The organism is Nocardia sp. SYP-A9097 (assembly GCF_009649815.1).
In the GTDB taxonomy this organism is placed as follows: Bacteria; Actinomycetota; Actinomycetes; order Mycobacteriales; family Mycobacteriaceae; genus Nocardia.
The window spans coordinates 518,432-576,102 of record NZ_WJIC01000003.1 but is presented as its reverse complement, the minus strand read 5'-3'; the positions used below and the strand labels follow the sequence as shown (position 1 = coordinate 576,102).

Genomic DNA, 57,671 nt, shown 5'->3' with positions numbered 1-57,671 from the left:
GCAACCGCAACCGATGCGAGACCGCGGACGAGTAGCGCTACTACAGCACTAAAAACGGAAAACGTGCTCGATGGACGGCCCGTCCACCGGTGTTCCACGTGCGGGCCTTCGCTGTTGACGGCGCTCGCCGAAGTTCCCCGCCTGTGCTCGCTGAAGTTCCCCACCCGTGAGCGGTGTCGACTATAGGGGTTGACTTTCGTGCCGGTCGACTTCGAAACCGACACCCTGGCAACGCGATTGGAGTCCGCCGGATTCAGCCGGACCGATCCGGCGGTATTCGTGTGGCTCGGTGTCGTCTTCTATCTGACCCCGGACGCCGCCCGCACCACCCTCGAATACATTGCTCGTCAATCCGAGCCGGTCGAAGTGATCTTCGACTACCTGCAGTCGGCAGATACCGACGAAGGCCGTGCGCAGCTGCAGGCGCGCGCACAAACAGCGGCAGCTGTCGGTGAACCCTGGTTCAGCTACTTCACTCCTGACGACATCGCCGCACAGTTGCGCGCATTCGGCTTCACCGACGTCGAAGACCACTCCGCCGCGGACCTCATCGCCGGGTACCTCGATGGATCCGCGGAATTCGAAGGCGAACCACCCCAGGCTCTGCGCCCGGTCCGCATACTACGGGCGAGCCGCTGAGAATTTCCCCGCACACCTAGGTCCCAGGGATTTGGCGGAAAGGTTCCGAATACGGGCATTCGGTTGGAGTAGCGATATCAGCGTCACCGTCGGCACCGCCGCGGGCGTCCGTCAACCACGCCGTCCGTCGAATAGCTGCATATCTGCTCGTCATCGGCGATAGGCTGGACACAGTCGAAAGGTGAGTCGGTCATGTCCCGTGTTCGCAGCCATACCGTGAGGATTGCGCGCGGCCGATGATCGACGACGCTGCGAGCCGTACCCACCGTGACCTGAACCTGTTGGTAGCGGACGAATTGCGCGGGCTCGGCTTCGAGAACGCCGAAGAGATCGGTTGCGGCGGTTTCGGTGTGGTCTACCGCTGTTGGCAAGTGGGGTTGAATCGCACGGTCGCGGTGAAGGTTTTGACCGGGGACCTGGACGAGGAGAGCCGGGCGCGGTTCGTGTGGGAGCAGCAGGCTATGGGCCGGCTGACCGGGCATCCCAATCTCGTCACCGTACTGGCGGCCGGTGTCACCAGCGGCGGGCGGCCTTATGTTGCCATGCCGTATTACCCCGTGGACTCGCTGGATGCGCGGATCCGGCAGCGGGGTCCTCTTCCTGTCGATGATGTGCTGAAGGTCGGGGCCGGGATCGCCCGGGCGCTGGAGAGCGCGCATCAGCTGGGCATCGTGCACGGCGATGTGCAGCCGGGCAATATTCTGTTCCCCGAATACGGTGAACCCGCCCTGACCGACTTCGGAATCGCGCGTATCCCCGGCGGTTTCGAAACGGCTGCCGACACCCTGATGGCGTCGCCGGTATTCACCGCGCTGGAAGTTCTCGAGGGCGGGGCTCCGACTCCCGCCGCCGATGTCTACGGGCTCGGCGCCACCTTGTACTGCGCGCTGACCGGGCATGCCGCCGCCGAGCCGCGCAGCAGCGAGCAAGTTGTTGCCGAGTTCGCGCACATCAGCCAAGGGCAAGCGCCGGACCTGCGCGATCGCGGCTTCCCCGCCGAGGTGTGCGCCGTCGTGGAAGCGGCGATGCACCGCGATCCCGAGCAACGGCCCTCCGCAGCGGAACTCGGCGCGACGATCCGGCAGCTGCAGCAAAGCAACGGCTACCAGGGTGGTGGAATGGCGCCGCACAGCGATCCAGCCTCCGCCTTCGACCACGTACCGCAGAACCATCCGCCGGCCTCGTCGCGAACCACAGGACACAACCGCAATCTGCTGCCCGAGTTGACCAGCTTCATCAACAGGCGCGCCGAGTTGACCGCACTCAAGCACGTGCTGACCGTATCGAGGCTGGTGACGCTGGCCGGGATGGGCGGCGTGGGCAAGACCCGGCTGGCGCTGCGGGCGGCCTCGGCGGCTCGACGCGATTTCGCTGACGGGGTGTGGGCGATCGACCTCGCCGACGTGCGTGACCCCTCGCTGGTGGCTCCCATCGTCGCGGCCGCGCTGGGTGTGCGGGTCGATTCGGCTCAGCCGGTCCACGACACGCTGGTCGAGTTTCTGCGATCCCGTGAAGCCCTGCTCGTCGTTGACAATTGCGAGCAGGTTGCCGAGCCGATGGCAAGGCTGGCCGAGAGGTTGTTGTCGGCGTGCCCGGGATTACGGATGCTGGTCACCAGCCGCGAACCGCTGGATATCGGCGGCGAAGTGGTGCAGCGGCTACCGCCGCTGAGCGTTCCTGCCGCCGGCCGCGAGCCGACGCTCCGACAGCTGCGTAAATACGATGCGGTGACGCTGTTCGCCGATCGCGCCGACGCGGTCGTGCCCGGCTTCGAGTTGACCGAGGAAAACAAAGCCGCGGTGGCCGGGATCTGCACCCGGTTGGACGGTTTGCCCCTGGCGATCGAACTCGCGGCGGCTCGGATGCGCACGATGTCGCCGGACCAGATTCTGCAGCGGCTCACCGACCGGTTCGCCCTGCTCACCCGGGGCCACCGCACCGCGCCGACCCGGCAGCAGGCCCTGCGGTGGTGCATCGACTGGAGCTATGAGCTGTGCACTCCGGCCGAGCAGCGGCTGTGGGCGCGGTTGTCGGTGTTCGCCGGTGGTTTCGAACTCGAAGCCGTCGAGGCGGTGTGCGGTGCCGAGGCCGAGGCGGCAGAGCTGCTCGACGTGCTGTCCTCGCTCGTGGACAAATCGGTTGTGATCAGGGAGGAACCCGAGGGCGCGGTCCGCTTCCGGATGCTCGACACCGTACGGGACTACGGGCAGGACAAGCTGAGGGAGGCCGGTGCGGACGAGGAGTTGCGGCGCCGGCACCGGGACTGGTACCGACGGCTGGTGCTCGACGCCGAGGACGACTGGATCAGCGACCGGCAATGCGACTGGATGGCCCGGCTCGACCGCGAGCAGGGCAACATCCGTGCGGCGCTCGAATTCTGCATGTCCGACCCGACCGAGCAGTCGGCCGAAGCGGGGCTGCGCATCAGCGCCGCCTCCCTCACGTTCTGGAGCTTCCGCGGCTTGTTCGGTGAAGGCCGCCGCTGGCTCGACCGCGCCCTGGCCCATCCGTACACACGTTCGACAACCGACCAGGTCCGGGCGCTGCATGCCAGCATATTCATGGCCACGCGGCAATGGGACCTCCAGACGGCAGCCGGCCTGCTCGAACAGGGGCGGGTGCTCGCCGAGCGCGATCCCACACCCCTGAATCAAGCCTTGATCGCCTACGCGGAGGGAGATCTGGCGCTCTATCGCGACGAGCCCCCGCGCGCGGTGTCGTGTATCAATCGAGCCATCGAGGTGCTGAGCTCCGAACCGCGAGGATGTCTGCACGTCGCCGCCCTGCTGTTGCTCGGCGTGGCGTACGCGCAGCAGGGCGACGCCGGACGCGCCGACGAGTGCCATCAGCGGATCCTGTCCATCACCGAGGAGTGCGGCGAGTCGCTGTTCCGGTCGACTGCTCTGGGGATGACCGCGATCGCGGCATGTCGGCAGGGTGAGAGCTCCCGCGCACAGGATCTGCTGCGGGAATCGCTGCGGCTCAACCGGCGCGTGCGCAGCCTTCTCGTCGCGGCGCTCGACCTCGAAGTGCTGGCATGGGTCGCTGCCGGCACCGACGACCAGCGAGCCGCCGTGCTGATGGGCGCGGCAGCGAACATGATGCGGACCGCCCCCGGCGTGGCGATCTACTTCCCCCAAATGGTCGAAGCCCACCTCGACTGCGAGCGTGTGGCGCGTGGCGCGCTCGGTGCCGCGCGCTTCGATGCGGCATGGCGACGCGGGCGGGCGATGCGAGTCAACGCCGCGATCGCCTACGCCCTGAACGAAGAACAGCCGGCCGACACACCACGCCCCGGCGCGACGACTTTGACCAAACGGGAACGCCAGGTGGCGGACCTCGTCGCCGAAGGGCTCACGAACAAGCAGATCGCTGCCCAGCTGGTGATCGCCCCGCGCACCGTGGACGCGCACGTCGAGCACATCCTGGCCAAGCTCGGGTTCAACTCTCGCGCCCAGATCGCGGCGTGGATCGTGGACGCGGCCCAGCCCGGGCGCTGATCGCGTGCCCCGCGTTCCGGAGCAAAAATAGGTATGTCCAGTGGCCATTCCACCGTCGTGTAAGTAGTCCGGACAGACGATGCTGAACCGAAATCCACCAGTACCGGTCCACGGAGGTTCGGTTCCATGTCCCTACCGACTGCCAAGCACACAGCGGGTGTCAGCGACGACGGCGCACAGTGTGCCGAAGACATGTTCGCGATCCGGCGGTGCGCGGCCTGCGACAAGCTGTTCGGGCCGTTGATCGCCGCCTGTTCGGCCTGCGCGTCCGACGATCTCGAGTGGGTGCCCTCATCCGGGTCCGGTTCGATCGTGTCCTCGCGGAGGGTGCACCGCACGGGTGATCCGCATGGCGCGTCGACGCCGTTGATCATCGCCATCGTCGAACTCGACGAGGGCCCATGGGTCTACACCACCCTCGAAGGTGAGGTCCCACTGATCCACATCGGGCCGGTGCGGGTGTGCTTCCAGCCGAGTCGCCGTCGGGACGGATTTCCGGTCTTCGAAGTCGCCGATCGTGTGCACCGGATGCTTGGATGACCGCCTTGTTGCCTCTCGCCTACGGATATGTGCGTGACGATCTGTTGAGCGACCGCGACCCGAGTTTCAGCGACAAGATACTGCTAGCCGCCGCCAGATCACTCGGGTACGCGCTCGGCACGGTATTCCACGAGCCGGGACCGCAGAGCGCGACTCTGCCCCCGGTGTTCGTCGACCTCGTCCAGGAATGTCGGCGAGCCAGAGCCTGCACCGTACTGACGCTCCCCGGACACCTGTCGGGCACGTCCCTGTGCCACAGGGTCCTTCTCGCGATCCTCGAGGCTCGAGCCGAAGCCGCGGTACAGGAAGTCCGCCCATGAGGGCCGTCTCCGCGCCGCTGATGCCGGTCGCGACGCTGTTGATCTTCGGGTACCGGATCCTTCAGATCACCGAAGCGGCCTACTACCGGTGGCGCAACCGGTTCGGCGGCCCGCACGCGCCATAGTCGTTCGCGTAGGCGAAGAGCCGTCTTCTGAGGCTTCGGAGCGCCACCGCGCGGGCTATCACCGCAGATCCCTTCGGCGGCAGTATCACCGTGCCCCTCACCGGCCCGCCACACGCCTTGCTCATCAGGATGGCATGGCATGTGGCGGTGGTGATTTCGGCGGATCAGAACCCGAGACCGGTGTGGATTCGATCGAGCAGTTCGCCGGTCCGGAACGGTTTGGGCAGATACCCCGACGCGCCCGCGTTGATCGCGAGGCCCACGAGGTCGGGATCGGTTTCGGTGGACACGATCAGGATCGGCACCGACGAGGTTGCCCGCAGCCGCAGGCAGAGCTCGGCTCCGGACAGGTCCGGCAACATCGGATCCATCAGCACCAGATCCGGTTTCCAGCTGGTGACGGCGGTGAGCGCCTGGGTGGCCGTCGAGGCATGCACGGCGTCATAACCGGCCGCGGCCAATACCAACTGTGTCATCTCGGCGGTCGCGGGATGTTGTTCGACGATCAGCACTCGCGCTGCCGGATGAGTCTCATCCCGTACACCGATCAGCGGTCGGCTGGCTCGAATTGTTGAGAGTTGATGAAGGTTCATGGACGTGTCCCTTGCTGACCGGAATCCCCGACCGGTGTGACCCGCCCTACCTATCCGGACGGAACTCGACGCTAAGCCGAACAGCAACCGGTCAGCAATACCTACGTGCCGTGCACCGTCCGATTCATCACGATCGTCACGTTCCTGTGATCTCGGGGCTCGAATCTCCGTTGCACCGTGATCATATCGAGAGCAAACAGCCACATGGAGTTCATCGCGGCAACGATCCCGCCTCGTCACCGCGCTGGTGATCACGCGGCAACCGCCCGTCATCGAGGTTCCGGTCCGAGTTCACGCTCGTGCCGCTGCGGGGTACCTGTGGAGAAGGCAGGCGTGCACGGCGTTCGGACACAGCGCAACCGGGTGGGGCTCAGAGCTTGTAGCCGATGGCGCGGAGCAGTTGGTGCCGGTCGGCCCGGTCGGTCTCGGTCTCGATCCCGAGGGGTGGCGCACCGTCGACGACGCCGATGATGCCGCGCCCGAGCGAGGTTTCGGCGATGAGGACCTCGACGGGGTTGGCGGTGGCGCAGAAGATGGTGCAGAGCTCGGGGATGTGGCGGATCGCATCGAGAACGTTGACGGGGTAGCCGTCGCGGAGGAAGACGATGAAGGAGTGGCCGGCGGCGAGGGCTGTTGCGTTCTTGGTGGCGAGGTCGACCAGGCTGTCGTCGTTTCCCGACCAGCGGATCAGGCGGGGGCCGGAGGCTTCGCAGAAGGCCAGCCCGAAGCGGAGTTGCGGGCCGCTGCCGACGAGGGCTTCGTGGAGGTCCTCGACGGTCTTGATGAAGTGGGACTGCCCGATGATGACATTGAGCTCATCGGGATTCTCGATGGGCACCGCTGTCAGTTCCATGGGGCTATCGTCCCTCGTCACGCTGCCGGGAACAAGTTCGGCGAGCTGATGATGAAATGGACATCGTCGATGATTCCGATGCGGGTGGAATACGACAACACGCGGTCCAGGGCGCCCGACCCGGAAGACCGGAACGTGCTCGTCACCGGATTCGGAACCTACACCTCCTATATATGGGTCAGGAGATGATGCGGACGGCGTTGGGCATGATGCCGTCTTCGCGGACGGCGGAGACGCGGACTACCTCGCCGGATTGGGGGGCTTCGATCATTTTGCCGTTGCCTAGGTATAGAGCTACGTGTTGGGAGCCGCCGGGGCCCCAGAAGAGCATGTCGCCGCGTTCGCGGTCGGCGACGGGGACTCGGGAGCCCATGGTGTATTGGTAGCCGCTGTAATGCGGTAGGGAGACACCGATTCCGGCGAAGGCGTAGATCATCAGGCCGGAGCAGTCGAAGCCGGTTTTGCTGTAGTCGCCGTAGCGGTCGGCGGTGCCGCCGTCGCGGATGCCGAGGGTGGCGCCGTCTTCATCGCCTCCGCCCCAGGCGTATTCGACGCCGAGTTGGGCCATGGCGCGGTCTACGACGGTTTCGACGAGGGCAGAGCGGTTGCCGATGGGGCGGGTGAGGTTGTAGCGGGGTGGGGGTGGGGAGTTGCCGAGTTGGGTGTGCGGGCGGTGGCTCGAGGCGGCAAGGGCGGCAAGGTCATTGGCGGTGCGGTCGGCGTTGACGCGGGCCGCGGCGGCTACGGCGGCGGCGCGGGCGGCGGCTTCCTCGTTGCGGCGTTGTTCGTCCCAGGCGAGGTAGGTGTCGCGCTGGCTCTGCAGGCCCGCCACTTGGGAGCGGGCGGTCTCTAGTCGATGCTGGGCCGAATCACGTTGCTGCATAAGGGCATTGCGCTGCGATGCCTGCTGGTCGAACTCGGATTGGGCGGCGGCGACGGCGTTCTGCGCGTCGGTCTTCTTCGTCTCGGCGTGCGCGGCGGCGGCATCGGCGGCCTGCTGCGCCTGCTTGGCGGCGGAGGTCTTATTGGCCTGATCCACCTGCGCGCGGCGCAGTCCGTCGACGACCTGCTGCTGGGTTTTGGAGGCGATCGTCAGCACCTGTGCGCGAGCGAGCGCGATCTCCGGACTCGGCGCGGCCATATAGGAGATGAGCGAGGTCGATCCGGGCCGCATGTAAACCTGGGCGACGTATTTGTCGAACCGGCGGTGCGCGGTGCCCACCTGCACCCCGGCGTCGGTGAGTTCACGCTGGCAATTGCCTACCGCCTGGGCGGCGGTATCGGCGGCGTCCCGGGCGATCTGCAGATCCACCAGCGCCTTGTTGACGGCTTCGCGGCGCGCGGCCGCGGCGTCATCGAGCAATTGCAGCTGCTGTTCGGCGGTGGCGACCTGGTTGATGAGCGCGCCCACCTCGCCGACGGTGGCGTCGACATCGGCGCCGGCCTGGGCGATTTCGCTATCGCTGGGATTGGGTGGCGGTGGTGGTGCGGCATGGCCGGTGGTTACCCCGACGGCTACCACGATCATTGCCACCAGCAATTCCGTGGCGACCCGAGCCGGGTGCATCTGACGTTTCGCCGGTTGTCGCATCGCACCTCCTGGTTCCCGGCCTGGCCCCGGGGAACACATCACGAGCCTCAGCTGAAACATCCAGTACCACTGGCAACTTGAGGCCCGTTCGACACTTCTTCCCCAACAGCCTCGTTGCGAAACGGTACGACACATCAGCCACAGGATGAACAAGCCACGCGGGAATGACTTGAAGGCAATTCAGACGTTGCCAGTCATTAGCTGGTTTGCGCTGCGATTACCGCACGACACAGTGTCCGGCCGGCCGGAAAACCCTCCGGCCGCCAGCGATGCGGTAGCGAATGAGACTGGGCCCAGGCTCGAGTCGGCCGGCGCAGTCGAAAGAGAGAAGATCAGGCGACGGGCGTGCGCGGACGCTCCGGAACCACGGGAGTCTGCTCCGCCGAACGCTTCACCTTCACCGCGTACAACCCGCCTATGAACGCACCCAGCGCGATCACCGCGACCAGCGTGAGCACCGTCCAGGACACCGCCTCGGGCTGCTCCAGCCGATTCACAAAGGCCTGTGCCGCATCGATGGTGTGATCGGACCCGCGAAATTTGGACTTGTCCTCGGCCCACTCCAGCCGGGCGCGGGTGAAGGTATTGCTGTAGGTGCCGACCCAATCGTCGCTGAACACCACCACGGTGCTGTGTTCGTGCTCGCCGATCTCGGTCGCGAGATCCCGCAGGCTCGCCTCCATACCCGGGTTGCCCTGCACCACAACGATGTTCAGATCGATGCCGTGATCGCGCGCATCGGCGGCGATGGCGGCGAGACCGTCCTGCTTGCGATCCTTGGGGGCGGCGACGTGGTTGTCGGCCAGGTCGAGCAGGATCGACTTCAGGTCTGTGTTGGGCGGTAGTTCCGCCTTCAGAGGCGTGAAAACCGAGGTGTGCGAGACGGTCACGAACGCACAGTACGCGACGACGTGTCTCTTCACCTCACCGCGGCACGCCGTAAGCTGCGACTGTCCCGCCTGATGAACTTCGCAGCAGCGCATACCGGTACCTGGAGAAGCACTCCGGGCCGCTCGGGGACCTCCCCGATGCGCTCACAGGACAAGCGTACTGTTAGGGTGAAGTACGGACGAGGCCTGCGCCTCGACGAGCCATCGGCACAGCCCCGCCGGTGGCCCTCCCATTCACAGACGAGTGGAGCTGACAGTGACGAGTATCGATTCCTTCGGCGCCAAGGGCACCCTCGAGGTCGGAAGCAACTCTTACGAGATCTTCCGCCTCGCGGCCGTACCCGGCACCGAGAAGCTGCCCTACGCCCTCAAGGTCCTCGCGGAGAACCTGCTTCGCACCGAGGACGGCGCGAACATCACCGCCGATCACGTTCGCGCCATCGCGAACTGGGATCCCAACGCCCAGCCCGACACCGAAATCCAGTTCACGCCCGCGCGCGTGATCATGCAGGACTTCACCGGTGTCCCCTGCATCGTCGACCTCGCCACCATGCGTGAGGCCGTCACCACCCTCGGCGGCGACCCGAGCAAGGTCAACCCGCTCTCCCCCGCCGATATGGTCATCGACCACTCGGTCATCCTCGACGTGTTCGGCCGCGCCGACGCCCTCGAGCGCAATGTCGACCTGGAGTACCAGCGCAACGGCGAGCGCTACCAGTTCCTGCGCTGGGGCCAGGGCGCCTTCGACGACTTCAAGGTCGTCCCGCCGGGCGTCGGCATCGTGCACCAGGTGAACATCGAATACCTGGCTCCGACCGTCATGGTCCGCAACGGCCAGGCCTACCCCGACACCTGCGTCGGCACCGACTCGCACACCACCATGGTCAACGGCCTGGGCGTGCTGGGCTGGGGCGTCGGTGGCATCGAGGCCGAGGCCGCCATGCTGGGCCAGCCGGTCTCCATGCTGATCCCGCGCGTCGTCGGCTTCAAGCTGACCGGTGAGATCGTCCCCGGCGTCACCGCCACCGACGTGGTGCTCACCGTCACCGACATGCTGCGCAAGCACGGTGTGGTCGGCAAGTTCGTCGAGTTCTACGGTGCCGGCGTGGCCGAGGTTCCCCTGGCTAACCGCGCGACCCTGGGCAACATGAGCCCCGAGTTCGGTTCCACCGCGGCGATCTTCCCGATCGACGAGGAGACCATCAACTACCTGCGCCTGACCGGCCGCAGCGATGAGCAGCTCGCGCTCGTCGAGGCGTACGCCAAGGAACAGGGCATGTGGCACGACGCCGACAAGGAGCCCGCGTACTCGGAGTATCTGGAGCTGGACCTGGGCACCGTGGTGCCGTCCATCGCCGGCCCGAAGCGCCCGCAGGACCGAATCCTGTTGTCGGACAGCAAGACCGCGTTCCGCAAGGACATCCACAGCTACACCGACGATGCGGAGTCCGGCCCGGCCGCGACCACCCCGCACACACATCTGGACGAGGCCATCGAGGAGTCCTTCCCCGCCTCGGATCCGGCAGTACTGTCCTTCGCCGACGCCGACGACAACGCGATCCTGCCGTCCGCCGCGAACGGCAACACCGGCCGTCCGTCCAAGCCGGTCCTGGTCTCCGATCCCGAGCGCGGTGACTTCGTGCTCGATCACGGCGCCGTCGTGGTCGCGGGCATCACCTCCTGCACCAACACCTCGAACCCGTCGGTCATGATCGGCGCGGCACTGCTGGCTCGCAACGCGGTCGAGAAGGGCCTTGCGTCCAAGCCGTGGGTCAAGACCAATATGGCCCCGGGCTCGCAGGTCGTCTCGGACTACTACGAGAAGGCCGGTCTGTGGCCGTACCTGGAGAAGCTGGGCTTCTTCGTCGGCGGTTACGGCTGCACCACGTGTATCGGTAACACCGGCCCGCTGCCCGAGCAGATCTCGGCCGCGATCAACGACAACGACCTCTCGGTCACCGCCGTGCTCTCGGGTAACCGCAACTTCGAGGGTCGTATCTCCCCCGACGTGAAGATGAACTACCTGGCCTCCCCGCCGCTGGTCATCGCGTACGCCCTGGCGGGCACCATGGACTTCGACTTCGAGGTCGACGCGCTGGGTCAGGACACCGACGGCAACGATGTCTTCCTGAAGGACATCTGGCCGTCCCCGCAGGAGATCGACGACACCATCAAGTCGGCGATCAGCCGGGACATGTTCACCAAGTCCTACGCCACCGTGTTCCAGGGTGACGAGCGCTGGCAGGGTCTGAACACCCCCGAGGGCGACACCTTCGCGTGGGACGAGAACTCGACCTACGTCCGCAAGGCGCCGTACTTCGACGGCATGTCGATGGATCCGACCCCGGTCACCGACATCAAGGGCGCGCGCGTCCTTGCGCTGCTGGGCGATTCGGTCACCACCGACCACATCTCCCCCGCCGGTCCGATCAAGCCGGGCACCCCGGCCGCGCAGTACCTGGACTCGCACGGTGTCGAGCGCAAGGATTACAACTCCCTGGGCTCGCGTCGCGGTAACCATGAGGTGATGATTCGCGGCACCTTCGCGAACATCCGTCTGCGCAACCAGCTCCTCGATGACGTCTCGGGTGGTTACACCCGCGACTTCACCCTCGAGGGTGGCCCGCAGGCCTTCATCTACGACGCCTCGCAGAACTACCAGGCCGCGGGTATCCCGCTGGTCGTGCTGGGCGGCAAGGAGTACGGCTCGGGTTCTTCGCGTGACTGGGCCGCCAAGGGCACCAGCCTGCTGGGCGTCAAGGCCGTCATCACCGAGTCGTTCGAGCGCATCCACCGCTCCAACCTGATCGGCATGGGCGTTGTGCCACTGCAGTTCCCGGCCGGCGAGTCCGCCGCGTCGCTGCAGCTGGACGGCACCGAAACCTTCGATATCGAGGGCATCACCAAGCTGAACGAGGGCGTGACTCCGAAGACCATGAAGGTCACCGCCACCAAGGGCGATGGCACCAAGGTCGAGTTCGACGCGGTCGTGCGTATCGATACCCCCGGTGAGGCGGACTACTACCGCAACGGTGGCATCCTGCAGTTCGTGCTGCGCAACATGATTCGCGGCTGATTAGGCCATTCCCCGCTGCTGCGGGGATGATCCCATGATGCGCGGCTAGGAACGCTCCACCCCACAACTCGGCCGGGAAGGGCTGTTTCACGGTCGAGTTATGGTGGCGGGCAATGGTTTACCGTTGACCGTCGCGCGATCCGCAAGGGTCGCTTCGCTCGTCGCTAGTGCGGGATTTCCGCACCGGTCGTTCATGATCGGTGTGGAGATCCCGCACATCCCGTTTCGGAGGAGTCCATGCCCAAGGTCAGTGACGACCACCTCGCCGCCCGCCGCAGTCAGATTCTGGATGGAGCACGCAGTTGCTTCGCCGAATACGGCTACGAGGGTGCGACCGTGCGTCGCCTGGAAGAAGCGACCGGTCTGTCGCGGGGCGCGATCTTCCATCACTTCCGCGATAAGGACGCCCTGTTCCTGGCCCTCGCACAGGAGGACGCCGGCCGCATGGCCGAGGTCGCCGCGAATGAGGGCCTCATCCAGGTGATGCGGGATATGCTCGCACGCCCCGAGGATTTCGATTGGCTCGGAACACGTTTGGAGATCGCGCGCCGCCTGCGCAACGATCCCGAGTTCCGCCGCAATTGGGAGGAGCGCTCGGTCGAATTGACCGCGGCCACCGTTGCCCGCCTGGAACGCCGCAAGGCCGAGGGCGCGCTGCGCGACGATGTTCCCACCACCGTGCTGCTCGGCTACCTCGACCTCGTACTCGACGGTCTCATCGCCCGCATCGCCTCCGGCCACGCCAACGACAACCTCTCAGCCGTCCTGGATGTCGTGGAAGCCTCTATCCGACGCCAGAATTGAGCGTTAGGCTTCGACCCCGGCCATGAAGTAGCTCAGCGGTAGAGCACCATCACGACACGGGGGAGGTCGCGGGTTCGATCCCCGCCTTCATGGCCGCCCCGCAGTGCGGTCAGACCTGCCACAGGAGCGCCGATCACCTCGACTCCAGTTGCGCCAGGAGTACGCGGGTTATTCGGTCGAGCGCCCGCCGATCCTGCGCCGATAACACCGAGAGCATGCGGGTTTCGTTCTCCACATGCTCGGTGATCAACTGGTCGATGAGATCGAGCCCGCGATCGGTGAGCGCCACCCGCACCGCGCGCCGATCCCCCGCATCGGCGATCCGCCGCACCAGCCCCGCCTTCTCGAGCCGGTCCAGGCGCCCGGTCATGCCTGCCCGCGAGAGCATCAGGGTATCGGCCAGCACCGAGGGGTTGAGCTCATAGGGCTCCCCCGAACGGCGTAGTGCCGCAACCACATCGAACTCGCCGCGCTGCAATCCGTGTGCGCCGAAGACCTCTTCGATCTGCCGTCCGGCCACGATCGAGAGCCTGCCGAGGCGGCCGATAATGGCCATGGCCTCCAGGTTCAGGTCCGGCCGCTCGCGCTGCCACTGTGCGGTGATGCTGTCGACCGCATCGGATTTCTTCTCACCCATGGACAGTATTCTATTCGCTCCTATATAGTTCGATAGCGAACTATAACTCATCGAATAATTCGGAGCTTGCCATGAACAGCACTTCCCAGCCCGTCGCCATCCGCCGGCCCCACGAGGCCGAGACCCTGGGCACCGACAGCGTCACCATGCGCCTGCTCCTGGACGCGAATGACACCGGCGGTTCGGTCAGCACACTCGAGGTCACCATGAAGCAGGGCGCGGACGGCGCGGCCCCGCACTTCCACACCCTCTCCGATGAACTGTTCTATATCGCCGACGGCGAACTGCAATTGCTCGCGGGCGATCGCATCGTCACCGTCGCGGCGGGCGGATCGATCGTGGTCCCGAAACTCATGCCGCACGCCTTCGGCGCGACCCCGGACAGCGGGGCGCGCATCCTGATCGCGCTCATGCCGGGCGTGCAGCGGTTCGAGTACTTCCGCACCCTGGATCGGATTGCCAAGGGCGAATCCAGCTTCGACGAACTCGCCGAGGCGCAGGAGGAGTTCGACAATCACTTCATCGATCGCCCGGACTGGTGGGCCGAGCGCAATGCCAATCGTCGCTGAACGCAACCGCGCCAACCTGCGGCAATACCTCAGCGGTGCGATGAGTCGCCGGTAGCCCGGCAATCGCCGGATTGTGCGGCAGACCACCGAATTTCCGGAAATGCGAGGCTGATTGCCGGGGTTGTTCGGTTCATGCCTTTCTCCGTTCCGATCACCGTTCGCGGTTACGAGCTCGATATCAATGGCCATCTCAACCAGGCGGTGTACCTGCAGTACGCGGAGCACGCGCGCTGGGAGATGTTGAAGGCGGCGGGCACACCGGGCGAGAAGATGGTCGCCGCCGGTATCGGTCCGGTGGTTCTGGAGAACAACATCAAGTACTTCCGCGAACTGCACCTCGGTGATGAAGTGACCGTGAGCTGCGAATTCGAGTGGCAGGGCGGCAAGGTTTTCCGGATGCGCCAGGAGATCCGGAGACTCGACGGCACGGTATCGGCGGAGATCAATGTGACCGCGGGGGTCATGGATCTGAAAGCTCGCAAGCTGGTCCCCGATCCGGGTGCGGCACTGCGGGGACTCGCCGAAGCACCTGACGTACTCGGACTCTGATTTACCGGTGGTGTAGCGAAAAAGTCTCAGGCTGAGCGGTTTCCGACGCCTCGGTGGGGTTTGCCGGGACGTTGGAAATATTTCGTTGCGAACCGAACGAGCGCCTGTGCGGGATATGATTCAGATCAAGCTCGGCCCCGCAGCAAATCCCGAGCAGATCGGAGTTAAGCATGACCGGCGCCCTCCATCACCTCGCGTCAGCGCATATAGACGCTATCGCGCCGCCGCTATCTGGCTATCTCGTAGCATCCACTGATCGACATATCAGTGTGCGTGTCAGTGATGGCACCTGGACCTTGAACCGAGCCGATGTCCTCGACCTCACCGAAAGGGAAGTTGCGGCAGCGCAGGGAATCTGCGAGGGACGCCCGGTATTTGTGCGCGTACGCAATGGTGCCACAGCGGATTTCACGCAGCGTCGCCGCATCGAACTCACCGAGCGGCCGCCCACGATTCCCCTGGATTACTCCCCCGCCCGTGGTGACGACGAGTTGGCGGCGCTCACCGAGGTGTGGGCTCGCGGGCTGGAACTCACCCCGAATCCGGGTGTCGCGGGTGCCACCATGACCTGCGTCCAGACTCGTTCGCTGCGTGGCAGTGACGACGGCATCGCCGCCGACAGTCTCGACTGATCCCCCGGATGTCTGCCCGCTCAATGGGTTCGGTACTCGTAGTCACCGAAGCCGATGACCTACACGGCGATGCGCTCGCCGCCACACTACGTAAACACCACGCGCTCAGTCCGATTCGGCTCGATATGCGTGACTTCCCGCGTGAGAACGGCACTTTCCGGGTCAGCCGGGACGGCACCTCGCGCAGCCTCTCCCATATTCTCGGACTCGACGCGGTCTCCTCGGTGTGGTGGCGACGCCCGCATCCGACCCTGGTGCCGGGCAGTCTGCGCAGTGAGGACGACGATTACCGGCAGGCCGAGTGTGACGGCTTCCTACAGGGGCTGCTGTGGTCCATGCCCGCGCTGTGGGTGAACGATCCGGGGGCCGATCGCACCGCGAATCGTAAACTCGTGCAACTGGAAACGGCCTATCGCGCCGGATTCGCGGTGCCCGAGACGCTCGTTACCAACGATGCCGACGAGGCGCGCTCGTTCATCGAATCGCGGCCCGGGCCGGTGGTTTTCAAACGCACCGGCACCGGTCGCGGCGCGTTCACCGAGACCCGCATCGTGACTCCGGCCGATATCGATCTGCTGCCGGGAATCCGTAACTCCCCCACCATCTTCCAGGACTACATTCACGCCGAGTGTGATCTGCGGATCGTCTGGGTGGATGGCATCGAGTGGGTGGTGCGGATCGATTCGCAATCCGGTGTGGGACGGGTGGATTCACGCCTGGACACCTCGGTGGCCTTCACCGCGGATCGGTTGCCCGCCTCGGTGAGCAAATCGCTGTCCACGCTGATGGGCGCGCTCGGGCTGGCGTTCGGCGTGCTGGATCTGCGGGTCGGCCGCGATGGCGAGATCTGGTTCCTCGAGGTGAACCCGCAGGGCCAGTTCGCTTATCTCGAAATCAAGACCGGTCTGCCGATTTTCGAGAGTCTGGCCAATCTGCTGGTGCTGGGCGACGGCACCGTTCCGGCCTGACCGCACGACCGGACCGGCCGTCGCACGGCGTGCCCGCCATTCCCGGCCTGCACGACATCGCAAGTGGTCGAACGGTTTTCACCGCCGACCCACTGCGATCCCGTAATCGGTTACTTGGCGCCGGCCTTCGCCGCCGCCTTACGGCGGTTCGCACCACCGCGGCTGCGGAGTTGCACATGCGACTCCACCAGCACATTGTGGATGAAACCGTACGATCGGCCGGTATCTCGCGCCAGCGAGCGAATGCTGGCTCCGGCTTCATACTGCTTCTTGAGCTGGGTTTGCAGGCGGTCTCGCGACTTTCCCGTCACGCGTGTGCCTTTACCCAATACGGCTTTACCCTGTGCGGGCCTGTCACTCATGACTTCCTCCGAGTCGCCGTGGGCGCCTCATTCCAGGTTAGAGACTCGGACGGCTGTGATCAATGAATCATTGTGATCGGAGTCACCTCGAGGCCCGGAAATCGGTTCGGGCAGCACCCATCGGCCCGCCCGCGGGCGCGGAAAGATCAGGTAGCAGACGATTCCGAGCCCCAGGGTGCCCGCGGCCACGACCAGCTGCGAGACCGAATCGCGACCCAAACCGCAAGCCGCATAAACCATTACGCCGATCACCAGCAGAGGCGGTAGCGGCCACAGCGGCATTCGGTAGGTCCCCGTAGGCGATTCGCGTTGCACCCGCGGCCCCGAGATCGCGACAAACAGGTAAACCAGGATCAATCCGACACCCGTCGCGATGATCAACATGCATCGCGAGGCCAGTGACCGGTTCTTCACCGAGCGCGCGGAGACCCACAGGCTGCCTATCATGGGCGGCAACCGGACCATGACCAAAGCCCGTGCCGCCCAGCTGATCTGCTCCCATGCGCGTACTGCCAACTGTTGCCCCGACATCGTCACGCCGCCGACGGAGCTGTAGATGCCCGACCCGCAGGCGTTTTCACCCGATGGTCGCCCGCGTGCGCGGGGCCTGGGTATCGAACTGCCGGGCCGCCCGGGGCCGTGGAACGCGATTACCGATATTCCGGGGGGTCGAGGTCGGTTACCGCACGCTCATCGCGGGAGAAGGGCCGCTGGGGCGCGGCGCGGGTCCGGTGCGCACGGAGGTGACCGCGATCCTGCCGGACCACTTGTCTCCCGCATGACCAGCTGAAAGAGCTACTGGCAGAACGGCACTGACTGCCAATGGGCAGTCAGTGCCTTCGGTGTCGGCTCAGGCGAGCTGGATCAGCTCCAGGTACTCCTGCGACCAGTGGTCCTCGGTGCCGTCGGGCAGCATGATGACGCGCTCGGGGTTGAGCGCCTCGGCGGCGCCCGGATCGTGGGTGACCAGGACGACCGCGCCGGCATAGCTGCGCAGCGCGTCCAGGACCTGCTCGCGCGAGATCGGGTCGAGGTTGTTGGTCGGCTCGTCCAGCAGCAGCACGTTCGCGGCGGAGGAGACCAGACCGGCCAGTGCCAGCCGGGTTTTCTCACCACCGGAGAGGGTGCCCGCGGGCTGATCCAGCTGCGGGCCGGAGAACATGAACGCGCCGAGCAGTCCGCGTAGGTCCTGTTCGCCGGCGTCGGGGGCGGCGTGCCGGATGTTCTCCCACACGCTGGCGTCGTCGTCGAGGGTGTCGTGCTCCTGCGCGAAGTAGCCGACCTTGAGCCCGTGTCCGGGGACCAGGTTGCCCGCGGTGGGCTTTTCGGCTCCGGCGAGCAGGCGCAGCAGGGTGGTCTTACCCGCACCGTTGAGGCCGAGGATGACCACGCGGCTGCCGCGGTCGATGGCCAGGTCGACGCCCGCGAAGATTTCGAGCGACCCGTACATCTTGGTGAGGTTCTCGGCCATGAGCGGGGTCTTGCCGCAGGTCGCCGGGTTCGGGAATTTGATGCGGGCGACCCGGTCGGCCACGCGCAGCTCGTCGACTTCGGAGAGCATGCGTTCGGCGCGCTTGATCATCTGGTGTGCGGCAGCGGCTTTGGTGGCCTTGGCGCCGAGCTTTGCGGCCTGCTGCTTGAGCGCGGAGGCTTTCTTCTCGGCGTTGGCGCGTTCGCGGCGGCGGCGTTGTTCGTCGGTGGCGCGGGCGTCGAGGTATTTCTGCCAGCCCATGTTGTAGATGTCGGCCTCGCCGCGGACGGCGTCGAGGAACCAGACCTTGTTGACCACGTCGCCGAGCAGTTCGACATCGTGGGAGATGACGATGAGCCCGCCCTCGTGGTTCTGTAGGAAGCCGCGCAGCCAGGTGATGGAGTCGGCGTCGAGGTGGTTGGTGGGCTCGTCGAGCAGCAGGGTGGTGTCGGATTTGCCGCCGCTGCCGTCGGAGGCGGCGAACAGGATGCGCGCCAATTCGATTCGACGGCGCTGACCACCGGAGAGGGTGCGCAGCGGCTGTGCCAGTACTCGATCGGGCAGGCCGAGGCTGCTGCAGATTCGTGCGGCCTCGCTTTCGGCGACGTATCCGCCGAGTGCCGAGAACCGGTCCTCGAGCTGGCCGTACTTGCGAACGGCCTTGTCGCGGGCGGCGTCATCGGCGACCTCGGCCATGATGGTCTGCTGCTTCTCCATATCGCGGATCAGCGAGTCGAGCCCGCGCGCCGAGAGCACCCGGTCTCGTCCCAGCACATCGAGGTTGCCCTCGCGCGGATCCTGCGGCAAATAGCCCAAATCCCCCGACCGAATCACCTTGCCCGCGTAAGGTTCTCCCTCACCGGCCAGAATTCGCAACGTTGTGGTCTTGCCGGCGCCGTTGCGGCCGACCAGACCGATCCGATCACCGGCTTGCACCCGCAGCGCCGGCCCGGGCGCCGTCAACAGGGTGCGGACTCCGGCCCGGACCTCCAGGTCGGTCGCGGTGATCACAAACGTCTCCTCGTGCGATGGTGTGCTGGCGGATAGCTACTCGATTGCGGGTCATCACGACACACAAGAAGTATTGATTTTACCGCCGCCATCGCCGTTAACCGAATCGAGCATACCTGCGGTTACCGCACAGACGGCGTCCGTTACCTGCGTCATACCCCGAACGGCTCCCGCAGGCGTCCGCGGAAACATCTGTCAGCGCCTGTTCCGCGTGGTCATGGACGGTTGCGGGTGTGATTCATCGCGACCGGGGCCGGGACGATGCGGCGCTCAGTGCGCGCGGGAATTCAGGCTGGTGACTTCGGTCTCAGCCAGCACGGCACCGTCGGCATCGAGCAGTTGCACCCTGACCCGACCTTCGACGTGCCGGGGAGTGTGTCCGGCCGGCTCCGATGGATTCCCTCCCAGACCCCGCACCGCGGCATCGCTCAACTCCTCGGCGTGGTCGATCAACGAGCCCGGGAGTTGGCCGGCCAGCCACTGCCCGGCCAGAGCGTGCGCGGGTCCGGTGATGACGGCGACCATGACGGCCATCGGCAGATCTCGAACCTCGCCGCGAGTAATCAACGGGGCCAACCACTCCCGATACGCATCGGCAATGTCATCGTTCATCGACCGCAGTCGGGTGCCACCGTCGGTCGACCAGTCGAGTCGACCCTGCGAGTAGAGAAATCGAGCACGGGCGACATTGGCTTCGATCCACGACAGTTGATGTCGTATCAGGCCACCGACGACATCTGCGAGTGTCGTGGGCCCAGCGGCGAGCACCCTGCGGTAGCCATCATGGATCGACTGGATCGAATCCACATACAGGGCGCCCGCGATCGCATCCTTGCTCGAAAAATGATGGAACAGCGCACCGTTCGACACTGCGCTGCGCTCTCGAATCCGGGCAATCGTCGTGCGCTCGTACCCCTCATCGCTGAAACAGTCCAGCGCCGCCTGCAGAACTCGATCGCGAACTCCCATGCTCGACAGAGTATCACTCCGGAGTGTTACTCTACTTTGGCGTCCCTGTGCGCGCCGAGAATCAGGAGAACCGATGAAATCCGTTGTGTCCAGCGGTAATTCGTTCGAACTATCCACCGAACACAGCCGCCTCCAGGCCGAAGCCCAGCAAGTCGCGGCCGACTTCGCGCCGCGGGCGGTAGATATCCGGCAACATCTGATCGATCACAGCGAAATCCACCCCGAGCTGTGGACAACGTTTCTCGATCACGGCTGGACCGATCTCCGGCGACCGGGGCGAGCCGGCGATCGCGGCAGCGACCTGCTCGGGACCGCGCTCGTGCTGGAGGCATTCGCCGAACAGGGAATCGTGCTCTGGATGCCGGTGCTGTCCGCCGCTATCGCCCACGCGATCGAAGCGGTCGGCCCGGAATCGGCGCGGCAGACTTGGCTCCCTCGCGTGTACGCCGGATCGACACATCTGGCGATGGCGGCGACCGAACCGAGTACCGGACACAACATGTTCGGCGTCGAAACCGAGATCCGTCGCGCTGGTGACCATTTCGTCGTCAACGGCCTCAAACGGATTACCTCCGGAGTGGATCTCGCCGATCGGGTACTGGTGTTCGGGCGAGCGGACCGCACCGACCGTTCCGCCGGCTACACGACGGTGCTCGTCGATCCGCACGCATCGGGTACGACGATCACCGAAGTCCCCATGCGCTACCGCGAAGGAGTGCGTCAATTCCAACTGGAATTCGACAATGTCGCGGTCGCGGCCGATGCGCTCGTCGGCACCGAGGGACAGGGGCTACTCACCATGTGGCCGTTCACCCACGTCGAGCGGGTACTCACCGCCGCGGTCTGCACCGGTACCGCTGCGTACAGCCTCACCCGCGCCATTGCCCGCGCCAAGGATCGAGTCATCTCCGGCAAGAGCCCCATCGGCGCCGAACAGTCGATCGCACACCCCCTGGCCAGCCTGCACGCGCGCTCGGCCGCGGTGCGATTGCTGGTCTACCGCACCGCGACCCGCATCGATGCGGGCGCCGACGCCGACACCATCGCGGGCGACATCAACATCGCGAAACTACTCGCCGCCGACCTCGCATTCGACTCCGCCGACCACGCGATGCAAGTACTCGGCGCTACAGCGTGGGACGAACGGGAGGGTTTGATCGACATCTACCTCGACGCCCGATTGTCCCGCTCCGGCCCGGTCAGCAATGAATTCGCCCTCAACCACATTGCTCATCAGGTCCTCGGTTTGCCTACCCACCGCTCCTGAGGTCGAAGTGGTGAAGTCGCCCCCGGCCCGGGAGGTGTCATTGGGGGATTCCCACAAACCGGCGTCCGCAGGTTGTGCCGGATCGCCATCTTCCGGCATCAACCCGACTGTATATGTTGTGAGCGTCGAATAGCGCAAAACGATTGAACCGCAACCAATTTGACCGGGTCACCAGCGGAGATGCCGAAGGCGATCCACCCGAACACCGCGTGTCCACCACCGGACATTCAGCTTCATCGAGAAGGGCAGATTTGTGACTACCACTCAGGAAACGATCATCGCCGGCATTGCCGAAATCATCGAGGAGGTCACCGGCATCGAGGCCACCGAGGTCACCATCGAGAAGTCCTTCGTGGAAGACCTGGACATCGACTCCCTCTCCCTGGTCGAGATCGCCGTCCAACTCGAAGACAAGTACAGCGTCAAAATCCCCGACGAGGACCTCGGCAACCTCCGCACCGTCGGCGACGCCGTCGCCTACGTCCAGCAGATGGAGCTCGAAAACGCCGACCTCGCAGCGGAATTGAAGTCCAAGTACACCGAGGACGCGGCCGAGTAATGCCCGCCGGCCCCCGCGCCCGCCCTCAGTAGGCGGCGTCGGATCGATCGGCTGGTGATGATCGGTCGGCGAGCAGGCGCAGTCGGCCGAGGGCGATCAGGATGTCGGTGCGGTTGGCTGCGTGCTTCATCCATGTGGGTAGAACGGTGAACATGTGGCTTGACGGGCGGTCGCTGCGGGGGGATGCACCGATGTCGGCTGCGAGTTGGTCGACGTGCTCGATGTTGAGGGCCCACAGCACGTGTCCGGTGCAGCGGGTTTGTAGCCAGAGTGGCCGGTCGAAATGCAGGTCCGTGACGCCACCGCCGCGGGCGAAGCTTCGTGGCATGGATTCACCGGCCGGGTGGACCCAGTCGTGGGTCGCTCCACACTCGGCGCACACCAGTCTGCGTGGTTCGTCGAGATGCTGATTCCAATGCTGGGCCGCGGGGAGGTCGGGTCGACGCATATTCCTGGCCCGACCTCCACACCGTGAGCACACCACAAGTACCTCGCCCGCGAAGGCGAGCAGTACCTTTGCCCAATCCCGTTGTCGGATAGGACGGTTCGCGTCGGACTCCACGGTCGTGCCCTCGGGCTTATGCGCTGAGGGGGGTGGCTGTGGCTTGGTAGCCGAGGTTGTCGAGAACTTCTCGGGTGGCTTTGGCGAAGTTTAGGGTGATGAAGTGGAGGCAGGGGGCGCCTTCGGCGATGAGGCGTTGGGCCATTTCGGTGGCGATTTCTATTCCGGCTTCGCGGATGGCGGCTTGGTTTTCTTCGGGGCCGTTTCCGGCGGCGCGGTGGAGGCGCTGCAGGACCTGTGGTGGGAGGGGGCGGCCGCTGAGTTCTTCGGCCCGGGCGACCGTGCGCAGTGAGGTGATGGGCATCAGTTCGGGGATTATGGGTTTCGCGCCCTCGATCGGATCGAAGGCCATGATGCGATCGCGTAGGCGGAGGTATTCGTCTACGTCGAAGAACATCTGGGTGATCGAATAGTCCGCTCCGGCACGGAGTTTCGCGGCCAGGAACGCGGTGTCGGTGGCCAGGTCGGGTGAGCGGGGGTGGCCTTGGGGGAAGGAGGCCACGCCTACGTTGAAGTCGCCGAGGTCGCGGACCATGCGGACGAGTTCGTCGGCGTATTCGACGCCTTGGGGGTGTTTGTGCCAGGGGCCGAGGGGGTCGCCGGGCGGGTCGCCGCGCAGGACGAGGATATTGCGGATTCCGTAGTCGGCGTAGGAGCCGACGAGGGAGCGCAGTTCGGCGGTGCTGTGGCCGACGGCGGTCAGGTGGGCGACCGGCAGGAGCGTGGTTTCCCGGGCGAGTTGTCCGGTGATGCGCGCGGTGCGGTCCTTGGTGGAGCCGCCGGCGCCGTAGGTCATGGAGACGAAGGCCGGGTGCATGCGTTCGAATTCGCGGACGGCGCGCCAGAGTCGGGCTTCGCCGGCGGCGTCGCGGGGTGGATTGAATTCCACGGAGAAGGGAACGCGCGGGCCGGAGTGCGAGCGCAGGCTTTTCACGACCGACGGGACGCCGGAGGTGATCGGCGAGATGCGGGTGCGTTGGTGTGGGGAGCCAAAGGTGTTGTCTGGGTTCAGCATCGGTGAATTCCATGGTTGGTGGACGATGGTCGGCACCTATGACCGGCGAACGCCGATGGAGCCCTCGAAGCATCTTCCCGTGCCCGGGTCCACTCGGCGTTCCGCCCGATCCACGAGGCGGCGACCGCCGGATACGGCGTATCCGGCGCAACCGGCAGGTTTTCGGACTCATGGGCATCGACCCGGCTCCAGGTCGACCCCGGCGCACCCGGCCGGGGCTGGTCCGACGGCTGCTTCCCGGGTGGTGCCCGGTGTGCCGTCGTTCCCATTTACCGCTGCGGGACAGTCCGGATTTTCACCGGGTTCCCTCTCGCCCGTGCCGGCAAAATCACCGGACAGGTTTCGACGCTCACGATGGGTTGGGGGCTCCGTATGCCGCATCGTCAGCGAACCAGCTGCCCGAACAGAATAGCCGGGCGCGCGGCCGGGCGCTGCCACCTGCCCGCATGCTGAGACTCAGCCGAGGGCGCTGGCGGTTGTCCGAAGCGTCCACGCGGGCACCCGATAATGCAGCGTGGTGGCGGTCAGCGGCGGAATGTCTATGCGCCAGAAGGCTTGTGCGGGTGCGTCGAGAGTGCACACCACGCCGGCGCGAACAATCGCGGGATGGGTGATGGCGGTGATGTGCTGACCGCTTCCGGCCAGGTCGCCGAGCCAGCCGCGGACGCGGTCGATAAGGTCGGTGATGGATTCACCGCCGTGTGACCGATGGGTGGGATCGGTGAGCCAGCTCATCAACTCTTCGGCGGGCAGCGAGTCCATGGTCCGCCCCGCCCAGTCGCCGTGGTCGATATCGCGGAGCGCTTCCTCGGGTTGGGCGGTCAGCCCGAGCGCGGCGGCTGTTTCGCGGGTGCGGGTCTCCGGGGCGTGCCGAATAACGGTGTGGTCGGCTCCGAGCAGGGAGCCGACCTTCGCGATGGTCCGGCCGCCGAGCGCGTTGAGCGGCTCGTCGACCGGGAATCGCGCACCTTGGACGGCATCGGTGATCGCGTGCGTGATGAGCGTGAGCCGGGTGACCGCGCTCATGCCGCGGTGGGTTCTGAAGTGGGAGCCATGGTTTCTCAACGATACGAAACCGTAGGCGCGCGGGTCGAGGGCGGCCCGTGCTCGCGGTCAGGCGACGACGGAACGCTGTGGCACGCCGACGTATTCGCTCAGCGGACGGATGAGTGAATTGGATTCGCCCTGTTCGATAATGTGCGCGGTCCAGCCGGTGATGCGACTCATGACGAAAATGGGTGTGAACGCCTCGATGTCGAAGCCCAGCAGGTAGTAGGCGGGCCCGGTCGGGAAATCCAGATTCGGTTTGATCCCGGTGGCCTCGATCATGGTGCGTTCGAGGATCTCGTACATGCGCACCCATTCGGCCCCGCCGGTGGCGGCGGCGATATCGAGGAAGGCGGCCTTCATGGTCGGCACCCGGGAGTCACCGTTCTTGTACACCCGGTGCCCGAATCCCATCACTTTCTCCTTGTGCGCCAGCTTGTTTCGCATCCACTGTGCGGCGAGCGCCGGATCCCCGATCTCGATCATGTCGTGCATGACAGCCTCGTTCGCTCCCCCGTGCAGCGATCCTTTGAGCGCCCCGATGGCGGCGGTGACCGCGCTGTAGATATCGGACAGCGTGGAGGTGACCACCCGCGCGGCGAAGGTGGAGGCGTTGAAACTGTGCTCCGCGTACAGAATCAGCGACACCTCGAATGCCTTCACCAGCTCCGGTGCGGGCACTTTCCCGAAGCACATGTTCAGAAAGTTCTCCGCGAACCCCAGATGCGAGTGTGGCGCAATGGGATCCAGCCCATGGCGTCGTCGGTGATCGGCGGCGACAATGGTGGGCAGTACCGCCATCATCCGAAGTGCCTTGGCGCGGTTGGCCTTCGGTGAGTTGTCATCCTCGGCGGGATCCTCCGCACCGAGGTAGCTGATCGCGGTGCGCACCACATCCATGGGATGGCAGTTCTCCGGCAGCTTGGTCACCAGCGACAGCAGTGACCGGTCCGCGCGCCGAGCGGCCCTCTCCCACAGGCAGAATCGCTCGAGTTCGGCATCACCAGGTAGTTCGCCGTACCAGAGTAGATACGCGACCTGTTCGAAGCTGCAGTTCGCCGCCAGATCCTGGACCGCGTAACCGCGATAGGTCAGCGAGTTGGTTTCCGGCACCACCTTGGAGATAGCGGTGGTATCGACCACAACACCGGCGAGACCCTTGTAGATAGTCGGTGTCGCGGTCATCACTGGTTCCTTCCCAGAGTGAAATTGAAGATGTCCGAGTCGAATTCGTTGTAGCGCTCGTAGCGCAGCAGTTCGTAGAGGCGGCTGCGATGCTGCATCCGGTCGAGCAGCGTGCCCTGGGTGCCGGTGGCCAGGATTTCCCGCAGCCCGGTTTCGGCGGCGTGCATGGCCAGGCGCAGCAGTGTGACCGGATAGATGACGGCGTTGTAGCCGATCTCTTCGAGGGTGTGCGCGGGGATCAGTTCGGACTTTCCGAACTCGGTCATATTGGCCAGCAAGGGAATTGAGACGGCCGCGCGGAACTTCTCGAAGTCGGCGATGGTATTCAGCGCCTCGGTGAAGATCAGGTCCGCGCCGGTGTCGGCATAGGCTTTGGCGCGTTCGATGGCCGCGTCGATGCCCTCGATTCCGGCGGCGTCGGTGCGGGCGCAGATTATGAAATTCGGGTCGCGGCGGGCGGAGACGGCGGCACGCAGGCGGCGCACCATCTCCTCGACCGGCACCACGGCCTTGCCGTCGAGATGCCCGCAGCGTTTCGGGTTCACCTGATCTTCCAGGTGCAGCCCCGCGATTCCGGCGTCCTCCATGACAGTGACCGTGCGGGCGGCGCTCATGGGTTCACCGAATCCGGTATCGGCGTCGATGAGTACGGGCAGGTCGGTGACCCGGGCGATCTGCTGTCCGCGTCCGGAAACCTCTGTGAGCGTGGTCAATCCGATATCGGGTAGCCCCAAATCCGCCGAGAGCACAGCGCCTGAGACGTAGACGCCTTCGAAGCCGATTTCCTGAATCAGCTTGGCCACCAAGGGATTGAATGCCCCGGGAAACCGCTGAATACGATTGGAGGCAAGCCCGGCGCGGAAGGCCGCGCGCTTGTCCGTGGCCGAGGTGGCAGCAGCGAACAACCCTGACATCAGAAGAGTCCATTCGGCGATTTGGGCGCGCGCGCAAGCACTTCGGCCGAGACGGTGCAGGTGAGTTCCGACAATTCACCAGCGGACAGCTCGCCGGCGCGTTGCACCACGTCGAGGAAGCGATCCTGCTCAGCGGACTCCACCACACCGTCGGCGAGCGTGCGGAATTTGGCAATGTACTGCTCGCGGGTAAAAGGCCGCGCGCCCAAGGGATGTGCGTCCGCGACGGCCAATTCGTCGATGATCACCTCACCGCTCTTCAAGGTGACCTCGGCGCGTGCGCCGAACGCCCTCTCATTCGGATCGGTCGAATGATAGCGCCGAGTCCACTCCGGGTCTTCGGCGGTGGAAATCTTCTGCCACAGCTCGATGGTGTCCGGCCGCTGCGCCCGCTCCGGCGCGTACGACCGCTCGTGATGCCAGCTGCCGTCCTGCAATGCGACCGCGAAAATGTACATGACCGAGTGGTCGAGGGTTTCGCGAGAAGCCTTGGGGTCGAACTTCTGCGGATCCCCGGAGCCGGTGCCGATCACCACGTGTGTGTGATGACTGGTGTGCAGCACGATCGACGCGATCTGCTCGAGATCGCCGATCCGATCACGCATGCGCCGAGCGAGGTCGATCGGAGCCTGACTCTGATACTCGGCCGAATGCTCCTTGGTGTACGTATCCAGAATGGCCCGCTTGGGCTCACCCGGACCGGGCAGCGGCACCGAGTACTCCTTGTCGGGACCGCCCAGCAGCCAAGCGATTACACCGTCCTCACCCTCCCAGATGGGCGAGGGCGCACCCTCCCCGCGCAGCGCGCGATCAACCGCTTCGACCGCCATCTTCCCGGCGAAGGCAGGGGCATACGCCTTCCAACTGGAGATCTCACCCTTGCGGGACTGCCGAGTGGCGGTCGTGGTGTGCAGCGCCTGGCCGACGGCCTGGTAAATGGTCTCGGTGTCGAGGCCGAGCAGCGTACCGATACCGGCGGCGGCGGACGGCCCGAGGTGCGCGACATGGTCGATCTTGTGCTCGTGTAAACAGATTCCGCGCACCAGATCGACCTGGATCTCGTAACCCGTTGCGAGGCCGCGAATCAGGTCACGTCCGGAGCGGCCTGCGTGCTGTGCCACAGCCAGAATCGGCGGAATGTTGTCACCGGGGTGCGAGTACTCCGCCGCCAAGAACGTGTCATGAAAGTCCAGTTCGCGCACCGCGACACCATTGGCCCACGCCGCCCACTCGGGCGAATACGACCCGGCGATCCCGAAAACGGTTGAGCCCGGCTGATAGGGGTGCGTCACGGCCTGCGCGCGAGCATTGGTAACGGGCCGCCGACCGATGGAGGCCGCGGCGACCGCGGCATTGTCGATGATCCGATTGACGATCATCTCCTCGGTCTCCGGCGCGACCTGCACCGTATCGGCGGCGACCTCGGCGATCCGCCACGCCAGCTGCTCTTCGCGGGGAAAGTGCTCGGCGGAGCGGTGCGTGCGGACGAGATGATTCTTCACGTTCGGGTTCCTCCCAGACGTCGATTTCCTGTGCGTTTCGCACGCTACCGAGCCGGGTGATGGGCCGAAATCCCTCGCAAATGCCTATTTTTGCGGACGCGGAGTTGTGAATTTGCGACAGTTGCGGACGCCGTTCACCTACTGTTCGCCGCTGCGACCGACCGACGTGGAGTGCCAACTCGCCGACCCCCAGTGCCAGCCGGATTGCCCGGTTCGACGGGGACCGCAATGTCGGTGAGACTCATTGTGACCGGCTGTGATTCAAAGGATACGTGGGTTACGGCAGGTCTGCTCCGGGCATGGCGCGGCGCACCGAAGCGCGCACTGTGCAGGGAAGGCACTTCGCGTCGCCGAAGCCCACGCAGACGGCTCCGGGTGACGCGGGGTGCTCGTCCGGCGGTGCCCAGCGGGACGTCGGATAAAGAAGTGCTGATGCCGGGAGTATCGAAACGGCCCGGGAGCCTCGGCTTCCGGGCCGTTGTCCAATACCCATACTTCTCGGGCCCGCTATCGCTCCGGTCCATCAACCGCGGTCCACGACTCCGGCACGGGGAGCGCCCGGCGGTGGCAGACTCCCGTGGCATGACGGATGATCCGAAAATCGCCACTATTGTTTGCGGCGGACGGATGCGCACGCAGCCGGAGGTGTTGGAGCGGGCGGGGCGGATCGGTTCGGCGGTGCTGGCGGCGGGGATCGGGCGCGGCGACAAGTGCGTCATTATGGCGCGCAATGACATCGAGTTCCTCGAGGTGTCGGTCGGGATTGCCTCGACCGGGGGTAATCCGCTGCCGATCAATACGCGGTGGCTGGCGGGTGAGGTCGCGCATGTGCTGACCGATGCGAAGGTGCGGTTGATCTTCGCGCATACCGAGTTCGTGCCGGTGGTCGAGGCGGCATGCGAATTGGCGGGGAGTGTGGCGCGGATTGTGGAAATCGCCATGGCCGCAGAGCTTCTCACCGAGGGTGGCTGGGATGCGGGGCTGACGCGGCCGACCGGACGTCATGAATTGCTACAGGAGTGGATCGACGCGCATCCGGAGCCGGTGGGGCATATCGAGGGCGCTATCTCGGATTCGATGGGCGTCATCTACACCTCCGGCACCACCGGCAAGCCCAAAGGTGTTGCGCGCGAGCAGATGTCTCCGCGGCAGCTGTTGAGTATCGCCGGCGCGACCGCTCAGCGCATGGGCCTGGCTCCTGGCGTGCCGATGCTGGTTGCCGGTCCGCTGTACCACACCTCCCCCAATGCGGTTGCGGTGCTTGGCCTTCGAATGGGTGCGGATATTGTCATCATGCCGAAATGGGATGCGCGTGCGTTCCTGCGGCTGGTCGATCGGCACCGTATTCGGCAGGTCAAGATTGTGCCCACCATGGTCTCGCGCATTCTGAGCGTGCCCGCCGGCGAGCGCGCGAACTATGACCTGTCGAGTCTGACGCACGTAATCCATTCGGCCGCACCGTGCCCGCCCGCGCTCAAACGCGCCGCTATCGACCTGTTCGGTGACGCGTTGTGGGAGTTCTACGGCTGCAGTGAGGCGGGCACGATCACCTGGATCAGTGCCGCGGAGTGGCTAGAGCATCCCGGCAGTGTGGGCCGGGCGGCGGATGGCTCGGCGGTGCTCATCGGCGATGAGCGCGGAAACCCGTTGCCCGCCGGGCAGATCGGCCGAGTCTGGGTGCGCGGCGCGGAGTATTGGCCTCGCTTCGAATACCTCAATCAGGGTGCTCCGCAGTCCCCCGTCGAGGGCATGCTGTGGGTCGGAGACCTCGGCTACCTCGATGCGGACGGCTACCTGTATCTGACCGGCCGCGATGCCGAGGTGGTGATCCGCGGCGGAGTGAATATCTACCCCGCCGAGATCGAGAACGCCATTGCCGCACTCGACGGTGTCGAGGATGTGGCCGTATTCGGCATTCCCGATCCCGGCGACCTGGGTGAGATCGTGGCCGCGCACATTCTGCCGCGCCCCGGTGCGAAACTCACCGAAGACACTGTGCGCGAAGCCCTTTCCGGAGAGCTTGCGAATTACAAAGTGCCCAGCCGGATCGAGATTGTGGACTCACTCCCCCGCGATGACAGCGGAAAGGTCTACAAACGCCAGCTTCGGGAACTCTCGCGTTAAGCCTGGTTCAGCGGATGGTGCCCGCTCCCGGAATCAGCGGAAGATCCAGGGCGGTCACCCAACCCGGCGGCAGTGCGTTCACCGCAGGCACCGCGTTGAGGGCACGCATGCCGGTGGCGAGGCATCCGGCCACGGCCGGAGCGCGTCCCGAACCGTCGGTGAACCGGAACGATGTCTCCTGCGAAATCGACGGGGAGCCGATGATATCCACGCGATAGACATCATCCCGGGTACCGGCGGGCCATTCCGGAGCGGCGTCCAGCCCGATGCGATTCACGTGTTCGAGGGTGATCACCTCGCGATCCCGATAGATACCGTTGATGGTGAACCGGATCGCGGCGACGGTGCCCGCCTTGATGATTCCCTTGGCGCAAGGCCGGTCCTCGGGCGTAACCCACTTGTCCCAGGTGGTGGTGATGGTGTCGAGTTCGATCCCGGCCGCCCGCGCGATCATGGGCACGGTCGGACCCCACGCCATGATCAGCAGATCCGGATGCTCCAGCAGCGCTTGGAATTCCGGCGGATGCCCGATCCCCATCTCGAATTCGTAATCGCCCTCGTAATCGGTGTAGTCGAGCAGTTCGGAGGCCCGCACCGACTTCACCTCGCCGCACAGCCCCATGAGCGACATCGGGAACAGATCATTGGCGAATCCCGGGTCGATGCCGGTGGTGAAGCAGGATGCCCCGCCCGCCGCGCAGGCCTCGGTGATCGGATCGCGCCACACGCCGGGCAGCTGCTTGATCTCCGGATACACCCACGGCGTCATGGCGGTCGAGCAGACGTCGATTCCGGCGCGCAGGAACGCGCTGATGACCCGAATATTCTCATCGGCGAACTGTGCGGTCGGACCGTAGTGCACCACGGCGTCCGGCCGCAACGCGATCAGCTCGTTCACCGAATTGGTCGCGAGCACACCGGTTTTCGCCTGACCACAGAGGTCACCGGCATCCTTGCCGACCTTGTCGGGATTGCTCACCCCGACGCCGACGAGTTCATACAGCGGGTGCCGCAGGATCTCGGTCAACACCATGGATCCGACAACACCGGTGCCCCACAGGACAATTCGCTTCTTCACGGACACTCCTGCACTCATCGGTGGAATTCACCGCAGTCGACGGTCAGCATCTGCCCGGTCACCGCGCTGGCGAGGTCACTGGCCAGGAAAAGCGTTGCGCGCGCAACCTCTTCGGGCCCGGCCAGTCGCTTCAGATCGGTCGGCGCGGCCTTCTGCCGGTAGATGTCCTCGTGCGTGGTCCCGGCTTGCTTGGCTAGCCAGTCGAAGTACGCCTTGTTGATGTCCTCGTAAACATACGACGGCGCGACACTGTTCACACGGATTCCGCGCGGTCCGAGTTCGGTCGCCAGCGACGAAGCCAGATGTGCCAGTGCGCCTTTGGAGAGTTTGTACCCGGAGAACTCCGGCTGCGAACTGTACGAGACGCACGAGTTCAGCATGATGATCGAACCCCGCGACTGTTCGAGCGCGTCGGCGAAGAGTGTCGAAAGCCGCAGTGGCGCGAACACATTGGTCTCATTGGCGACCCGCAGCGCTTCGAGTTCGATCTCGGTGATCGGATTCATCGGCGGAATCGCGAACGCATTGTTGATCAGGCAGTCGACCCGCCCGAACTCGCCGACCGCGCGCTCCACGAGCGCCCGTCGCTGCTCCTCATCGGTGATATCGGTGGGCGCGACCAGCGCGCGGCGACCGAACGACCGCACCTCGGTGGCCAACTTCTCCAACCGCGATTCGGTGCGACTGACCAACACCAGATCGGCCCCCATCCGGGCCGCCTCGATGGTCAGCGAATGTCCCAGTCCGGGACCGATTCCCGACACCACGACGACTTTGTCCTGCAGGAGCGGCACCGGCCGATAGTTTTTGGTGAGATGCGGGGCAGCAGACACGATTTCTCCTCGAGCCGCAGCAGTTACAGAGTGTAACGGCTTTGCTGTGACAGACTGTAACGACTCCCGATCGCGCTGACAAGGACGGATTTCGTGACCGAACGCCACCGCCTGGGCCCGCACCGCGACCCCGCGGTGGATAAGGCGGTCCTGGATGCCGCCCGCGCCCTGCTCGTCGAACGTGGTTATGCCGCAACATCAATCGATGCGATAGCGGCCCGCGCGGGGGTGAGCCGCCCGGCCATCTATCGCCGCTGGCCCTCCAAGGCACACCTCATCGCCAAGGCGGTCTTCCCGGACGTCGGCTCCGACCAGGTGGCCCCCGACCTGACCGCCGAAATCCGCAAGGTGATTCGGGGAACCATCCAACTCTTCGGCTCGGCGGAGACCCGAGCGGCCATGCCGGGCCTGATGGCCGAAATGCGCCAGGACTCCGGCCTGTACGAAAAGCTGGCCGCGCGCCTGGACACCCCCACCCGAGCCGAGCTGGGCGACTACCTCCCCGCCGACGGCGAACCCGCCCGCCCCGGCCTGGACCCGAACACCCTCCTTGACACCATCGCCGGCGCAGCATTGTTCGCCATGTGCATCCGGGACATCACCGACCTCGACGGCTTCGCCGATTCCCTGGAGGACCTACTCCTCTACGGCATCATGGGCACCCGCCCCGACTAGGCGCGATCGAACCTGCCACTGCGCACGGCATCATTGAACGAATCCCATTCGCCCGGACCGAAAACCAGCACCGGACCGGTCTCGCCGAGCTTGGAATCCCGCACTCCGACCATGCCCCCGCGTAGGTGCGCCGCTTCGACGCACTCCCCGCCCGAGGTGCTGCGGCTCGACTTGAACCATTCGGCTCCGGAAAGATCGATGTTCACTCGCCGAACTCCTTGGCTATCGACAGCACGAGCTGCCTTGTCATGTCCCTGTCCAACGCTACCCGAGCGATCTCGGTGAACGCTTGACGGTACCGCTGCACTTCGGTCTCGCGCTCGAGGTAGAGATCTCCGGCGTACTCCTCCAGGAACACCACGGGAGGTTCGATCAAACCCGTGGCGGGAAGCTTCGGAAACTCCAACAGCACAAACGAACCCACGACGGACCCGAGGTGCCCGGACGCGTCGAAGGGCACCACCCGAATCGAAACGTGTGGCTGCTCACCGAGATCGGCAAGCTTGTGCAGCTGTGCCGCCATGACGGCCGGACCACCGATCTGGTCACGAAGGACCGATTCCCACAGCAGGATATCGACCCCGAAGCCTGTCTCCTCCAGGCGGTTTTGCCTTCGAACGGCCATCTCCACCCGCTTCTCGACTTCGACGGAGGGCTTGTCCGGGTGCTCGGTCCATGCAATCGCCCGCCGGTACTCGGAGGTCTGGAGCAAACCGGGAATGATCTGCGTCTTCCAAACGGAAATCCGCCGCGCCGCTTCTTCCAGGCCCATGTAGTGGTCGAAGCCTTCGCGCATCTCATCGGCGTAGGCCCGCCACCATCCGCCCCCGGACTTCTGGGTAGTTCGCACCTCCAACGCCAATTCCAGTAGTGCGACCCGCTTTTCGTCACTCGCCCCATAACCGTCGCACAGCGCATTGATATAGAGATCCGACACTTTGGTCGGTAGCCCATCTTCCAAACGGCCGATGGTCTGCGGCGATACTCCGATGAGCCTGCCGCCCTGAGCCTGATACAGGCCCTTCGCTTCTCGCAGTCGCTTCAACTCGCGACCCAAAGCCCTTCGTGCAAGGGTAGATCCAGTCAACATCTCGTTAGCCTCACTATCGGATGCATCAAATTCTGGAAGTCTCCGCCGTGGGCCAATTGATGGCGAAGCCGCTCGCAATGGAATCAGCGCATCTCGTACCCGGATTCGGGGGTTTGGAGACTCCATGCCAACGTGCCTGAGAGTTTACTCGTTGCATCCCCGGCGGACAGCAAATCCCAAGTCCCCGAACCGATCACATACGGGCATCGCCCGATGGCAAGAGGAGGTGAAAGTCATGGTTATCAGCCATGATCCACCGGATTACCCGGTCATGAATCTGGAAGTCGCGCGGCGAGGCCAGGCGGCTCACCAGGATTGCGATGTCGAGAAGTGTTCCGCCAAAGCCTATTTCGACAAAGTAGCCCTGCGCCTCGGCCGCGAGCTCCGCACAATCCGAAGCTCGCACAACACCACCGATCTACGAGGCGCCTGGAATATCTGGACCGGCCCGACCACCTGAATTCGCCAGCCAGCCTTGGACAATCGATCACCAGGCACTGACCAGGGCGACACGCCGTAGGTGGCCACAGTGAGTGCCTGGTGATCGTCCGTCCAGGTCGGTGGTGGGGTTTTGTCTTTACCTGTGGCGCAGAGTAATTCGTGCGTTGTACGCCGGGCTCAGCCCCGTGTGATACCGCCGCGCCGGTTCCATCGGCCCGGGGATCGGGTCGATGCGGCGCTTTTCGATAATGGCGCGGAACAGGATTCGCGCCTCGGCAAGCGCGAATTGTGCACCCAGGCAGCGGTGGGGGCCTGCGCCGAAGGTTAGCCAGGTGTGGCCGTCGGGGCGCTTGTCGAGAAAGCGTTCGGGGCGGAAGGTCAACGGGTCGGGGTAAAGGGATTCGGATTCATGGATCAGCAGGATGGGGACGATGACGATCGTGCCCTTGGGGATTTCCACGCCGTTGATTACGGTGTCGCGGATGGCGATTCGTCCCGTGAACGGGGAAACAGGGCGCAGGCGCATGGTTTCGGCTACCACCGCGTCGAGGTAGGTGTCCAGGCGCGCTTCGTCGCCTGAATCCACTGCCGCGTCCAGTTCCGCCATGGCCTCGGGATGGGCGGCCAGCATGGTGGCGATCCAACCGAGGGTGATGGCGGTGGTTTCGTACGCGCCCAACAGGATTCCGCGCATGCTGCGGGCGAGGCCCGCATCGTCGTGCTGGTCCAGGTCGGTGTTGATGTAGCGGGTGAGGACGTCCTTGCGGTCGGTGCCGTCCTCATTCGCGGCGCGGCGGGCGGTGATCTCTTCGATGATCACCTCGTCGACCTCGGCTTGCGCCCGGGCGAGCGGGGGGTAGGGCGGGGTGAAGCCGCCGAGGAAGGGGGTCAGCAGGGTAACGGCCAGGAAGCCGCGGCTTTCGATTTCGTGGAACCAGGCGTTGACGGCATCCTTGAGCCTTCCGCTGCGTTCCGCAGCCACATCGCCGAAGACGACGCCCAGCAGTACTCCGATCGCCAGATCGTAACCGGCTTGCAGGAATTCGATCGGCTCGCCGATGGGCCACTTGGGGAGTTCGCGTTCGACTACCTCGATCATGAGTTCTTCGTAGGACTTGAGTGCCTTGTTCTGGAATGGCGGGGAGTAGAGCTTGCGTTCGCGGCGGTGATCTTCACCCTCCAGGAAGATCAGCGTCTCTTTGCCGAAGACCATGTCGTGGCTGGATAGTCGGCTCATCAGCTGGCCGATGGAGAAGTCTTCGTGATTGGTGAATACCTCACGAACGTCGTCCATCTCGTGGGTGATGAGCATGGTCGGGAAGCCGGGCGGGTCGGCTACGAAGCGTTTGCCGAGCGCGACGAGCGGGGAGCTGTGGGCGCCGGGGCGGATCAGGCCACCGAGCTGCCCTAGGCGGCGAGTGCGTAGGTGGGGAAGATGGCGCAGCTTTATCGGGGTCTGGGACACGCAGCCATCTTCACCGCTGATCCGGAGTCTGGCAATCATGAAATCCTTGGGGCGCCAACGAGTGTCGCGCATGGGTGCCCCTACTTTTCGGGGGTCGGATTACCCTCGCCGATGTTGGCGGCACAGGGGTATAGATGGCTAGGGTGGGCGCGAACAGGCCGCACCGCCCACTGAGCCATTCCTCATGCACCTGGGGAACGAAGTCCGGCCGGAGAATAAGTTCCACCAGGTAGAGAAGGTATTTCGTGCTCAACACTTTTACTGAAACACTGTTCGCTCAGATTGCGAGCCGCCCGGCCGAACCGGTCTACCGGTTCCTGGACAGTGGTGACGTCGAAGGCGTTGTGCGCGAGCTGACATACGCCGAGCTGGGAGTACGCGCGCGGGCCATCGGCGCGGCCCTACAGGATTCGCGGCCCGAACGCGCACTGCTGCTCTACCCGGCTGGACAGGAGTTCGCCGAGTCGTTCTTCGGCTGTCTCGCGGCGGGGGTGGCGGCGGTGCCCGCGCCGCTGCCCGAATGGGATAACCGGTCACTGCGCCGGCTGCGGCGCATGGTCGCGCATGCCGAGGTCGATGTGGTGCTGGCCCCGGCGCGGGTGGTCGCGGAGTCGGCCGCCTTGTGTGCGGAGATTCCGGAGTTGGCGGGATTGCGCTGGCTGGCGACCGATGAGATCACCGGTGACCAGGCAATACATTGGCGTGAGCCTGATCTCGGGCCGGAGTCGGTCGCGTTCATCCAGTACACCTCCGGCTCGACCAGCGCGCCGCGCGGTGTGCTGATCACGCATGAGAACCTGCTGCACAATCAGGGTGCGCTCGTCGACGGCCTCGGACATGATCGCGATTTCGCCGACACCTGGGATGGTGCGCTCTTCGCCAGTTGGCTGCCGATGTACCACGACATGGGACTGATTGCGCCGCTACTGCATACGGTCTACCTCGGCGCGAATTCGGTGCTCATGTCGCCGCTGCACTTCCTGCAGCGGCCGGAGCGGTGGTTGCGGGCCATCTCCACCTATCGCGCGCACACCAGCGGCGGACCCAATTTCGCGTATGAGCTGTGCGTGCGGCGGATCGGGGCGGAGCAGATCGATCAGCTCGATCTGAGCTCGTGGCGGGTGGCGTTCAATGGTTCGGAACCGGTGCGGGCCGGGACGATTCGCCGGTTCGCGGAGACCTTCGGGCGGGCCGGATTCCAGGCCGAATCCCAGCATCCGGTCTACGGTCTGGCCGAGGCCACGCTGATTGTGACCGGGCCGCCCATCGGCGTGGCACCGACATTCCATGAGGTGCGGGATGCGCTCGGGGATCGTGGGCGCGGGGCCGAACTCGTCGGAGTCGGACGACCGGCCGGCGGAATGTCGATCGCGATCGTCGATCCGGAGAGCACCACCGAGCGCGCCGACGGGGCCGAGGGCGAGATCTGGGTTGCCGGAAAGAGCGTCGCCGCCGGGTATTTCCGGGATGAGCAGGCCACCGCCGAGGTGTTCGCCGCGACCCTGCCCGGTGACGACCGCCGCTACCTGCGCACGGGTGACCTCGGATTCGTCTCCGGCGGAGAGCTTTTCGTGACCGGCAGAAGTAAAGATCTGCTGATCATCGACGGGCGCAATCACTATCCGCAGGACATCGAATCGACCGTCGAAGCCGCGCATGCCGGGGTGCGCGCCGGATGTGTCGCCGCATTCTCGGTCGAAATACGTTCGAGCGGTGAACAACCGGTCGTGGTGGCCGAGGTGCGCACCGAGGAACCTGAGGAACTGGCCGCGATCGAGACCGCGGTGCGCGGTGCGGTGTCGACCGAGCACGGGCTCACCCTGGCCACCGTCATGCTGATTCGGCCGGGCACCATCTTCAAGACCAGTAGCGGCAAGATCCAGCGGCAGGCATGCCGGGCGGCGTATGGCTCCGGCGAGTTGCTCGAACTGACGGCCGGACCACTGCGTTCGCCCGAGGATGAACTCTTCGACTTCGAAGAAGAGACCGCGACCGAGCCGACTGCAGCGAGTTCGGGACCATCTACCGAGGCCGTGCGCGCGTGGCTGGTCAAGACCATTGCGCAGCAGGCGGCCCTCGATCCCGAACGCATCGACGTGAATCAGCCGATTGTCGAATTCGGTTTGGGCTCTGCCGATCTGGTGGAGCTGGTGGTCGATCTCTCGGACTTCTACGGCGAGTTCCTCGATACCAATCTGTTCTTCGACAACCCCACCATCGAGGGCGTGGCCAGGGCACTCGCGCCCGCCGAGCCCATCGAGGAGACAGCCGACGAGGCCGTCGACTCCGGCGTAGCCGATGCCGCGGACGATGCGGATGACGACGCCATCGCCATCCTCGCCATGTCCTGCCGCTTCCCCGGCGGCGCGGACTCACCGGAAGCCCTGTGGCGCTTGCTCGACGGTAACGGCGATGCGCTCGGCGAGGTTCCCGAGGGCCGCTGGGATATCGACGACCTGTACGACCCCGACACCACCGCGACCGGTAAGGCGTACACCTTCCGCGGCGGATACGTCGATGGCGTGGATCGCTTCGATGCCGCCTTCTTCGGTATCGGCCCGCGCGAGGCGGCGGTCATGGACCCGCAGCAGCGGGTGATGCTGCAGCTCGCCTGGGAGGCGATCGAACGCTCGGGGCGCGATCCGCGCACCCTGCACGGCAGTGTCACGGGTGTATACGTCGGCGCATACGCGACCGGCTATCTCGCCGATCCCGCGCCTGAACAGCTGAATGGTCAAGTGGGAACCGGTCTTTCGCCGAGTGTGGCGTCCGGTCGGATCTCCTACACGCTCGGGCTGCACGGTCCGGCCGTCACCGTCGATACCGCGTGTTCGTCCTCGATCGTGGCCATGCATTCGGCCATGGCGGCGCTGCGCGCGGGTGAATGCGATCTCGCGCTCGCGGGCGGCACCACGCTGCTGATGTCGCCGATCGCCCATATCGAACTGTGCAAGCTGGGCGTCCTCTCCCCCACCGGGCGCTGCGCGCCGTTCTCCGCCGAAGCGGACGGCACCGTCTGGGCAGAGGGTGCGGGTCTGGTGATGTTGAAGCGGCTCAGCGATGCTCGCCGCGATGGCGATCGGGTGCTCGCGGTCATTCGCGGGTCGGCGATCAATCAGGATGGGCGGAGTCAGGGGCTCAGTGCGCCGAATGGTGCTGCGCAGGAACAGGTATTGCGATCCGCGCTGCGGGTGTCGGGGCTGACGCCGCACGATATCGACTATGTCGAGGCGCACGGCACCGGTACCGCGCTCGGTGATCCGATCGAGGCGCGGGCGCTGGCACGGGTGTTCGGTCCGGGGCGTGACCCGCAACGGCCGCTGGGGATCGGATCGCTGAAATCCAATGTGGGACATACCCAGGCGGCAGCGGGTGTGGGTAGCGTCATCAAACTGGTGCTCGCACTCCAGCATGAGCGGATTCCCGCCACGCTGAATGCGAAAGTTCCCTCACCGCTGGTTGATTGGGAGCGTAGCGGCGTGGCGGTGGCGGGCGAACCGCTGCCGTGGACGCGGGGTGAGCGGCCGCGCCGTGCGGGTATCAGCGCCTTCGGGCTCAGTGGCACCAATGCGCATTTGATTCTGGAAGAGCCCCCGATCGAGCTGGCGGCCGTGCCGGACAACACCTCCGGAGACCGGCGGGTGGCGCTGCTGCCGATCTCCGCCCGCTCCGAGGCGTCGCTGCACGGACAGGCCGAGCGGCTGCTCGACCTCGTCCTCGCCGATCCGGAGCTCGCGCCGGGTCCGGTCGCACGCTCACTTGCCATGCAGCGCACCAGCTTCGAGCGGCGCGCGGTGGTCGTCGCCTCCGATCGGGCCGAGATGGTGGACGCGCTCCGCGCGCTGGTCGACGGCAACCCGGCACCCGATGCCGTCCTCGGCAACGGCCCGGTGCTCACCAATGCCAAAACCGCGTTCGTCTTCCCCGGACAGGGCGCGCAGTGGGTCGGCATGGCCCGGGACATGCTCACCTCCTCCGAGGAGTTCCGCACCGAATTCGAGCAGTGCGACAAGGTTTTCAGCGCACAGCTCGGCTTCTCCCTCGCGGACCGGCTCGCGGCCATGACGGTCGCCGATATCTGGGATCACCCGTTCGTGCAGCCGCTGCTGTTCACGACCATGGCCGCGCTGGCGGCCACCTGGCGCGCGGCGGGCGTGACCCCCGATGCGGTGATCGGCCACAGTCAGGGCGAGATCGCGGCGGCCTACTGCGCCGGTGTCCTCGAATTGAATGATGCGGCAAGGATTGTCAGCGCGCGGGCTCGGCTCATGCAGGGCATCGAGGAGCCCGGCGCGATGGCGGTGGTGGGGCTGACCGAAGCCGAGGTCATTCCGCGACTGGCGAATTTCACCGATCGGCTGGGGATCGCTGCCGTCAATGCGCGGCGCTCCACCGTCGTAACCGGACACCAGGCCGCGGTCGAGGAGCTGCTGGCCGAACTCGATCGCGCGGGCATCTACAACCGGCTCGGTGCGGCAGGTCCGAGCCTGGGCGGGCACAGCCCCATGACCGAGGTCATGCGCGAGCCGCTCGCCGCCGAGTTGGCGGACATATCGGCGAATATCCCTGCGACACAGTGGTATTCGACCGTGACCGGCGAGCCGGTGACCGAGGCGGTCGACCCCGGCTACTGGTATCGCAATGCCCGCCGGACGGTGCGCTTCGCCGACACCGTCGAGCGCATGATCGCGGATGGATTCCGCTACTTCGTCGAGCTGGGCGCACACCCGTCGCTCACCACGGCCGTCAAAGCGGTCTCCGACGAAATCTCCCGCGAGGTCGTCGCCGTCGGTTCACTGATGCGCGATCAGGACGGACCGACCGCCCTCGCCCGCGCTCAGGCCGAACTCCATGTCGCCGGACATGAACTCGACTGGACCAGCCTGCTGCCCGAGTACCCGCGGGTGGACCTGCCCACCTATGCCTTCGACGAGCACCGCTTCTGGACCGAACGCCTCAACCGCGATTCCACCGCCCTGGGCCTCGGCGATATCGCGCACCCCATCCTGGGAGCCGCTGTCCCGCAACCGGATTCCGGCGGTGTCATCCTCACCGGCCGCATCTCCCGCCGCCTGCAGCCCTGGGTCACCGACCACGCGGGTCCCAATGCGGTGATCATGCCCGGCGCCGCCCTGGTCGAACTGGCGGTCCGCGCCGGTGACGAAGTGGACAGTCCGGTCCTGCGTGAACTGCTGCTGCGCGCCCCCATGCTCGTCCCCGAACGCGGAGCCCTGCGCATTCAGACGGTGGTCGGCGGCCTGAGCACCGACGATCGCCGCACGGTCCGCATCTACGCCCGCGACGAACAAGACCCCGACGCGCAGTGGACCCTGCACGCCGAGGGCACGCTGGCCGAAAACACCGAATACGTTTCCGTGCAGTTCGATTCACTGCCCACAGCGTTCTCGGCCTCGTCGGCACAGTCCGATGTATCGGCGACGGCGGTCACGCGGCCACCGTCGGGCACTTCAGCGTCACCCCGGTCGAGTCAGTCGACGTGGCCGCCTGCCGATGCGGAACGCATTGATGTCGTGCGCCTCTACGCCGAGCTGTACGCACGCGGCCACCAGTACGGCCCGCAGTTCCAGGCGATGCGCGCAGCTTGGCGGCGCGGTGACGAAATCTTCGCCGAAGTAGAACTATCCGAGGCAGCACACGGCGATGCCGCCCAATTCGGTATCCACCCGGCTCTGCTGGACGCGGCCCTGCACGCCACCGCTCTCTACGCATCCGATGGCGAACACGCCCTGCTCCCCTTCGCCTGGACCGACGTAAACCTTTGGGCCTCAGGCGCAACCGCCCTCCGAGTCCGCCTCACCCGCTCGGCCGCGGACACCATCACCATGTCCGCGACCGACCGCACCGGGCACCCGGTGGTCTCGGTGGGCTCCCTACTCCTGCGCCCGGTCGCGGCCACCCAATGGGATGCCGCAGCCCTCGCACCCGCCTACCGCCGACTGTTCCGAATGGAGTGGTCCGAGCACGCGCTACCAGCCTCCAACCGCCCACTCACCCTGTGCGAGTGGAACTCCGACGCCTCCATTCCTGCGAATACAGATGTGATCGTCCTTCCGGTTCCCCACGGAGATTCGCCGGAGCGGGTCCATGCGATCGCGCAGCAGATGTTGGCGGCGTTGCAAGAGATCATCGGCGACAGTCGATTCGAGCAGTCCACCCTCGTGGTTCGCACGTGTGGCGCGGTGACTCTCAACGCTGTGAGCCCGGATCCCGCCGGTGCGGTGGTGTGGGGTCTGGTGCGGTCGGCGCAGTCGGAGAATCCGGGGCGGATCGTGCTGATCGATTCGGCCGACCCGGAATTGGATATCGCGGCGTTGGTCGCCGCCGATGAGCCGCAGTTGGCCGTGCGCGACGGGGTGGCGTTCATCCCGCGACTGGTGCGGCCGGCCGAGTCCGCGAGCCAGGTGCAGGAAGGGCGGGTGTCGCTCGGGGACGGGGCTGTGCTCGTCACCGGTGCGCCGGGGCGGCTGGGGTCGGCGCTGGCCCGGCATCTGGCCGATGCCTACAGCGCTCGGGATCTGGTGTTGGTCAGTCGGCGCGGGATCGATGGGCCGGGTGGGGTCCAGCTACGGGAGGATCTTGAAAGTCGCGGCACGCGTGTGCGTTTCGCGCGCTGCGATATCACTGATCGAGCGGCGCTCGCCGAACTGCTGGATGGGATCGAGCTGGCCGGGGTGGTGCACGCGGCGGCTGTCTTCGACGACAGCACCCTCGGCTCGCTCACGCCCGCGCAGCTGGACAATGTGCTGCGCCCGAAGGTCGACGCCGCGTATCACCTGCACGAGCTGACCGCGGATCGGGACCTGTCGATCTTCGTGCTCTTCTCCGCGGCGGGCGGGTTGTTCGGCACGCCCGGACAGGCCAATTACGCTGCGGCCAACGCCTATCTGGATGCGCTGGCCCTGCACCGCCGGTCGATCGGTATGCCCGCGCAGTCCCTGGCCTGGGGTGCGTGGGGCGTCGATATGCACGACCACATGGCGCGAGCCGATATTCAGCGCATCGAACGCGCGGGCGTGCGCGCGTTCTCGGTCGCCGAGGGTATGGCCTGCTTCGATGCCGCGCTGCGGGCCGGCGATCCGATGCTGGTGCCACTGCTCTTGGACACCGATGTGCTGCGGCGCGCCCCGGGAGTGCCACGACTGCTACACGGACTCGTCCGGCGCGCCTCCCGCCGGGCGGTCGCGGATCGCTCGACCGTCGAGGTGGCGGCGGGATCGCGCTTCGCCGAACAACTTCGGGCCGTTCCCCGGGCGGAGGCGATCGCCCTCGCCATGGCGGCGGTCGCCGAGTGGACCGGTCAGGTGCTCGGTCATGCGGGCTCCGACAAGATCTCGGCCGAACAGAATTTCCAGAGCCTGGGCCTGGATTCGCTGATGGCGATCGAACTGCGCAACAAGGTACGCGAACACACCGGGATCTCGGTGCCGCTGGGCAGCATTCTGGCCGAGCAGAATCTCACCGATCTGGCCGGCTACCTCATGGAAGAGCTACTGCGACAGGGTGATTCCGGTACGACGGCGATTGTCGCCGCCGAGGTTCCCGATATCGAGATCCTGCCGGTGACCCGCGACATGATGCGGCTGCTGCGCACCGAACAGCTCGGTATTCCCAGCGCCGCGCAGACCGGCGGCGTTGCGGTGCGGCTACCGATCGCGGTCACCCGGCCGCAGCTCGAGCAGGCCGTCGCCCGCCTGGCCCGCCGACATGCCGCACTGCGCACCACGATTCGGCGCAGCGAGGAGCACGGCCGTCAGCTCGAGATTCACCGCGAGCCCGGCGAGCTGGCGGCCTGGCGCGACCTCGACCGGCTCGATGATGCCATCGTGCAGGAGCATTTCCGGGAGCTGATGGCGCGACCGTTCGACCTGGAGACCGGGCCGCTCTGGCGATTCGAACTGCTCAATGCCGAATCCGCCTCTCCGGTACTGCTTTTCGGTGCTCATCACGGTATGAGCGATGTGCAGTCCATGCTGCTGGTCGCGGGTGAACTCGCCGCGGAGCTCTCCGGCGCGTCGCTCGACGACACTGTCACCAATCGCGATATGCATCAGCTGCTCGCCGCGCAGCCGAACAAACGCGAGGGTGACGAAGCCGCCATCACCCGATGGCGCGAATTCTTCACCGGCGCCCGCCGCCTGGAATTGACACTGGCACACCCGCGTCCGGCGCAGCGCAGCTACGGCGCGGGGGCCATCGCCCTCGATATGCCCGCCGGACTGCACGATCGGGTCGCGGACCGCGCCCGCGATTTGGGCCTCACCCCGGCCGCGATCTTCCTCGGCGCGTTGAGTGTGCTGCTGTCCCGCCGTCAGCAGGTCGATCGATTCGCGCTGGCGGTACCGGTGGATACCCGTATGCACGCGGACGCGACCGATGCCGTCGGGTATTTCGGTCTCCCCGTACCGTTTCCGGCTACTGTCACCGCCGAAGACCGGATTACCGATGTGCTCGTGCGCACCGGTGAGCGGCTGCGGAGTCTGCTCGCACCGGGCGCGGGCTTCGCCGAGGTACTCGCGGCGCTGGCCGCCGAGGGCCTGCACCGTGATAACGCGCCGATGATCGAGGTGTACTTCAACTACCTGCGCGCCAATTCCGCTGTAGCGGCGGCAGAGGTCGTTCCGGTCAGTACCGGATACTCCGATCTCGACCTCATGGTCGCGGTGCTGCCCGATACCGGGCAGGTGTTGTTCACCTACAACAGCGACATCATCGATGCGCGGACCTGCACCGAATTCGGTGCGGAGTATCTGGCGACGGTCGCGGCGGCGGTCAGCGATCCCGGAGCGCCCGCGCGTCCGGAAACCGCTGGCGCACATGCGGTTTCCGGTGTCCGCGCGGCATTCGGCGCGACCTTCGCACTGGGCAGGCTGCCGGAGTTGATGGTCGCGGCCAGTGCGGATTCCACGGCGATCACCGTCGCGGAGGCGCCCTACCATCATGTGCTGTCGAGCCTGCGTGACCCGTCCGGAGTCTTCGCCCAGCCCTCGATATCGCTGAGCATTGTGCTGCTGCGGGCGGCCGATCTGGAACGATTCGGCGCGCTCACCGATGAGCTGCTCACCGAGCTCGCCACCGAATACGCCGCGGCCCTGGGCGAATTGGCCGAACGAACCCGCAAGCCGGTAGTCGTGGGCTTCCTGCCCGCTGCCGTGCCGGAGGAGCGGCTACTGGCCTGGGAGCGGGTCGTGAGCGTCCGGGTACGCGAAATCCCCGGCATCGCGGTGCTCGAACCGGGCGATTGGACGCGAAATCACCACGTGGACAATCCCTTCGACGATCGCACCGAGATCCTGGCGCACCTGCCCTTCACCCCCGAATTCCAGGCGGCGGTGGCGCTCACCCTCGTCGCGACGGTGGGCGCGGTCATCGAACCCGCACCCAAGGTGATCGCCGTTGACGGCGACGACACGCTGTGGAGCGGAACCGCGGGCGAGATCTGCTCGGCCGCAGTCGTTTTCGATGCACCGCGCCGGGCCCTGGCACGACGGCTCGCGCAATGGCGGGCGGCGGGCACCCTGCTGGTGCTGGTGACCAACAATGACGCCGACACCGTCTGGGCCGTTCTCGACCGTCCCGAAAGCCCTTTGCGCCGAGAGGATTTCGCGGCGATATCGACCGGCTGGAGCGGTAAGCCGGAGCGCCTCGAAGAGGTCGCCCACACCCTCGGCCTGGGACTCGACACCTTCTGCTATCTCGATGACAACCCGGTCGAAGTGGCGCGCATGCGCACGCGACTGCCCGAGGTGCTCTCGGTGACCTGTCCCCCGGCCGATGAACTGGACGACTTCGTCACCCGGCTGTGGCCCATGGTGCCGATCGCCGCGACGACCGAGGACAGCGCCCGCGCGGACTTCTACCGTCAGGACCGTGAACGCGACAAGGCCCGCGCCACAGCCGAATTCGCGGAGTTCCTGGCACAGCTGCAACTCGAAGTCGACATCGACCCATTGACGAACGCGACCCTGGAACGCGCCCAGCAGCTGGTCCGCCGCACCACCCAGTTCACCCTCGCCGCCGTCACCGTCGACGATCTCGACCGCTGGCGCACCGAAGGTGAGGTCTGGACCGCCACCGCCCGCGACCGCTTCGGCGACTACGGCCTCATCTCGGTCCTCGCCCTGCGCGCCGACGACGAGACCCTGTCGATCACCGGCTGGCAGCTCAGCTGCCGGGCCCTGGGCCGCGGCGTGGAGGAACACCTGCTGTCCTGGGTGGCCGACCGGGCCGATGCTCTGGGCTGCACCACGGTCCGGATATCGTTCGAGCGCACCCCTCGGAACGAACCCGCCCGGCGGCTGGCCGCCCGCCTGCGCGGCACGGCGGACACCACCAACTTGGACGTCTCGGTAACCCCGGACCGCCTGCGGCAGTTCCGTTCCTGGGAGGAGCAGTCGAACACTGAGGAGGTGACCGGTGACCGATCCTGACGAACGGCCCCCGGTCCGCAATGCGGCCGTCGACCGCCGCCACCGCGCCGAAACCCTCGAACGAGGCACGGCCGCAATGGATATAGCCGCCCTCCTCGCTCGCACCGGCACCCCGGCACGCGGCGAGGCGGACCGCTCGCCCGAGTCCGCCGCGAGCGGTGCGCCGTCGGCGGGAGCCGATGGCGGGTCCACGACCGCGCTCGAGACGCTGTCCGCCGACGCATCCCCCGCCTCTCGCGGGTCGACCGCCGACAGGCTCTCTGCCCCTCGCGGGTGGACAGCCGACACCCTGGCCACCGCCATCACCGACCTCGCGAACCGCTACACCGCCACCCCCATCGACGCCGACACCGACTTCTTCGACGCGGGCGGGACCTCCCTCGCCGCCGTGGAACTGGTCGCCGCCCTGTCCCGCGAACTCGACATCCACCCCGACCTCGACACCATCTTCTTCGACGCCCGCCCCCGCCGCCTCGCCCACCGCTGGCTCGCCGACCATCCGGAATCGGTCCAGCCGCAGGTGATCTCGGAGCTCGCGGCCGATATCCCCTACGGCGGGCACCCATTCGCGGGTCCACAATCCGACGCGGCAGACGACGCCTTCACCGATACCGATGATCTGGCGCTGCTCTTCGCCGATCTGGCCGGTGCGGATCGATTGCCGGTTGTGGCGGCTCCGGAGCGGGTTGCGCCACGGCGCATTCTGTTGACCGGGACCACCGGGTTCCTGGGCAGTCATATGCTGCTGGATCTGTTGCGGCACAGTCAGGCTCATGTGGTGTGCCTGGTGCGAGCCGATGACGATCAGGCGGCGGCGCAACGGTTGCAGGATGCCGTTCGGCGGTTCGCGCTGCCTTGGTCCCGGGAGGTATTGCGGCGGGTGACGCCGCTGGCGGGTGATCTGCGATTGCCTCGGCTCGGGCTTTCGGATGAGCGATGGAATGAGCTTGCCACCGAGGTTGATTCGATTGTCAATGCGGGGGCGGCGGTCGATTTCCTGCGCGGGTATCCGTCGCTGCGGCGGACCAATGTGCTCGGGCCGCTGACGCTCGCGGAGTTGGCGTGTACCGGTCGTTCGAAGCCGATACATCACATCTCCTCGATGGCCGTGTTCAACGGTTCCGAGGCCGAGGTGCTCAGCGAGGATGCGCCGACGGCCAATGTCGCCGAATTGCCGATCGGATATGACCGGTCGAAGTGGGCGGCGGAGGCGGTGTTGCAGCGCGCGAGTCAGCACGGCTTGGTGGTGACCATTCTGCGGCCGGGTGGTATCGGCAGCCATCCGGAGACGGGTGCGCACAATCCGCGCGACCTCAATGCGGGAATCACGGCCGCGCTCATGCGATTTCGCACGGTGCCGGGATTCCGGTATCTGAACTCGGCCCCGGTGGATTGGGTCAGCCGGACGGCGGCGGAGATTGTCGGCACGCCCAGCGCGTGGGGGCACACCTACCATCTCACCGGCGCGCCGACCTCGCTCGAGCAGATTGTCGCCGAAACCTCTTTGGGCGGCTTGGGGATTCGCGTTCAGCATTGGGAACAGTGGTGCGAGGATGTGGTGCGCGCGATCCGTGAAGGCCCGGTGCCCGAACTGGAATCGCTGGCGCAGGTGCTGCAGAGCCCGGTGGCCCGGCGGCAGCTCGCGGCCATGGTGACCGCGCCGCCCGCCACCGCCGCGCGCACCGATGCCTTCGTCGCGGCTCGTGGCCTGCCCGAACCGGTCAATCCCGGTCCGGCGCAACGCGGCAAGATGCTCGCGACCATGACCGGTATGGGACCGCAACCGGGCGATGAACCCTATCTGCGCTTCCACGAAACACTCAGCGGCACAGTCGGTCCGATAGGCGAGGCGGCACATATCCCGTGTGATCTGCGGCTGGCGCTGTCCGTCGCGAGCAGCGCCCAGGTGTTCTCCGCCCGCACCCTCGATATCCACGGCGAATTGACCTGCGCCGCACTGCACTCCGAACCGCTGACGGTCGAGGGCACCGCGATCGTCCGCCCGCACGACGGCATCCCGCTCCCCCATGAAACCCGGCATCCGATCATGCATTACCAACTCACACTGCGTGATTCAGCCGGCGGCACCTGGTGGCTGGAGGGCTACAAATTCGCCGCCGCCCGCCGCCGCTTGGTGCGCCAGCTCGGCACCCAATTGATCGAGATCGGCCGCACCGGGGAGCCCGCCACGTTCACCGGCGAGGTGGCGGTGCCCATGCACACCTACCTGCCCGATCAGATCGACGGCATCGAAATCGATCCACGACTCCCGGAGAGGCAACAGCGACTGGCGAAGATGTTGTGGCTCAGCTGGTTCGGCAGTCAACTCGGCAAAAGTCTGATGGAACCGGTGCTGCGAGTCGGCACCGATCTGCTGGATCTGCGCCGCGCCATGCGGAAGGAGCAGCGCCGGTGACCGGCATCAGAGCCGAACTCGATACGGCAGAGGTGATTTCGTTCCGCACCGATGACGGTATCGCCCTGCGCCTGCGTCGCGTCGGCCCGGCGGACGGCCCGGCGGACGGCCCGGCGGTGCTGCTGGTGCACGGGCACGGCGTCTCCTCGGAGATGTTCGCACTACCCGAGATTCGCAATGTGACCGATGTCCTGGCCGACGCAGGCTACCAGTCCTGGCTGCTCGACTGGCGCGGCAGCTGTGCCTTGCCCTACAACGAATCCGGCCGTCCGTACACCTTCGACGATGTCGCGCTGTACGACCTGCCCGCGGCGGTCGCAGCGGTTCGCGAGCACATCGGCGAACGCCCGCTCTTCGTGGTGGCGCATTGCATCGGCGCACTTGCCTTGTCGCTCAGCCTCACCGGCGGCCTGCTCCCGGATCTGGCGGGTGTGGTCGCGCAGGGCGTCTTCCTGACCCCGAAGGTCAGCACCTCCGCCCGCATGCGCGTCCTACTCGCGAGCGAGATGCTCGGTTCCCGCGTCACCCATCTCGAATCCGATTTCCGCAAGGTCGGCCTATGGTCCAAGCGCACCCTGCTCTACGCCGCACTGTCCCGCAAGGGCGACTGCCCCGACCCCACCTGCCGCCTGGTGCATTACGGCTGGGGCATGGGCGCGAAACTGTTCGAGCACGACCACCTCGATCCCGTAACGCACGACCGGCTCGCCGAATTATTCGGCGCGGTACCGCTTTCCGTCCTCCCACACCTGCGGCAGATGGAGTTGGCGCACGCGGTGGTCCGCTGGAATGTCGACGATGAGCGCTATCACGCCCTCCCGGCGAACGCCCTGGACCAGGCCTCGCGCATCGACTGCCCGGTGCTGCTGCTGGCGGGCAGCCGCAATGAAGCCTGGGTCGACTCCAATAAGCTGTGCTACGAGGTGCTTTCGGCCCGCAATCCCGGTGTCGATGTGCGCTACACCGAGATTCCGTCCTACGGCCACCTGGACACCTTCATCGGCCGCGGCGCGGCCCTGGACGTGTTCGGGTATATCGTCGACTTCCTCGACGAGACAATGGCGCAGATAACCAACGAAAGTCGAGAGTATGCGAATCGCATTGTTGACGGCCGGAACCCGGGGCGACCATCAGCCATATCTGGCCCTGGCCGATGAATTGCGTTCGCGCGGTCACCATGTCGAAATGACCGCGACCGAGAACTACGCGGATGTGGTGCGGCGCTCGGGATTCGAACCGCACGTGATTCCGTTCAACTCGGCCGAACTATTGGAGTCGCCCGCCGCCAAGCGCGGGCTGTCCTCCGGTAATCCGCTGCCGTTCCTGCAGATCATGCTGGATACGGTCAAGATCATGGCCGGTGAGCGCGGCGATCAGATGCACGAAGTACTCAGCGGCGCAGTCGAATCCGCCGATGTGATCGTATCCTGCGCGTCCACACTGCCGTGGGCGATGGAGCGACGGGAGAAGACCGGGCAGATCGTGGTCGGCGGGCTGCCGTATCCCCTCGAACGCACCGCGGACTTCCCGTCCTCGTTCACGGTCAAGAAGATGATCTCCTCGCGGCGACTGCGGCTGGCCAGCTACTCGGCCTTCGAACTCGCCTACGGCGTGGCGTATCGCAAGATGGATCGGCGAGTGCGCGAGCTGATGGGGCTGCCCGGCGCGCCCCGCAATCCGTTCAAACGCATTCGCGAGGACGGAATTCCCCTGGTGCACATGGTGAGTCCGGTGCTGCTACCCAAGCCCGCCGATTGGGAGGACCGCTCGACCGTCGTCGGTGCGCCGATTCTGCCGCGGCGGCTGCGGGACGCCTGGGGTGAGGCGGTCCTCTCCCCCGAACTCGGCGATTGGCTCGACGAGGGTGAGCCGCCGATCTACTTCTGCCTCACCGGAATGCCCATCCTGGATCCGGTCGGCTCCTGTGATCTCATTGCCAAGGTCTGCCGCCGGTTGGGCACGCGCGCCCTGGTGACCGTGAAGGGTGAGGGCTTTCCGCGCGGGATCGGCTATGACCGAAACCTGTTCGTACTGGACTCCTTCGACTACGACCGCGTGCTGCCGCGCTGCCGTGCCGTCGTGCATCACGGTGGCAGCGGGAACACCCATGATGTGCTGCGCGCCGGACTGCCGGCGGTGGTGATCGCCGTGCACAGTGACCAATTCTTCTACGGCTGGCGGATTTCGGCGCTCGGCATCGGGGCCGACTTCCCGTATCCCTCGCTCACCGAGGATCGGTTGCACGATGCGCTGGTGTGCACGCTGACGCCCGAGGCACGTGATCGGGCAGCCGAGCTGGGCCGCCGGGTTTCCGCCGAGAACGGCGTGTCCGCCACCGCCGACGCGGTGGAGAAGTTCGCCGCCAACGCATCGGCCTGAGCCGTGGGCGATTCCCTGCATATCGCGATATTCACCGACTTCCACCCGGCCACGCTGGGAGGGGTGCAGACGGCCATGCGGTCGCTCTGCGACGGGCTGCGCGGGCTCGGGCATCGGGTGACCGTATTCTGTTCTCCCGCACCGGGATCCGTGGTTTCCGACGCCGATACCGTGGTGCTCGATTCGGTGCCGTTCAAGATGTCGACCGGCCTGCCGGTGGTGCTGCCCACCCGCACCAATCGGCGCCTGATCGACGCCGCGTTCGCCACGCGCGGACCCGTCGATATCGTACATACGCTCACGACCTACGGCTGCGGGATCGCGGGCATTCGCGCGGCCCGCAGGCATGGCATCCCGGTCGTGCAGACCATGCAGAGCCGTGACGACACCGTTATCGAAAAGTATTCGCCGTCACCGTATTTCGCGGCGCTGACGATGCGGCTGCTGCACGGCTGGTTCGTGCCGCTGCGCAGGCAACCCGCCTATGACGGCGACTCCCGGACCACGCGGCTGGCCTGGCGTCCCATGATCGCTCAGGCTCAGGCCGCCGACCGGGTAACCGTTCCCACCCATCACTTCGCCCGCCGTTTGGCCGCGCGGGGGGTGGATCGGCCAATTCATGTGGTGTCCAACGGAATCGACGATGCACTCCTGGATCGTATTCGCGCCGCGACAACTCCGGTCGTGGGCCCGCACGCGCCACTGCGTGCCCTCTGGTGCGGCCGCCTGTCACCGGAGAAGCGGCCCCTCGAAGCCATCGAGGTAGTCCGGCTGGCCGAGAACTGCACCCTGGACGTCTACGGCAGTGGACCCCTTGCCGACCGCGTCGAATCCGCAGTGACCCGGTCGAATCCGAGCGATCGCATCCGCCTGCACGGCGAGGTCGATCAGGCTCGATGCCTGACCGCCATGCGCGATCACGATCTGCTCCTGCTCACCTCCGACTGCGACACCCAGGGCATGGTCCTGCTCGAAGCCGTGGCCATGGGTCTGCCCATCGTCTACTGCGATCCCGAACTCTCCGAGACCATCCCCGCCGACGGCGGCATCCGCACCCCCACTCCCGCCGTCGATTCCTTCACCGAAGTGCTGAATTCGCTCGCGCGCGACAGGTCCCGTGTTGCCGCCATGCGCGAGGCTCTCGCACCGCACGCCGACGAACCCCGTCAATCAAGACATATCGCCGAAATTCTGGCGGTCTACACCGCGGCCTCGTCCACTTCCGGCGACCTCTCATCCAACCCCGTCTGACCGTATGCTGCCTCACAAAGCACAGCGGGCGGACCGATGTGCTTGTGGATCAAAGGAACTGGGGAGTGTCGATGTCACCGGAATACCGTCGGCCCGACGACCTGTGGAGTCAGGACACCGAGATACTGCCGGTCGTCGGCGACTACGAGCCCGGGTACGCGCCGCGGCCCGGCGGTCGAAACCTGTCTCCGGCGATCCGATACCTGCTCATAGGGTTGGCGGCGCTGCTCGTCATCGCACTCGCCACCGGCGGATTCTTCGCCGCCAGGCAGTTCGGCAGCTCCACCGACACCCCGAACGCGCTACCGACAACCACGCCCGCGGCGGCACCGGTCACCACCACCTCGGCCAAGCCCGCACCGTCCGCGCCGCCGGCCGCCGGGGCATCGCTGGCCGTGGTCCTCGGCTGGATCAACGAGGGCACCCCCACCGGTGCGACGGACTTCCACACCGCGACCACCACCGGCGGCACCAAGAACGACCTCGGTTCGGCCGTCGCCTTCGCGAGCCCCTCGAAGAAGATCCAATGCATGACCCCCAAGGCGGGCAACAGCTTCGGGCAGGGCGGCCTCACCTGCATGGTGGAGTTCGACGACCCGCCCGCGCGCCCCGCCACCCGGCCGAGCGGCCAATGGGTGGGCAGCTGGGTCGACTTCCCCGGCGCCACCCTGGGCATCGGACACCTGGAAGGCGATCCGGGTCAGTTCTCGCTCGGCGACGGCGCGACCCTGGCCTACGGCAGCAAACTCAGCATCGACGACTACGACTGCCGAATGGATCAGACCGGGCTCTTCTGCGCGAACAGATCCACCGGCTCCGCCGTCCAGCTCAGCTCGGCGGGCGCGGTCGCGTTCGGCTGCCTCGGCAAGACCACCGCACGGGAGTACGGAATCGAATACTCCTGCACCACCACCAGCACAACCACCACCCCCACCTCGACTTCCAAGAGCAAATCCGCGCCCGCCCCCGGCGACAAATGCGATACACCCGGCGAGAAGGCCAAGAGCGCCGGCGGCGTCAAACTCACCTGCGCTACCGCCGGGGATTCGGGCCTGCGCTGGCTGGTGCGCTGATACCCCGAACCCGACACACACGGCGCGAGAGGGGGTTACACCGATCTGTCGGCACCCGGCGCTAACCTCCCGACATGGTCAAACCGGAATCCGCTCTACGACGCCTGATGCGCGACACAGGAAAACTGCTGCAGCCCTATGGATTCCAAGGCGACGAACCGACCTGGGTACGCGTCCAGGACGCCGGCGTGGCAACGGTCGGCCGCACCCGAACCTTCCGCACCTTCACCGCCGGCCAGCAAGTCCTCCGCTTCGGCCTGACCATGACCGCCACCCCCACCGCATGGTGGGACTTCTGCAATTGGCGCAACACCCGACTAGGGCTCCCACCGATCCTCCCCGAAGACGCCACCGGCCCCGGCCTGATCCCGGACGGCCTGCCCGACTCCTTGACCGAATTGTGGTCCATGCGAATGCCCGTGGAGCAGCAGGGCCATATCGACCCGGACGATCTCGACACCATCCGCGCCGAACTCCCCCGCCGCGTACACGCCTACGCCCGCCGCGCCATCCGGCTGCTCGAACCGGACCACTATCTGGACGAGCTGCTCGCCCAACCAGATCCACACCCGGGCAGCTGGGAGGCGATCGTGGTCCTACTCGCCGATCGCGGCCCCTGCCCGCAACTCGACCATGCCATCGAACAATTACTGCGATGCGCCTCCGACCAGGACGCATCGGCAACCGACCAGCACGCCATCGCCTACGCCCACTCTCGCGCGGCCCTGGTCTGAGCACTCGAAATCCGCATCTACCGCCGATCCGGACCAACCGGACCCGAATCATGTGCAAGGCTGGGGGCGGTGCCTCGGAACCTTCCCGCACACAAGGGCGTTGACGGGTTGCGGAGTGGGACTCCGAGGAATTCGGTGGCCGACCGGTCGCCGTCCGAATCGTTAGGAGAAGTCGGTATGGGTGTCAGTCTCACCAAGGGTGGCAATGTTTCGCTGACCAAGCAGGCTCCGAACCTGACGGCAGTGGCCGTTGGGCTGGGTTGGGACCTGCGGACCACGACCGGGACCGATTTCGACCTCGATGCCAGCGCTATCGGCCTCGGGGCGGAGAAGAAGGTCGTGTCCAATGGGCACTTCGTGTTCTTCAACAACCTGAAGTCGCCCGAGGGCACCATCGAGCACACCGGTGACAACAAGACCGGCGAGGGCGAGGGCGATGACGAGGTCATCAATGTCGACCTGGCGAACACCCCGGCCACCATCGACAGCATCGTCTTCCCGGTCTCGATCTACGAAGCCGATTCGCGCGGACAGAGTTTCGGCCAGGTCCGCAATGCGTACATTCGCGTCGTCGATCGCGCCAACGGCACCGAGCTGGCCCGCTACGACCTGTCCGAGGACGCCTCCACCGAGACCGCCATGGTCTTCGGCGAGCTGTACCGCAATGGGGCGGAGTGGAAGTTCCGCGCGACCGGGCAGGGCTACGCCTCCGGGCTGGCCGGTATCGCCCAGGATTTCGGCGTCACCATCTGAGTCGGTCAGACCATGGCGGGCGCGGGAGCGTCCGCCAGTACCGCCGCGGCCAGTCGCCTATGCGACTCGAGCCGGGCGGTGCGGTCGAAAGTGCTGGTGTGGACCAGGATTTCGTCCGCGCCGATAGCCCCACTCCTCGGCCAATCGGCCGAATTCGACAGTCTCGCGCAGCGCCTCCGAATGCGGCAGCCCGTCCCGGGTTCGGGACCGGTCGAGGATCGAGAAGCGCGTCGCCCGCACCGCCACCCGCTCAGCTCCCCGACGCGGAAACCGGAACCTGGCCGCACGCCAGTGGCCCACCCTGGCATGGACCGACCTGCATCCCGACATCGACAAGATCAAAGCCAAGCTCGCCGCCGAACACTGAGCGGGCCTATTTGTTCGGGTTCGAGCCGCCAGGCACCGACACAACCGGAACTTCGATCAGATGAATATGTCGTCGAAAGGCCCGGATACCGGCCGACGGTGTCCCTCCTCGCCGAACCATTCCCATCGAAACAGCCGTGTTTGCAGCGGTTTCGGGATGCGGCGCAGCGTACGTGCGATCGTGGCGAAGCGGCTGCGGCCGTCGAGCACTGTCCGGTGCTCGGCCAACGCGCGCAGACGCAGCTCCGCGAAGGCCCCGACATCGATGCGGTGAGTTATGTCGCCGCGAGCGGTATAACCCTCACGGACGGCGCTCGCCTCATAGCCGAGCCATCGCGCGGGGATGGTCAACTGTCGCAGCGGCTCTCGCGGTAGCGTCGCATCCAGCACTCGCGCAACACCGGCCAGGTCCGCGGCCTTGGCACCTACCTCATGTACCCGGACATGATCGCGGTGACCGTATCCGCCGTTGCGGTCATAGCTGAGCAGGATTTCCGGACGCTCTTCACTCAGAATCGATGCCAGCCTTTCGGCGGCCTCCCCGATACCGGCGCGCGCGAATCGGGTTCGTCCCGGTGGATCCGGATAAAGGATCGGCCCGTGTCCGCTGTCGGCATAACCGAGGTGTTCGACCCTAGCGACACCGAGAACACCAGCGCTGGAACGCAATTCGCGCAAACGAGGTGCGACCGCGCCGTCGAACGGCTCCATACGACCGTCACAGGCGACCACAATCACCGCCCGGTGACCGGCGTGAGCCAGTTTCCCCAGAGTGCTGCCGGTCAGGATGATCTCGTCGTCCGGGTGCGCGTGAAAGGCCACAACTGTTGCCATTGTCCCAGTATGACCGCAGTGAACTCACGGTCATCGGCAGTAGCGTGCGTTCGGGCGGCCCCAGATGCCAACGGCTCGTCGAGCTTTCGAGGCGCCGCGCCAGCAGCTCGAAACAACGCGGGTCGCGGCATAACAGTGCGTTCGCAGCGAAATTTCTCAGAACGGCTGTATACATTTCGCATGCGTGAGGCGAGTCGCAAACCATCGACGGTGACCATCGACCGGTCAGCGGGAACACAGGACGTTCACGACCCCCAGTAGATCTCCCAAACTCCATCGTCCATCTCGTGGATGCCTTCGAAGAAGATGTGATGCACGTCGACGCCGCCGAACCACTGCGACTGCTGGCGAGTGCTCCTTTCCGTCTCGGCGATGGCCGTGGCAAGGTCACGCACTGTGAACCACTTACCGTTGGGCGCTTCGTGTTCAACCGGATCACCGAACCCACGCAAGTTCAGCATGGGCAATTCCAGGACAACGCGGTCGAATTCGTCAACGGTCAAGTTACGAAGGTCCCCATTTTCGAACACATTCAGCGTGAACGAGAGTGCCCTGATCGCCGCGGTTGCTGTCGCGCGCTGATTGGACAGGTTCGCCGCGACATTCTCGGTCGGTTCCGTCAGCTCGATCGCCAACGTACCGGACAACCCATTGAAAAACTTCAGTGCCATATGAGGATGGTGGCATGGAGCACCGACACTTCGGGGTTGGTCGATGCGGGCTGCTCCGGTGTCGTCGATCGAGCACTGCGGGACGGTGTTGGGGTGGGCCAGGATCGGGAACACGTCATCGGCGTCGGGTTCGATGTGCTGGACGATGGTGCCCCCGTCCACGTCGTACCAGGTGTGGACCGGGCGTCCGAGGGCGTCGTAGCCTGTGCTCCCACCCCAGCGTTCATGTCGCGCAAGCTGGCACCACCGGCCGAGTAGGTATAGATGGACACAGGCCCAGATCGCCACAGCCCGTTGATTTTCGGACTGGACGTCCAGTGCCGCAGTCGCTCTCGTCCTCAGTCGCCGAACGCTGGCCGTTTCCTGTCGGACGGGCTTGGCTCAGAACTTGCCGGTGTGGTGTTCGATTCGGTGCCCGAGTCGCGCGGCGAATTCGGCGATGAAGTCCTCGGTGAGGGGCGGCCAACACCAGAAGTCGAAGGCAAGGGCGCCCAGAGCGAAGTCGTCTGACCATTGCCAGGTGGTGATGGGGCTCGGCGTGGTGCAGGACGGGCAGATCGCCGCGCCGGTACCTGTTTGTTCCCAGGCGTCGATCGCGTCCGAGAACGGTTGCCACACAGCGGGATCGGCTTCCCATTGTTGCGGATAGTCGATGATCACGGTGGTGGCCTGGCAGCGTGGGCACACCGAGGAGGCCGGTTCGATGCCGCCCTGTCCAGGGTGGTGTGCGTGGCGTCCGACAATGACTGCGACGGGGCCGGGGATCCAATCAGCGCCCCATTCTTGGGTAATCTGCGGCCAGTCGGGGCCCGGCACATAGCCCGCTTCGGCGTGCAGGCTGTACATCGCGTCGCGCGAAGTCTCCCGAAGCAGCCATCGCCGCGACACCA

47 protein-coding genes, 1 tRNA gene, 1 pseudogene and 1 riboswitch (2 of these 50 running past the window's edge) are annotated in these 57,671 nt (G+C 65.8%); of the genes and pseudogenes, 25 read left to right on the top strand and 24 right to left on the bottom strand.

All coding sequences use genetic code 11. From position 1 onward, the window contains the following. A pseudogene (locus GFY24_RS10050) lies at nt 1-28 on the bottom strand (transcriptional regulator); its annotated part reaches 155 nt to the left of the window's first position; the annotation flags it as partial. Between the two features lie 170 nt (nt 29-198). Between GFY24_RS10050 and GFY24_RS10045 the strand changes: the two are divergent. From GFY24_RS10045 to GFY24_RS42885, 5 genes are all read left to right on the top strand, one after another. Beyond that, nucleotides 199-639 carry a class I SAM-dependent methyltransferase gene (locus tag GFY24_RS10045; protein WP_375336023.1) on the top strand — a complete coding sequence of 147 codons (441 nt, stop codon included), beginning with the start codon at nt 199-201 and terminating at the stop codon, nt 637-639. A gap of 236 nt (nt 640-875) precedes the next feature. Further along, the gene (locus GFY24_RS10040; protein WP_153804675.1) at nt 876-4,139 is read left to right on the top strand and encodes a protein kinase; all 3,264 of its coding nucleotides are present in this window, start codon (nt 876-878) and stop codon (nt 4,137-4,139) included. A gap of 126 nt (nt 4,140-4,265) precedes the next feature. Then, the gene (locus GFY24_RS10035; RefSeq protein ID WP_228566123.1) at nt 4,266-4,679 is read left to right on the top strand and encodes a Zn-ribbon domain-containing OB-fold protein; all 414 of its coding nucleotides are present in this window, start codon (nt 4,266-4,268) and stop codon (nt 4,677-4,679) included. Beyond that, nucleotides 4,676-4,999, top strand: coding sequence for a hypothetical protein (locus GFY24_RS10030; RefSeq protein ID WP_153804674.1), 324 nt, complete (start codon nt 4,676-4,678; stop codon nt 4,997-4,999). Before GFY24_RS10035 ends, GFY24_RS10030 begins: the two co-directional genes overlap by 4 nt. After that, nucleotides 4,996-5,124, top strand: coding sequence for a hypothetical protein (locus GFY24_RS42885; protein WP_255458623.1), 129 nt, complete (start codon nt 4,996-4,998; stop codon nt 5,122-5,124). Before GFY24_RS10030 ends, GFY24_RS42885 begins: the two co-directional genes overlap by 4 nt. 164 nt (nt 5,125-5,288) lie before the next feature. Here GFY24_RS42885 and GFY24_RS41045 read toward each other — a convergent pair whose 3' ends face one another. The 4 genes from GFY24_RS41045 to GFY24_RS10010 form a co-directional block, all read right to left on the bottom strand. Continuing rightward, nucleotides 5,289-5,717, bottom strand: a complete 429-nt coding sequence (locus GFY24_RS41045; RefSeq protein ID WP_194852808.1) for a response regulator transcription factor — start codon at nt 5,715-5,717, stop codon at nt 5,289-5,291. Between the two features lie 370 nt (nt 5,718-6,087). Further along, nucleotides 6,088-6,570 carry an adenosine-specific kinase gene (locus tag GFY24_RS10020; protein WP_153804672.1) on the bottom strand — a complete coding sequence of 161 codons (483 nt, stop codon included), beginning with the start codon at nt 6,568-6,570 and terminating at the stop codon, nt 6,088-6,090. 178 nt (nt 6,571-6,748) lie between these two features. Beyond that, entirely contained in the window at nt 6,749-8,161 is a 1,413-nt protein-coding gene (locus tag GFY24_RS10015) for an NlpC/P60 family protein (RefSeq protein WP_153804671.1), read from the bottom strand. A 332-nt stretch (nt 8,162-8,493) separates the two neighbouring features. Further along, nucleotides 8,494-9,051: a DUF6676 family protein gene (locus GFY24_RS10010; protein ID WP_309230674.1), complete on the bottom strand. Its 558-nt coding sequence runs from the start codon at nt 9,049-9,051 to the stop codon at nt 8,494-8,496. A gap of 256 nt (nt 9,052-9,307) precedes the next feature. On the opposite strand from GFY24_RS10010, the gene GFY24_RS10005 reads away from it, so the two are divergent. From GFY24_RS10005 to GFY24_RS09995, 3 genes are all read left to right on the top strand, one after another. Then, the gene (locus tag GFY24_RS10005) at nt 9,308-12,127 is read left to right on the top strand and encodes an aconitate hydratase (protein WP_309230673.1); all 2,820 of its coding nucleotides are present in this window, start codon (nt 9,308-9,310) and stop codon (nt 12,125-12,127) included. A gap of 237 nt (nt 12,128-12,364) precedes the next feature. Further along, nucleotides 12,365-12,931, top strand: coding sequence for a TetR/AcrR family transcriptional regulator (locus GFY24_RS10000; RefSeq protein WP_153804670.1), 567 nt, complete (start codon nt 12,365-12,367; stop codon nt 12,929-12,931). Between the two features lie 21 nt (nt 12,932-12,952). Further along, nucleotides 12,953-13,024, top strand: a tRNA-Val gene (locus GFY24_RS09995). 40 nt (nt 13,025-13,064) lie between these two features. Here GFY24_RS09995 and GFY24_RS09990 read toward each other — a convergent pair. After that, on the bottom strand, nt 13,065-13,568 hold the full coding sequence (locus tag GFY24_RS09990) for a MarR family winged helix-turn-helix transcriptional regulator (RefSeq protein WP_194852807.1): 504 nt from the start codon (nt 13,566-13,568) through the stop codon (nt 13,065-13,067). 71 nt (nt 13,569-13,639) lie between these two features. Here GFY24_RS09990 and GFY24_RS09985 point away from each other — a divergent pair, with 71 nt between their 5' ends. From GFY24_RS09985 to GFY24_RS09970, 4 genes are all read left to right on the top strand, one after another. Continuing rightward, nucleotides 13,640-14,137, top strand: coding sequence for a cupin domain-containing protein (locus GFY24_RS09985; protein ID WP_153804669.1), 498 nt, complete (start codon nt 13,640-13,642; stop codon nt 14,135-14,137). A gap of 132 nt (nt 14,138-14,269) precedes the next feature. After that, the gene (locus tag GFY24_RS09980) at nt 14,270-14,686 is read left to right on the top strand and encodes a thioesterase family protein (RefSeq protein WP_153804668.1); all 417 of its coding nucleotides are present in this window, start codon (nt 14,270-14,272) and stop codon (nt 14,684-14,686) included. Between the two features lie 269 nt (nt 14,687-14,955). Then, nucleotides 14,956-15,318: a hypothetical protein gene (locus tag GFY24_RS09975; RefSeq protein ID WP_309230672.1), complete on the top strand. Its 363-nt coding sequence runs from the start codon at nt 14,956-14,958 to the stop codon at nt 15,316-15,318. A gap of 8 nt (nt 15,319-15,326) precedes the next feature. Then, nucleotides 15,327-16,286 carry a hypothetical protein gene (locus GFY24_RS09970; protein ID WP_153804666.1) on the top strand — a complete coding sequence of 320 codons (960 nt, stop codon included), beginning with the start codon at nt 15,327-15,329 and terminating at the stop codon, nt 16,284-16,286. Nucleotides 16,287-16,396: 110 nt separating this feature from the next. Here the strand turns inward: GFY24_RS09970 and GFY24_RS09965 are convergent, their stop codons facing one another. From GFY24_RS09965 to GFY24_RS09950, 4 genes are all read right to left on the bottom strand, one after another. Next, nucleotides 16,397-16,648 carry a helix-turn-helix domain-containing protein gene (locus GFY24_RS09965; protein WP_153804665.1) on the bottom strand — a complete coding sequence of 84 codons (252 nt, stop codon included), beginning with the start codon at nt 16,646-16,648 and terminating at the stop codon, nt 16,397-16,399. A 27-nt stretch (nt 16,649-16,675) separates the two neighbouring features. Next, entirely contained in the window at nt 16,676-17,185 is a 510-nt protein-coding gene (locus GFY24_RS09960) for a hypothetical protein (protein WP_153804664.1), read from the bottom strand. 313 nt (nt 17,186-17,498) lie between these two features. Next, on the bottom strand, nt 17,499-19,130 hold the full coding sequence (locus GFY24_RS09955; protein ID WP_309230671.1) for an ABC-F family ATP-binding cassette domain-containing protein: 1,632 nt from the start codon (nt 19,128-19,130) through the stop codon (nt 17,499-17,501). Nucleotides 19,131-19,400: 270 nt separating this feature from the next. Then, on the bottom strand, nt 19,401-20,099 hold the full coding sequence (locus tag GFY24_RS09950) for a TetR/AcrR family transcriptional regulator (RefSeq protein WP_153804663.1): 699 nt from the start codon (nt 20,097-20,099) through the stop codon (nt 19,401-19,403). Between the two features lie 73 nt (nt 20,100-20,172). Here GFY24_RS09950 and GFY24_RS09945 point away from each other — a divergent pair, with 73 nt between their 5' ends. Together GFY24_RS09945 and acpM are read left to right on the top strand one after the other, a co-directional pair. Then, on the top strand, nt 20,173-21,366 hold the full coding sequence (locus tag GFY24_RS09945; protein WP_153804662.1) for an acyl-CoA dehydrogenase family protein: 1,194 nt from the start codon (nt 20,173-20,175) through the stop codon (nt 21,364-21,366). 253 nt (nt 21,367-21,619) lie between these two features. Next, nucleotides 21,620-21,925: a meromycolate extension acyl carrier protein AcpM gene (gene acpM, locus GFY24_RS09940; RefSeq protein ID WP_309230670.1), complete on the top strand. Its 306-nt coding sequence runs from the start codon at nt 21,620-21,622 to the stop codon at nt 21,923-21,925. A 25-nt stretch (nt 21,926-21,950) separates the two neighbouring features. Here the strand turns inward: acpM and GFY24_RS41795 are convergent, their stop codons facing one another. The 6 genes from GFY24_RS41795 to prpD all read right to left on the bottom strand — a co-directional run bounded on the left by GFY24_RS41795 (nt 21,951) and on the right by prpD (nt 28,150). Continuing rightward, nucleotides 21,951-22,253 (bottom strand): hypothetical protein, encoded by a 303-nt coding sequence (locus GFY24_RS41795; RefSeq protein ID WP_228566122.1) that lies wholly within the window; start codon nt 22,251-22,253, stop codon nt 21,951-21,953. Between the two features lie 250 nt (nt 22,254-22,503). Beyond that, nucleotides 22,504-23,502, bottom strand: a complete 999-nt coding sequence (locus tag GFY24_RS09935; protein ID WP_153804661.1) for a methylenetetrahydrofolate reductase — start codon at nt 23,500-23,502, stop codon at nt 22,504-22,506. 135 nt (nt 23,503-23,637) lie between these two features. Next, a riboswitch (cobalamin riboswitch) is annotated at nt 23,638-23,858 on the bottom strand. Between the two features lie 100 nt (nt 23,859-23,958). Beyond that, nucleotides 23,959-24,528, bottom strand: a complete 570-nt coding sequence (locus GFY24_RS09930) for a histidine phosphatase family protein (protein WP_153804660.1) — start codon at nt 24,526-24,528, stop codon at nt 23,959-23,961. Nucleotides 24,529-24,615: 87 nt separating this feature from the next. Next, nucleotides 24,616-25,737: a bifunctional 2-methylcitrate synthase/citrate synthase gene (locus GFY24_RS09925; protein WP_309230669.1), complete on the bottom strand. Its 1,122-nt coding sequence runs from the start codon at nt 25,735-25,737 to the stop codon at nt 24,616-24,618. After that, nucleotides 25,734-26,648, bottom strand: a complete 915-nt coding sequence (gene prpB, locus GFY24_RS09920) for a methylisocitrate lyase (protein WP_153804658.1) — start codon at nt 26,646-26,648, stop codon at nt 25,734-25,736. Before prpB ends, GFY24_RS09925 begins: the two co-directional genes overlap by 4 nt. Further along, a complete protein-coding gene (prpD, locus tag GFY24_RS09915; RefSeq protein WP_309230668.1) occupies nt 26,648-28,150 on the bottom strand; it encodes a 2-methylcitrate dehydratase PrpD in 1,503 nt (500 codons plus the stop codon). The genes prpB and prpD overlap by 1 nt, the downstream gene beginning before the upstream one ends. A gap of 582 nt (nt 28,151-28,732) precedes the next feature. Between prpD and GFY24_RS09910 the strand changes: the two genes are divergently transcribed. Further along, entirely contained in the window at nt 28,733-30,274 is a 1,542-nt protein-coding gene (locus tag GFY24_RS09910; protein WP_153804657.1) for an AMP-binding protein, read from the top strand. A gap of 7 nt (nt 30,275-30,281) precedes the next feature. On the opposite strand, the gene GFY24_RS09905 is transcribed toward GFY24_RS09910, so the two are convergent. Then, a complete protein-coding gene (locus GFY24_RS09905) occupies nt 30,282-31,370 on the bottom strand; it encodes a dihydrodipicolinate reductase (protein ID WP_153804656.1) in 1,089 nt (362 codons plus the stop codon). After that, nucleotides 31,367-32,185, bottom strand: a complete 819-nt coding sequence (locus tag GFY24_RS09900; protein ID WP_309230667.1) for an SDR family oxidoreductase — start codon at nt 32,183-32,185, stop codon at nt 31,367-31,369. Before GFY24_RS09900 ends, GFY24_RS09905 begins: the two co-directional genes overlap by 4 nt. Before the next feature lie 93 nt (nt 32,186-32,278). Here GFY24_RS09900 and GFY24_RS09895 point away from each other — a divergent pair, with 93 nt between their 5' ends. After that, nucleotides 32,279-32,860 (top strand): TetR/AcrR family transcriptional regulator, encoded by a 582-nt coding sequence (locus GFY24_RS09895; protein WP_309230666.1) that lies wholly within the window; start codon nt 32,279-32,281, stop codon nt 32,858-32,860. Here the strand turns inward: GFY24_RS09895 and GFY24_RS09890 are convergent. Beyond that, nucleotides 32,857-33,066, bottom strand: coding sequence for a DUF397 domain-containing protein (locus tag GFY24_RS09890; protein ID WP_309230665.1), 210 nt, complete (start codon nt 33,064-33,066; stop codon nt 32,857-32,859). The two genes, GFY24_RS09895 and GFY24_RS09890, sit on opposite strands and share 4 nt — an antisense overlap. Beyond that, a complete protein-coding gene (locus GFY24_RS09885) occupies nt 33,063-33,950 on the bottom strand; it encodes a helix-turn-helix transcriptional regulator (protein ID WP_228566121.1) in 888 nt (295 codons plus the stop codon). The genes GFY24_RS09890 and GFY24_RS09885 overlap by 4 nt, the downstream gene beginning before the upstream one ends. 235 nt (nt 33,951-34,185) lie before the next feature. Here GFY24_RS09885 and GFY24_RS09880 point away from each other — a divergent pair, with 235 nt between their 5' ends. Beyond that, nucleotides 34,186-34,410 carry a hypothetical protein gene (locus GFY24_RS09880; protein ID WP_153804653.1) on the top strand — a complete coding sequence of 75 codons (225 nt, stop codon included), beginning with the start codon at nt 34,186-34,188 and terminating at the stop codon, nt 34,408-34,410. A gap of 117 nt (nt 34,411-34,527) precedes the next feature. On the opposite strand, the gene GFY24_RS09875 is transcribed toward GFY24_RS09880, so the two are convergent. After that, nucleotides 34,528-35,856: a cytochrome P450 gene (locus tag GFY24_RS09875; protein WP_309230664.1), complete on the bottom strand. Its 1,329-nt coding sequence runs from the start codon at nt 35,854-35,856 to the stop codon at nt 34,528-34,530. A gap of 245 nt (nt 35,857-36,101) precedes the next feature. Here GFY24_RS09875 and GFY24_RS09870 point away from each other — a divergent pair, with 245 nt between their 5' ends. From GFY24_RS09870 to GFY24_RS09835, 8 genes are all read left to right on the top strand, one after another. Further along, nucleotides 36,102-46,304: a hybrid fatty acyl-AMP ligase/type I polyketide synthase gene (locus GFY24_RS09870; protein ID WP_153804652.1), complete on the top strand. Its 10,203-nt coding sequence runs from the start codon at nt 36,102-36,104 to the stop codon at nt 46,302-46,304. After that, a complete protein-coding gene (locus GFY24_RS09865) occupies nt 46,291-48,720 on the top strand; it encodes a thioester reductase domain-containing protein (RefSeq protein WP_309230663.1) in 2,430 nt (809 codons plus the stop codon). The genes GFY24_RS09870 and GFY24_RS09865 overlap by 14 nt, the downstream gene beginning before the upstream one ends. Next, nucleotides 48,717-49,877 carry an alpha/beta fold hydrolase gene (locus GFY24_RS09860; protein ID WP_309230662.1) on the top strand — a complete coding sequence of 387 codons (1,161 nt, stop codon included), beginning with the start codon at nt 48,717-48,719 and terminating at the stop codon, nt 49,875-49,877. The genes GFY24_RS09865 and GFY24_RS09860 overlap by 4 nt, the downstream gene beginning before the upstream one ends. Then, entirely contained in the window at nt 49,810-51,099 is a 1,290-nt protein-coding gene (locus tag GFY24_RS09855) for a glycosyltransferase (protein WP_153804651.1), read from the top strand. The genes GFY24_RS09860 and GFY24_RS09855 overlap by 68 nt, the downstream gene beginning before the upstream one ends. Nucleotides 51,100-51,102: 3 nt before the next feature. Continuing rightward, entirely contained in the window at nt 51,103-52,350 is a 1,248-nt protein-coding gene (locus GFY24_RS09850) for a glycosyltransferase (protein WP_309230661.1), read from the top strand. 71 nt (nt 52,351-52,421) lie between these two features. Continuing rightward, a complete protein-coding gene (locus GFY24_RS09845; RefSeq protein WP_153804650.1) occupies nt 52,422-53,423 on the top strand; it encodes a hypothetical protein in 1,002 nt (333 codons plus the stop codon). 74 nt (nt 53,424-53,497) lie between these two features. Then, entirely contained in the window at nt 53,498-54,157 is a 660-nt protein-coding gene (locus GFY24_RS09840; protein ID WP_153804649.1) for a hypothetical protein, read from the top strand. Between the two features lie 177 nt (nt 54,158-54,334). Beyond that, nucleotides 54,335-54,910, top strand: a complete 576-nt coding sequence (locus tag GFY24_RS09835; protein WP_153804648.1) for a TerD family protein — start codon at nt 54,335-54,337, stop codon at nt 54,908-54,910. Between the two features lie 423 nt (nt 54,911-55,333). On the opposite strand, the gene GFY24_RS09830 is transcribed toward GFY24_RS09835, so the two are convergent. The 3 genes from GFY24_RS09830 to GFY24_RS09820 form a co-directional block, all read right to left on the bottom strand. Further along, nucleotides 55,334-56,110, bottom strand: coding sequence for a PIG-L deacetylase family protein (locus GFY24_RS09830; protein WP_153804647.1), 777 nt, complete (start codon nt 56,108-56,110; stop codon nt 55,334-55,336). Nucleotides 56,111-56,355: 245 nt separating this feature from the next. Beyond that, nucleotides 56,356-56,943 (bottom strand): hypothetical protein, encoded by a 588-nt coding sequence (locus GFY24_RS09825; protein WP_153804646.1) that lies wholly within the window; start codon nt 56,941-56,943, stop codon nt 56,356-56,358. A 219-nt stretch (nt 56,944-57,162) separates the two neighbouring features. Then, on the bottom strand, nt 57,163-57,671 hold the 3' portion of the coding sequence (locus tag GFY24_RS09820) for a hypothetical protein (RefSeq protein ID WP_228566120.1). Its footprint extends 85 nt past the window's final position; only the last 509 of its 594 coding nucleotides appear in the window; the start codon falls outside the window, past its right edge — the gene reads right to left on this strand; its stop codon occupies nt 57,163-57,165.

What these genes read in the sequence shown, in the direction of transcription:
- GFY24_RS09965 (WP_153804665.1), bottom strand. Translation starts at nt 16,648, where the DNA reads ATGAGTGACAGGCCCGCACAGGGTAAAGCCGTATTGGGTAAAGGCACA.
- GFY24_RS09880 (WP_153804653.1), top strand. Translation starts at nt 34,186, where the DNA reads ATGGTTATCAGCCATGATCCACCGGATTACCCGGTCATGAATCTGGAA.
- GFY24_RS09950 (WP_153804663.1), bottom strand. Translation starts at nt 20,099, where the DNA reads ATGGGAGTTCGCGATCGAGTTCTGCAGGCGGCGCTGGACTGTTTCAGC.
- GFY24_RS09930 (WP_153804660.1), bottom strand. Translation starts at nt 24,528, where the DNA reads ATGAGCGCGGTCACCCGGCTCACGCTCATCACGCACGCGATCACCGAT.
- GFY24_RS41045 (WP_194852808.1), bottom strand. Translation starts at nt 5,717, where the DNA reads ATGAACCTTCATCAACTCTCAACAATTCGAGCCAGCCGACCGCTGATC.
- GFY24_RS09885 (WP_228566121.1), bottom strand. Translation starts at nt 33,950, where the DNA reads ATGTTGACTGGATCTACCCTTGCACGAAGGGCTTTGGGTCGCGAGTTG.
- GFY24_RS10035 (WP_228566123.1), top strand. Translation starts at nt 4,266, where the DNA reads ATGTCCCTACCGACTGCCAAGCACACAGCGGGTGTCAGCGACGACGGC.
- GFY24_RS09855 (WP_153804651.1), top strand. Translation starts at nt 49,810, where the DNA reads ATGCGAATCGCATTGTTGACGGCCGGAACCCGGGGCGACCATCAGCCA.
- prpB (WP_153804658.1), bottom strand. Translation starts at nt 26,648, where the DNA reads ATGTCAGGGTTGTTCGCTGCTGCCACCTCGGCCACGGACAAGCGCGCG.
- GFY24_RS09830 (WP_153804647.1), bottom strand. Translation starts at nt 56,110, where the DNA reads ATGGCAACAGTTGTGGCCTTTCACGCGCACCCGGACGACGAGATCATC.
- GFY24_RS09835 (WP_153804648.1), top strand. Translation starts at nt 54,335, where the DNA reads ATGGGTGTCAGTCTCACCAAGGGTGGCAATGTTTCGCTGACCAAGCAG.
- GFY24_RS10020 (WP_153804672.1), bottom strand. Translation starts at nt 6,570, where the DNA reads ATGGAACTGACAGCGGTGCCCATCGAGAATCCCGATGAGCTCAATGTC.
- GFY24_RS41795 (WP_228566122.1), bottom strand. Translation starts at nt 22,253, where the DNA reads ATGCCACGAAGCTTCGCCCGCGGCGGTGGCGTCACGGACCTGCATTTC.
- GFY24_RS09910 (WP_153804657.1), top strand. Translation starts at nt 28,733, where the DNA reads ATGACGGATGATCCGAAAATCGCCACTATTGTTTGCGGCGGACGGATG.
- GFY24_RS09945 (WP_153804662.1), top strand. Translation starts at nt 20,173, where the DNA reads ATGAAATCCGTTGTGTCCAGCGGTAATTCGTTCGAACTATCCACCGAA.
- GFY24_RS09980 (WP_153804668.1), top strand. Translation starts at nt 14,270, where the DNA reads ATGCCTTTCTCCGTTCCGATCACCGTTCGCGGTTACGAGCTCGATATC.
- GFY24_RS10040 (WP_153804675.1), top strand. Translation starts at nt 876, where the DNA reads ATGATCGACGACGCTGCGAGCCGTACCCACCGTGACCTGAACCTGTTG.
- GFY24_RS10000 (WP_153804670.1), top strand. Translation starts at nt 12,365, where the DNA reads ATGCCCAAGGTCAGTGACGACCACCTCGCCGCCCGCCGCAGTCAGATT.
- GFY24_RS42885 (WP_255458623.1), top strand. Translation starts at nt 4,996, where the DNA reads ATGAGGGCCGTCTCCGCGCCGCTGATGCCGGTCGCGACGCTGTTGATC.
- GFY24_RS09990 (WP_194852807.1), bottom strand. Translation starts at nt 13,568, where the DNA reads ATGGGTGAGAAGAAATCCGATGCGGTCGACAGCATCACCGCACAGTGG.
- GFY24_RS09905 (WP_153804656.1), bottom strand. Translation starts at nt 31,370, where the DNA reads ATGAGTGCAGGAGTGTCCGTGAAGAAGCGAATTGTCCTGTGGGGCACC.
- GFY24_RS10015 (WP_153804671.1), bottom strand. Translation starts at nt 8,161, where the DNA reads ATGCGACAACCGGCGAAACGTCAGATGCACCCGGCTCGGGTCGCCACG.
- GFY24_RS09970 (WP_153804666.1), top strand. Translation starts at nt 15,327, where the DNA reads ATGTCTGCCCGCTCAATGGGTTCGGTACTCGTAGTCACCGAAGCCGAT.
- GFY24_RS09935 (WP_153804661.1), bottom strand. Translation starts at nt 23,502, where the DNA reads ATGCTGAACCCAGACAACACCTTTGGCTCCCCACACCAACGCACCCGC.
- GFY24_RS09985 (WP_153804669.1), top strand. Translation starts at nt 13,640, where the DNA reads ATGAACAGCACTTCCCAGCCCGTCGCCATCCGCCGGCCCCACGAGGCC.
- GFY24_RS10030 (WP_153804674.1), top strand. Translation starts at nt 4,676, where the DNA reads ATGACCGCCTTGTTGCCTCTCGCCTACGGATATGTGCGTGACGATCTG.
- GFY24_RS09845 (WP_153804650.1), top strand. Translation starts at nt 52,422, where the DNA reads ATGTCACCGGAATACCGTCGGCCCGACGACCTGTGGAGTCAGGACACC.
- GFY24_RS09840 (WP_153804649.1), top strand. Translation starts at nt 53,498, where the DNA reads ATGGTCAAACCGGAATCCGCTCTACGACGCCTGATGCGCGACACAGGA.